The sequence below is a fragment of the Ruegeria sp. F5 genome (genome assembly GCF_056533845.1).
In genome coordinates, this window is record NZ_JBQFOU010000018.1 from 1 (window position 1) to 54,169 (window position 54,169).

A 54,169-nucleotide genomic window follows, 5' to 3' on the forward strand; every position below is an offset into this window, starting at 1 on the left:
AATTGAGCCTGGATGCTGGCGCTTTCGTCCGGGCGCTTGAGTATTCGAGCGGTAAAAATGCTTTTTTGTTTGGGAAGCCTTCGCCAGCGTTCTTCCACTCTGCCGCGCAAAGCATGGGGCTAGAGCCTGCTGACGTCACGATGATTGGCGATGATGCCGAAAGCGATATCGCGGGCGCTTTGAAGGCAGGCTTGGGCGCGGCTGTTCTGGTTCGAACCGGAAAGTACCAAGCTGGTGACGAGGCGCGTTATGAACCGAGACCCACTGCGACCGCAGACGGTGTTCATGCCGCTGTGGAACTTGTCATTGAAGGGCGGGATTGAGCGATATTGACACCGGCCCGTTTGACCCAATGTTCGCTGCGAACGCCATATCTGAGGTCCGTCGAACTAACTCAATGCAGGAAGCCCTCAGCCCGTTCTGTTTGTTACGACAAACTCCACGCGTTTTTAGCTATTGGTTGCCTTCGGTCGGCGCGACAAGCGATGCAGTGACGATGTCGCCCAAAGTGCGGACCACGCAGGCGCCTGAATGCGGTGCTCGGGCCAGAACCGATGGCCGCATTCGGCTCAACGCACCGGGCGATTTCTGCATTTCTTGGGCAATTGCGAACGACCGCAGGAAATCCGCATAGGGATCGCTGCCATTGCCGCGTGGTTCGTAGTTCAGACGCCCTTCGCGTATTCCTTCCTCGTAGATCGTTTCATCTTCTTTAATGGTGGCAACGACCCGGTTCTGATCCAGTTTTTCAGGATCAATGGCGGTGGGGTCTTGCGCCAACAGAACAAAATCCGCGAGCTTCCCGACCTCGATTGAGCCTTTTTGATCTTCCTCGAAATGCTGCCACGCTGGCCAGATTGTCAAAGCCTTCAAGGCCGTCATTACGTCAACGCGTTGGTGTGGCCCAAGAATGTCTCCGGAGCGGGTCCGGCGTGTAACGGTCGCATCGAGTATGCGCATGCTGTCGGGGAACGCCACCGGAGCATCATGGTGCGACCCGAACATCATGTCCCGTTCTGCGAGCCAGCCTGTGGGCGAAATATTGTCTGCGTTGACCGGTCCAACCGTGTGATCACGATGCCAATCACCCCAGTAAAACGTGTGCATCGGAAAAAGCGACGGAAACACGCCAAGGCGTTTATATGCATCCACCTGATCTTCACGCATGAACTGACCGTGGATCAGTACCGGGCGGTTTCCCGGGTCGCCGAAATTGGCTTGAGCAACCTCCAGCGCCGCGATCAGCATGTCCGAAGCACCTTCGCCATTGGCGTGCGTGATGATCTGGAAACCGTGCTCGTAGCACCAGTTCACAGCCTCCTGCACCTGCTCCATCGTTACGGCGGCATAGCCAGCGTAGCCCGCGGGATAGTCACCTACCGGATCGTAATAGGGTCGATCCCGAAGCGCCGTGAAGCCTTGCGGTGACCCATCGATGGTCAATTTACAGCCGCCAACGCGGATACCGTCTGCGTATTCGGATGAAGTGTTTTCAGCGATGTAGTCTTGTGCCTCCAACACGTCTGGAAACGCCACGACATCGATCGGGATTTTGCCTTCGGCGGCCACGGCTTTGAGGGCTTCCACCACTTCTGCAGAAGAACGCCCGTCTTGAGCCGTCGTATAGCCAAAACTGGCCCAGAGCTCCGCGCCTGCCTCGGCGAAGGCCAACAGGGCATCCGGGCCAAGTTGACCCAGAATTGGAACAAGCGCGCCGAAGAACGCATATTCCTCAAGAACTCCGTTTAGCTCTCTATTTGCGTCTCGCTGAATGATGCCACCGGCAGGATCCGGCGTGGACGCATCAAACCCCACAAGTTCCAGCGCCCTGGAGTTGGCGACCCCGATGTGCCCGGATTGATGCACAATGATAATTGGCAGGTCAGTTGATACTGCGTCCAACTCTCCGCGGGTTGGATGCCGCAGCTCAGCGAGTTGAGCGTTATCGTAGCCAAACCCGATGACAACACCTGCGCGTTCGACAGCGTCGGTGTTTTCTTCAACCCATACGCGCAACGTCTCTTGTAGACTTGCAATGTCCGTGACCTTGCCGTCAGGCGGGGCCAGCAAATTGGCTGAGAGCGCTTGCAATCCGCCAAACACTACGTGCCCATGACTGTCGACAAACCCCGGAAGCATCGCCCGGCCATCCAAGTCGAACAGTTCGGTGGCATCTCCCTGCTTGCTCATAACCTCTGTCAGACCACCGACCGCCAGAATGCGTCCGTCCTTGACGGCTACAGCCTCGACGGTCGGCTGTTCATCGTTGATCGTCAGGATTGGTCCGCCCGAATAGATCGTGTCGGCAATTTCCTGTGCGGTCGAAGAAGCTGCGATGATCGTGGTGCCAGCGAAAACTACTGATCCGAAAAGTCTAAATGACATCTGTTCGTTCCTTCAATTTGCATCAGAATAAACCCAGACGGTCGCCACATGGGTACTGCAGCATCAGGTGCCTTCGACTCGACCAGTATAAGCTTTTCTGAAGGATCGAGTCGCTGCCACAAGTTTTTTTGATCCACTAAAGCGTGAAAAGGGCTGTCCAGACTCATGAATTCAAATTTGAATTCAGCATTGGGTTCGGAGCCGATTTCGAAGGCAGCGCGGCGCTTCCGTGAGACAGTCGTTTGACACCCGCAATCAGCGCTGCGATGCCTCACCCGTCCGGCAAGGGGACCGTCGCAGGCATCCGTGGTATTGCTTGGCAAAGCGCTTTGGCACCGTCTACACTCCGAGAACGTTGGATATTACTTGGCGGAGCAACGTCATGACCAATGCATCTGTTCCTGCGACCCGGTTTCGCTGGACCATCATTGTCCTTTTGTTTTTGATCAACACGATTAACTATGTCGACCGCTCGGCGATTTCCTACGCGGCTCATGCCATTCAAAGTGAGTTCAGCCTGTCGGCTTCTCACCTGGGTTTGGTGCTAGGTGCATTCGGCATCGGGTATTTTCTTACCACGCTGCCCGGCGGTTATCTCGCAGATCGATTTGGAGCCCGCAGGACGTTTACGCTCGCGGTTTTGCTCTGGTCCGTTGCAATTGGCTGGACCGGCGCGGCGACGGGTTTCGCGATGCTTTATTGCGCGCGTATGGCACTTGGGCTCGCCGAAGGGCCGTCCTTTCCGGCGCATTCGCGGGTATTGGAGCGGTGGTTGCCGCCACATGAACGGTCCACCGCGATGGGCACCGCTTTGGTGGCGATCCCTCTGGCTTTGGCCGTGGGTGCCCCTTTGGCAACATATGTCATCGTCGAGTTTGGATGGCGCATCATGTTCTTTGGCCTCGCCCTGCTGGGCATGCTGTGGTTGCCCGCCTGGCTCTGGCTTTCCAGCGATTCACCGGAACAATCGCGTTTCGTGAATGATGCCGAACGGGACCTTGTGAACGAAGGTCGCAGGGATACGGGTGCACCCGCCAACAGCGACCGGATTTCGCGCCAGGACTTCAGGGTTCTGTTGAAAACCCCAACCCTTCTTGCCAGCTACTGGTCCTATTTTGTATTTGGGTATCTGATCTTTTTCGTGATGACCTGGTTGCCTGAATTCCTGCGGACGACCTATCACTTGGACCTCAAACAGATCGGATGGGCTGCTGCGATACCCTGGGCCGCCGCGGCAGTTACCTTGTATTCAGTGGGGCGCTTGTCGGACTGGTTGCTGATCAGAACCAGGACCCTTCGGATCGCGCGAACTTATCCTATGGCAATGCTACACGGTCTTGTTGCGCTGGCCGTTCTGCCGCTCGCCTTTGTGGACAGTCTTCCGATCGCGCTGATCTGCATATCGATCGCTGTATCCGCAGGACTTGGTGCCAACCCGATCTTTTATGCGGTCATAGCCGACATCGTGCCGCAACGCGCGGGGACCTGCATGGGCATTATGAATAGCGGTTTTGCATTGGCTGGTTTTCTGGCACCCGTCATCACTGGCTTCGCGCTGGACGCAACCGGTACGTTTTCAGTCGCGTTCGGGTTGATCGCCTTCTTTGCAGCATCGTCTGTGATCGGGTTGCTGGTGTGGCACCACCCGGATATCAGCGCCGAGGCCGCAAATCATTCGGAGGGTGGCGCTTTTTAACCTCGGGCCGGGCCTCATTGCGACGTGATTGAAACACTGCTTTTGAACGACCACACGCTGCAGCCAGCCTGAGCCGATTGGCACCGGCCCCAATCGTTCCGTTTTCCGGGACTGCCCAAAGTTAGATCACATTTTTCGCAGATATGCCCAAGAGACATATCCCTTTAACCCGCGCGCCCGCTTCAGGGAAACCCGGCACCAACGGGTGCCTCCGGTCTGCTCGCAACTGTGAACCCTCAACGCGGTTCCATTTGGAAGACCGACGATCACATTGAAACCTATTCCGGGCCCCGCCCGCAATTTCAGCATGTCTCCGTCTTCGACGCCAAAAACTTCGTATTGTCCAAGTGACGCCGCTGCTGCGGGTTCAAAATTGATGATCGCGCCTAGGAAAAACGCTGTTAACGGTGGGAAGATAAAACTTCGCATCTGTATGCCCGATTGTTGCCTCATCGGCGATCGTAGCGCCTCTGATCAACAAGAGGAACTGGCAGAGAACGGAAATTCGCGGGAAGCAGAGGCTGCGAGGTCGCTTGGCGCTTGCTCTCTCGGCGCTCAAGCGGACCAAAAGACAATTTCATGCAAGCGTCGTCGAGTGACCGCTACCCGAGACTTTGGACAGCTTGTTTTGCGAGACCAGCCAAAGGCCATCTTGCCGCCCAAGGTTCGATTTCGCGATGTCTGACTGAGGACAGGCAAATTCCCGCCGGGGAATTGGCAGATATCTTTTCATAACCCGCAATATCGTCGTAAAACTCCGAGACCACTCAAACCGACAATGAAGCTTCTTGCAGAACAGCGCCCGCAAAACGAATACGATTTGGTCGCCCCTGACCGGCATCGCCCGCGTTGCAGTTGCGATGGGGCTCGTTGTTCTTGTCTCTGCCTGCACACAAAACCCAAACGACGCGGATATCGATCCGGAACGTCAGTTGATGGCGCTGCAAGAGGTTTCGAAAAAGCAGGCTCGCGGGCAAAGGGTTTGGTGCGTGCCCTACGCACGCAATCTCAGCGGCATCGAAATTCGCGGCAACGCCAAAGACTGGTGGGGCAAGGCGCATAATATCTTTCAGCGAGGCAATGAACCGGTTGTCGGAGCTGTCATGTCGTTTCGGGCAACCCGCGGAATGCCCCTTGGCCATGTGGCTGTCGTCTCGGATGTTGTCACCGACCGTGAAGTTGTCGTGAACCACGCTAACTGGCACCGCAACAAGGTATCCTTGAAAATGGGCGTCAAGGATGTGTCCAAAAACAATGATTGGACGCTGGTCCGGGTCGAAAGCCATCCGGGCCGGTATGGCAGTTTCTACCCGGTGAACGGATTCATCTACCCGAAAGATGACGGTTAGACCAAACCGAATTCCCTTCGCGCCCATCGAGAACCCGTGGAAGGCGTTGCAAGCGTCCCTCACCTTGAAAACAAGTCTTGTGCATTAACTGACTGTTTAGTGAAGACGAATGATGGCGGTTTTTCGTAGCTCGGAAAGAGTAAAGCCTGAATTTGGATGTCTGCTTTTCTGGTTGGGTATCTGGGTCAAACCCGTTTTCCTTCGTTGCACGGGATCAGTGTCGCTCAGTCGGGTCACGCTTCTCTTCGCAGTCCGGGTGATACCGGGTGGGGCATCGCTGCACGCATGTGTCGGATTGGTTGCGGATAGCATCGGTTAGGGACGCGCTCCTCGTTCCGGACGTTCTCTGCGCACGTGACTGTCCTTGTCAAAATAAGCACCGCGAACATTGCCGCTTCCACCCTGTTCGCGGTTTTGTTCCACAAGGTTCCGTGGTCAGGTTTTTGCCGTTCCGGGTAAGAGCTTGAAAGCCTTCAGTGCCTGCTCGGCCACTTCAACGCCTTGTTCCTGTACGAAATGTCCCGCCTGCTCAACCTCCATCGGCTCGGGACAGCCGCGGATCACCGTCTGCATATGGCGCATCACGTTGGGGCCGAGCATCTTGTCCTGCATTCCGATTGCCATGAAGGTTTCACCTGTCCATTCCTGCGACCAGAACTTGCCTGCGCGTTGCGAGATCGCGACGCCAGGGGCATCCATCGTGGTGGCGACCATCTGCGGGAACCGGCGCACACCGGCCTTGTAGCGCACATCCGGGAAGGGTGCGGCATAGGCTTCGGCTTCAGCGGCGGTGATCTCGGGGGCGTATTTCTGCATGACTGCCGCGAGCGGCACATCAGGGTTCGCAGTGATCGTTGCCTTCCATTCGTCAAAAGCGGGGTTGTTGGCGGGGCCTGCCATAAGCGCGGTGTTCATGATGAGCAGGCGATTGAAACGATCAGGCATCTCCATCGGAAGGGTCAGACCCAAAAGCCCACCCCAATCCTGACAGACCAAGGTGACGTTCCGCAGGTCCAGCCGCGCGATCAGGGCCAGCATGTAATTCCGGTGAAAGTCAAAATGATAGGTTTCGTCGTCGATCGGCTTGTCAGAGCGCCCGAACCCAAGCCAGTCGGGGGCGATCACCCGCACGCCAGCGCGCATAAAGACCGGGATCATCTTGCGATAGAGGTAGCTCCATGTAGGTTCGCCATGCAGGCAAAGAAACACCTCGTCAGCGTCACGCGGACCTTCGTCCAGATTGTGGCCGCGCAGGCCCTCGTAACCAGGTAAGTCTTCTACATAATGCGGGGTGAAACCGTAATCCGGCAGGTTCTCGAATCTTTCGTCGGGTGTGCGGAGGGCTTCGATCACGGCGATACCTCTGGTTTGGGGAGCTTTTGAAGAAGATACTTAGTTTCTCAGAGCGTCAATGTGCAGCAGTGCTCGACAGCGTGTTCAACACCACCACCCCGGTGACAATCAGCCCGATACCGGCAATTCCGGCAAGGTCCAGCTTCTGCCCGAAAATCACGAACCCGAGCAGCGCGACCAGTACGATGCCAAGCCCCGCCCACATCGCATAGGCAACACCGATGGGGATCGATTTAAGCGCGAGCGTCAGGAAGTAAAAGGACAGCCCGTAGAAGGCGACCATGAGCGCCGTTGGCAAGGCTTGGGTGAACTGTTCCGACTTCTGGAGAAAGGCTGTGCCCGTCACCTCGAAAACAATGGCAAGCGTCAGGGCAAGGTAGGGAATGGTGAGGAAATGCATGCGGTTGGTCCTTTGGTCAATGGATCTACGCCGTGGTACGCCCGCACCGACTGGCGTTTTCCGGGGTTTGCAGCTTTAGGGTTTTAGGTCATATGACCTAACTTGACACCGATTTAGGTCAATTGACCTTGGTGGTCAAGAGGCGTATGTGCAGCCGTAAGTTAAAAAATTGCCAAAGGGGGCCGCATGGCCGCACAGGACCGCAAGACCTTAATACTCGACGCGACCGAAGCGCTGCTTCTGGAAATCGGCAATGCGGAACTGACTATGCGAAAGGTGGCCGCTTGTGCGGGGATCAGCCTGGGCAACCTGCAATACCATTTTGCGACACGCGAAGACCTGCTGCTTGCGCTGCTGCTGCGCTTCCTTGAGCCGTACGAGGCCAACTTGAACAGGCGGGACACCGACGGTTCGGCTGATCTGAAGGCGACGCTGCGCAGCTTGTTCCTCGAGGTCCTGTCGCATCCGGATTTCGACCGCTATTCGACCATTTTCAAAGAAGTCTGGGCGGCGGCAAACCATTCGTCCGACATTCAGGCTGCACTCGACGCCTACTATGCGCGCCTCGCAGCCTTTTATCAGTCCTCGTTGGTTAGGGCGGGCGTAGAGCCGTTGCAGGCAGGCCAAGCCGTGCTGATTTTGCTCCCCCTGTTGGAAGGTTCTTGCGTGAACCGCAAGGTGCTTGGCAAATCCGCCGAAGAACTCGCCACCGCCTGGACCGAGGCCTTTGCCCTGATCCTTGGGCAGGAAAGATAGCGGACTTGTGCATGGTGAGGGCTCCAAGTTGCCCACCGCGCTAGTCAACCAGCATCGCGTTCTCTTCGCCTGCAACGAACGGCTGGTTCAACAGGCGGCGCTGCAGAATTTTGAAGATGTGTCGCCACCCTCGAATTGGCACTCTCATCCAGCGGCCAGCGCAACCAATCTTTCAAGTGCAACACGAACTGGTGACGCACACCGGATCGGTGCGCCTCGGACCAAAAATTTGGAGCGAGCCAAATACCCGCTCGTCGTTTTGGACTGAGTGATCCTTGTTCTGCACAGCGTCAGGAACCGAAATGGCCTCCAGAGTTCCTTACGGCAGCGTTTCACGCGCATCTGCGACTACGGCGGTCAGATGTCCTGTCCCGGTGCTTCCAAAGGACCTCCGGGCGCCAGCAAGGCCCGTTCGGACAGCCACGGGTTCAGCTCAAGCGCATCGGTCAAGGCATCCCGCGCCTCGGCCAGACGGTTGAGGCCCAACAGGGTCAGCGCCCGGCCGATCATCGCCGCCACGTGGTTTGGCGACAATTCCAGCGCGGCGTCCAGATCGATTAGGGCGGCCGCGAAATCCTGTCTGAGGTAGTTCACAAAGGCACGCTGGTTGTACCCCTCGGCATAGTTCGGGCAATACGCGACCAGTTGATTCAACTCGCCCAAGGCTCCGATCAGGTCCCATGCCTCGCGCCGGGCCATGCCGCGATTCAGCAGCGTTTGGGATTTTGCGTCGGGCGCGTCCGTCCACAACTCCCACATCTGGTGCGAGATCACCCGGGCGTCGCTTTGCGACTCGGCCCGCTGAACCTGCGCAATCAGCGCATCCACACCGTCGATATGGTCCGGCGCGGCGGGGCAGTCCTGCGCCTCGGCGGCGGTGGCGATTGCCGCGAGCACGGCCAGCATGGGGAACATCCGCTTCATACCCCAATGGTGGGGCTGGATCGGTATCCGTCAACTCGGACTGTCGGGCGCGCCCAGCAGCCCGGTCTCTTTCACCGCCTCCATCGCCACGAAGGTCGAGGTATTGGCGACATGCGGCAGCGACGAGATTTTTTCCGCCAGCACCGCCCGGTATTCCGACATCGACCCGGTCCGAACCTTGAGCAGATAGTCGAAATTGGATGCAATCATATGAGCCTGTTCGATCTCGGGGATCCGGCGAACCGCCATGTTGAACTCTTTCAGCGCCTTTTCGCGGGTGTCCGTCAAGCGCACTTCGACAAAGGCCACGTGGTCCAGCCCAAGGCGAATCGGATCGAGCATGGCCCGGTAGCCGGTGATGACCCCCTCGGCCTCAAGCCGCTTCAGGCGCGCCTGTGTCGGCGATTTCGACAATCCGATCTGCCGGGCCAGGTCCGCGACCGAGACACGGCCATCTTCCGCAAGTACCTTTAGAATGGATTGATCGAACCGGTCCAATCCCGGAAAGTCTTTTTGCATCGCCTATGACCTGAATTTCAGTAGATTAGCCTACACTATCACATTCTTCAGGCCATTGTCCCGCCAATTAGCGGCTATAGTGCTAAAAAGCCCCGGAGTAGACATGTCCCACAGCCTGCGCACCCAGATCGATTCTCAGACCTATGCGGATCAAGCCGCCATTCTTGGCACCTTGATCAGCCAATCCGCCCTGTCCGATGCGGACCGCAGCGCCATCTGCGAGGCCGCCGCCGGGCTTGTGCGCGACATCCGCTCCAGTACCTCACCGGGGATGATGGAGGTGTTTCTGGCGGAATACGGCCTGTCCACCGACGAAGGCGTGGCCCTGATGTGTCTGGCCGAGGCGCTGTTGCGGGTGCCCGATGCGGAAACCATCGACGCGCTGATCGAAGACAAGATCGCCCCGTCCGATTGGGGCAAGCATCTGGGCCAATCCTCGTCCTCGCTGGTCAACGCCTCGACCTGGGCGCTGATGTTGACGGGCAAGGTACTGGACGAAGGCAAAACCTCACCGGTCAGCGCGCTGCGCGGGGCAATCAAACGGCTGGGCGAGCCGGTGATCCGCACCGCTGTCGGGCGCGCGATGAAAGAAATGGGCCGTCAGTTCGTTCTGGGCGAAACCATCCAGTCCGCCATGGACCGCGCCCGCGGGATGGAGGCGAAGGGCTACACCTATTCCTACGACATGCTGGGCGAGGCCGCCCGGACCGAGGCCGACGCCGCCCGCTACCACCTGTCCTATTCGCGCGCCATTGCCGCCATTGCCGAGGCCTGCACCCACGACGACATCCGAGCCAATCCGGGGATTTCGGTCAAGCTGTCGGCCTTGCATCCGCGCTACGAGCTGGCACAGGAAGACCGGGTGATGGACGAACTGGTCCCCCGCCTGCGCGCGCTGGCGCTGCTGGCCAAGGCGGCGGGCATGGGCCTGAATGTGGACGCGGAAGAGGCAGACCGTCTGTCGCTGTCCCTGCAGGTCATCGAAGAGGTCATGGCCGAACCCGCCTTGGCAGGCTGGCACGGCTTCGGCATCGTTGTGCAGGCCTATGGCCCGCGCGCCGGGCTGGTACTGGATACGCTCTACGACATGGCCCAGCGCCATGATCGCAAGCTGATGGTCCGCCTCGTCAAAGGCGCTTATTGGGATACCGAGATCAAGCGCGCGCAGGTCGAAGGGGTCGATGGCTTCCCGGTCTTCACCCACAAGGCGGCGACGGATGTGTCCTATATCGCCAATGCCCGCAAGCTGCTTGGCATGACCGACCGCATCTATCCGCAATTCGCCACCCATAACGCCCACACGGTCAGCGCCATTCTGCATATGGCCGAGGATCAGCCGTTTGAGTTCCAGCGCCTGCATGGCATGGGCGAGACTTTGCACCAGATCGTGATGGACAAGCAAACCACCCGCTGCCGGATTTACGCCCCGGTCGGCGCGCATCGGGACCTGCTGGCCTATCTGGTCCGCCGTCTGTTGGAGAACGGGGCGAATTCATCCTTCGTCAACCAGATCGTCGACGAAAACGTACCGCCCGAGGAGGTCGCTGCCGATCCTTTTGTTGCGGTTCGGACGCCCCCTGCCCCTCTGACGACCGGGCCGGAACTGTTCCAGCCCGAACGCCCGAACTCCGTCGGGTTTGATCTGAAACATACGCCGACGCTCGACCGGATCGACGGCGCACGGGATCCGTTTCGGGCGCAACACTGGTACGCGCAGCCATTGTTGTCGGACACGGCCCAGCCGGAGGCGGATGAGCCCGTTATCAACCCGGCGCAACCGCAGGACAGGCCGGGCGCGGTCGCACCGGCCAGCGCTGCGGATGTCGAACTGGCTTTGGCGACGGCCAGCCCGTGGCAAGCGCCCGCCGACGAGCGCGCCCGTATCCTGAACGCCGCCGCCGATCTGTACGAGGCGCATTATGGCGAGCTTTTTGCCCTGCTGGCGCGCGAGGCCGGTAAATCCCTGCCGGACGCTGTGGCCGAACTGCGCGAAGCGGTGGATTTCCTGCGCTACTACGCGGCCAATATTCCCGATGCCGAACCCGCCGGGCTGTTCACCTGCATCAGTCCGTGGAACTTTCCGCTGGCGATCTTCACCGGCCAGATTTCAGCGGCCCTTGCCACTGGCAATGCGGTTCTGGCCAAGCCCGCGCCACAGACCCCTCTGATCGCGCACCGGGCGGTTCAGTTGCTGCACGAAGCCGGCGTGCCGCGCGATGCGCTGCAATTGCTGCCGGGCGGACCGGCGGTGGGGGCAGCCCTGACCTCGGACGATCGGGTAAACGGGGTGGCCTTCACCGGCTCTACCGCGACCGCGCTGAAAATCCGGGCGGCGATGGCGGACCATATGCGCCCGGGCACGCCGCTGATCGCCGAAACCGGCGGGCTTAACGCGATGATCGTCGACAGCACCGCCCTGCCCGAACAAGCCGTTCAGTCCATCATCGAAAGCGCGTTCCAATCCGCCGGTCAGCGCTGTTCCGCCCTGCGCTGCCTGTACCTGCAAGAGGATATCGCCGACGACGTGTTGACCATGCTACAAGGCGCGATGGATGCGCTGCTGGTGGGCAACCCGTGGCTGATCTCGACCGATTGCGGGCCGGTGATCGACAAACAGGCGCGGCAAGGGATTGCGGATCACGTCGCAAATGCCCGGGCCGAAGGGCGCGTGCTCAAAGACCTCGGCACCCCGCCCGAGGGCACCTTCATTGCCCCGACCCTGATCGAAATCCCCGGCATCGCCGCGCTGGAGCGCGAGATATTCGGGCCCGTCCTGCATGTGGCCCGCTTCCAGTCGCAAGAGATCGACCAGGTCATCGCCGATATCAACGCAACCGGCTACGGCCTGACTTTTGGCCTGCACACAAGGATCGACGACCGTGTGCAGCACGTGACCGAGGCGATCCACGCGGGCAATATCTATGTGAACCGCAACCAGATCGGTGCCATCGTCGGCTCGCAACCTTTCGGAGGCGAGGGTCTTTCGGGCACCGGCCCCAAAGCCGGCGGTCCGAGCTACATGGCCCGGTTTTGCGCGCCGGATCGTCAGACCACGGACGAGACATGGGAGGCCACGGCAGACATCCCGGCGCTGCAGGGCCAACCGGCCCCGGCAACCTCGCAGCTATTGCCCGGCCCGACCGGTGAATCGAACCGGCTGACCGAATTCCCGCGCCCGCCGCTTCTGTGCATGGGTCCGGGCGAAACTGCCGCGCGGGCACAGGCCGAGGCGGTTCTGGCACTGGGTGGCACGGCTATTGAAATGACCGGGATGGCGGACCTGCACCGGTTGGAGAACCTGACCGGCATCTCGGGGGTTCTCTGGTGGGGGGATGAAGAAACCGCCCGTCAGATCGAGGCGCATCTGTCCCGCCGGAATGGCCCCATCCTGCCGCTGATCCCGGGCGAACCCGACCGCGCCCGGGTTCTGGGCGAACGCCATGTGTGCGTCGATACCACTGCCGCAGGCGGCAATGCGGCCCTTCTGGGAGGTGCGGCGTAACCGGCCCTTGACGCTGGGCGGGGAAAAGCCCAGCGTCGCGCCATGTTTCCTATTCGCGATCATAACCCCTCGGGGCGGACACCTTATGTCGTTTATGCGCTGATGGCCGCGAACATACTGATCTTTCTCAGCTATGTCGGGATCATGAATGACGGGCCGCTGATCAACCGGCTGTTTTTCGACTATGCGATCATCCCGGCCCGCATCAGTGACGGCGTCGCGTTCGAGACCTTCGTGACCTCGATGTTCCTGCACGGCGGATGGATGCATCTGGCCGGGAACATGCTGTTCCTGTGGATTTTCGGCGACAACCTCGAAGATGAGATGGGCCATCTGCCCTTCCTGCTCTTTTACCTCGTCGCCGGGGTCGGGGCCGGTCTTATCCATGTGGTCACTGCACCGGATTCGGTTGTGCCGACAATCGGCGCGTCCGGGGCCATCGCGGGCGTCATGGGCGGGTATCTTTTGCTCTTCCCGAAGGCGCAGGTGGATATCCTGCTGATCCTGATCGTCTATTTCCGCGTCTTCTCGATCCCCGCATTCGTCATGCTGGGGGTCTGGCTGGCGATGCAGTTCATGGGCAGCCTGGCCAGCAACCCGGACCAGGGTGGCGTGGCCTATTGGGCGCACACCGGAGGGTTCATCGTCGGTCTGATTCTGTGCGTGCCGCTATGGCTGAAACGCGGGGGCACGCAGTTCTGGAACCGAACGCATGGCCATCCGCCGCACCCCGAGGCCAAATACCGGCTGTCCCGGTCCCGTATCCCCCGGGTGCCGCGCAGATAGCCGGCCGGTGGTTTAGCCCCGGATCACCTTGGCGAACGTGTCAAAGATCGGCTCGTTGGCGCAGATGACCTCACCGTCTTCCAGAACGCTGCCTTCGGGGTTCAGCGACTGAACAAAACCGCCCGCTTCTTTGACAATGATGATCCCGGCGGCCACGTCCCAGGCATTCAGGCGGCGTTCCCAGAAGCCTTCATAGCGGCCCGCGGCGACGTAAGCCATGTCCAGCGCCGCGGCGCCCCAGCGCCGGACGCCAGCGCAAGTCGGCATCAGACGCGCCAGATCCTGCAGCGTGGCAGGCAGGTCGGACCGGCCACCAAAGGGCAGGCCAGTGGAAAAGATCGACTCGATCATGCGATGACGGCCCGAGACGCGGATGCGGGTGTCGTTCATCCACGCGCCCTCGCCTTTTTCGGCAAAGAACATCTCGTCCTTGGCGGCGTCGTAAATCACACCGGCGACGATCTTGCCTTTGTGTTCAAGCGCGATCGACACAGCCCAGTGCGGCAGCCCGTGCAGAAAGTTTGTGGTGCCGTCCAGCGGATCGACGATCCAGCGGCGCGTCGGGTCTTCGCCGTCCTGACCACCGCCTTCTTCGCCCAGCCAGCCATAGGTCGGACGGGCACCCAGCAGTTCTTCCTTCAGAATGTTCTCGGCCGCGATATCTGCCTTTGAGACAAAATCGCCCGCGCCTTTCATCGACACCTGCAGGTTCTCGACTTCACGAAAATCCTTGACCAAAGAACGCCCCGCTTTACGCGCGGCCTTGATCATGATGTTGAGGTTTGCACTGCCAACCATTGTCCAAAGGCTCCTGTCCGGTCAAACCGCGCGTATACTGGGGCAATGCGTCCTTGCCAAGAGGAATGATTTGCATAGCCGCCCTTCTGCAAATGCCGTTACTGGGCCTGCAGCTTGCGGGCCTCGTCCCGGGCCAGTTTCACCAGTTCCTGCACAAAGGGTTTTTCCAGATCCTCGGCCCGGACAGCGGCGTAGAGACGGCGTGTGATGCCGTCTTTGGTCAGGGGTCGCGTCACGTAGTCCGAGTTGTATTTGACCTCGCGCACCACCCAGTCGGGCAGCACCGAAACCCCCCGGTTGGATGCCACCAGCAACAGGATCACGGCGGTCAGCTCCACCTGCCTGATCGAGGCTGGCTCGACCCGTGCCGGGATCAGCAACTGGCTGAACACATCCAGCCGGGTGCGTTCGACCGGATAGGTGATCAGGGTCTGACCGCGAAAGTCTTCGGCCTCGATGAACTCCTTTTCAGCCAGCGGGTGGGCGGAGGCCGCAACGAAGACGGCGTTATAGTCGAACAGTTCCACAAACTCGACACCGGGCAGGTCTTCGGGGTCGGAGGAGACCACCAGATCAACCTCTTCCTTCTGCAGGGCGGGCAGCGCGTCAAACGCCAGTCCGGGGCGAATATCGACATCCACATCGCCCCAGGATTTCCGAAAAGATTCAAGCACCGGAAACAGCCATTCGAAACAGGCATGGCATTCGATGGCGATATGCATCCTGCCGGTGCGCCCGTCGCGGAGCGAGGAAAACTCCTGCTGCGCGGCTTCGACCTGCGGCAGAATCTGTTCCGCCAGACGCAGCAGGCGCAGGCCCGCAGCCGACAGCTTCATCGGCTTTGACCGGCGCAGGAACAGTTCGACCCCGGCCTGATCTTCTAACCCTTTGATCTGATGGCTCAGCGCGGATTGGGTGATGTTCAGCTGATCGGCCGCACGCGCCAGCCCCCCGCATTCGTAGATCGCCTTGATTGTCCGCAGGTGGCGAAACTCAATATGCATCTTTCATCAGGCTCATGTTGTTCTTGAGGAATATGAGTTTGTCTCACATTGCATGTCATGGCACAAGGGCTCAGGCACATGCAGTGAGGCTATGATGATCAGACCTGATATCTCTTTCGAGTTCTTCCCGCCCAAGACGTTGGAGGCCTCATTCCGCCTGTGGGACACGGTTCAGACCCTCGCCCCGCTGGATCCGCGTTTTGTCTCGGTCACATACGGTGCCGGCGGGACGACACGGGAACTGACCCGCGATGCGGTTGCGACCCTGCACAAATCTTCCGGACTGCCGGTTGCGGCACATCTGACCTGCGTTGATGCCTCGCGTCAGGAAACGCTCGAGATCGCTGACACCTTCGCGAAAGCGGGCGTTCAGGACATCGTCGCCCTGCGCGGCGACCCGCCAAGCGGTCAGGACCGGTTCGTGCCGCACCCCGAGGGGTTTGCAAACTCGATCGAACTGATTTCCGCGCTGGCCGAGACCGGCAAGTTCAACATCCGGGTCGGTGCCTACCCCGAGAAACACCCCGAAGCCCGCGACACGGCGGCGGATGTCGACTGGCTCAAGGCCAAGCTGGATGCGGGCGCGGATGAGGCGCTGACCCAGTTTTTCTTCGAGGCCGAGACCTTCTTCCGCTTCCGCGATGCCTGCGCCAAGGCTGGGATCGACAAGCCGATTGTACCCGGCATCCTGCCCATCGAGAACTGGAAGGGCACCCGCAGCTTCGCCAAGCGCTGCGGCGCGCTTGTCCCGACCTGGCTTGAAGATGCGTTCGCAAAGGCAGTGCGCGACGACCGCGAAGATCTGCTTGCCACCGCGATCTGCACCGAACTGTGTTCGGACCTGATCGAAGGCGGTGTGGACAAGCTGCATTTCTACACGCTGAACCGCCCGGAACTGACCCGCGACGTCTGTTTCGCGCTGGGAATCACACCCAAGGCCGACTTGCAGAACGTCGCCTGAGCCCTCCACTTCCCTGTACTTGCCCGGATCGCCCTGCGGTCCGGGTGTTTTTTGTGTTCCACAAAGATCAAAACGCACGCGCCCGCGACCCTAAGCCCGTCGGTGCGACACACAATCCCGGTCCCGCCGCCCCATTGTTTTCTGTAACTGCTTCAATTTCGGGCGGAATTTGACAAAGCGCTGACATTCGACATTGTGAACATGTGTTGTTTAATGAGTGAGTTGGTTATGGAGCCTGTCGATAAGATCAGGGCGCGACGTGATGCATTGGCGGACCTCGGGTTAGAGCCCAATGCCAGTGCCGATGACATCAGGGATGCCTGGCGGCAGATCGCCTTTCACGCACATCCTGATCATACCAGCGGGAATTGTGCGAATTTCTCACGCGCCAAGGCGGCCTATGATTTTCTGCGCAAGCAAGGCCTGACGGTGAAAGGCGCGGCCGGGTCGGTGGCACGGATGCCGCGGCGGCCCCGTCTGAAGAAACGCATCATCGAATTGCCGCAGGATGACATTGCCACCTGCAAGGCCATGCTGGGCGCGGACCGGGCCTTGGCGCATAGCCCCGAGGCAAACGGGGCTGGTTCGAAAGATCAGGCCGATAACGCTTCGGACCATGTGCCGGACGCGGTGGGGTGCTTTGGCCGCCATCTGACGTATTTCGTGACCACTCCGGTCTGCCGGGGTGCAAACCGCGTGGCGTTGCCGACCTCGGTGCTGTCGGGCACACGCAACATCGAAACCGAAGTTCTGAGTTTCCAGTCCAGGGATTCCGGGTCCGGTGAAGTCGTGGTGCCCGATACAATCTGCGAACGAAAGTTCCCCGGCGCCAAAAGCGTGCGGATCAGGTTCGAGGCCGATCAGGAAACCCGAGACGAATTCTGGCTGAGCGCGTGATCGGCCACGAAAGTGCCCGGCTCTTTCGGGGGGAGAGCCGGGCTAGGGACGGTTACCCGCGTCTTAGTTTGTCACGGGACCTTCCGAGGTAAACTTGGGAATGACATTGGTCGAGGCTGCCCCGCCTTCAATGCCCGGCCAGTTGCCTTCGGCCAGGTTGATGTTGCCGGGAACGTCTTCCTCCCAAAAGCCGACCACGACGTCGGTGATGTTCAGATACAGCTTGTCATCGACGATCCGCCACAGGTTCGGGTTGGCCGGAACCTTGCCGCCCTTGGACACACCATAGGCACAATGGCCATCATACTGCGGCGCGTAGAAAGCGGGGTTTTCCAGGAATTTGTCGCGGTTTTCTTCCGTGGCAAACGCCCAGGTGGCACCGTTGTATTCTGCGGTTATGTCGGCTTTACCGCGCACACCTTGCGGCTGTGTCTGGCCAACTGCAACCTGATCCAGATCGCGATAGGCGACAACATCATAGCCGGACACGGCAAAGCCGGTGCCGTCGACATATTGCGGGCCGGCAAATGCCGGGACTGCCAGAACCAGTGCCGTCGCAAAAGACAGGGCAAAGCGTTTCATGGGGTCATTCCTTTTACTAGTTTCGAGGTGCCGTTCCGGCATGACTGTCATGACAATAGGCGATTCCTTTCTGCTGCGTAGTCCCCCTCGCGCCGCTGTGACCGGGACGGGTATTTTGTGAGCGGTTTATTACAGACCCGGCCCGATTGATGGGTTGGACTCTGGCTTTTTTGGGCATTAGCTCTAACATGGTCGGGCTCGCGGCCCCGGCAGTCGCAAGAAAGGCAACAAATGAGCGATCAATCCACTTACACCCCCCCGGCCGTTTGGACATGGGACAGCGAAAGCGGCGGGCGGTTCGCAAATATCAACCGGCCCATTGCCGGGGCGACCCATGACAAGGACCTTCCTGTAGGGCACCACCCTCTGCAGCTTTATTCACTGGCCACCCCCAATGGCGTCAAAGTGACCGTCATGCTTGAGGAACTGCTGGCGCTGGGTCATGAAGGTGCCGAATACAACGCCTGGCTGATCAACATCGGCGAAGGCGACCAGTTCAGCTCGGGCTTTGTCGGAGCCAACCCGAACTCCAAAATCCCCGCCCTATGGGACCGGTCCGGCGAGAACCCGGTGCGTGTGTTCGAAAGCGCCTCGATCCTGTTCCATCTGGCCGAGAAGTTTGACGCCCTCCTGCCGAAATCCGGCCCCGAGCGCGCCGAGGTCATGAACTGGGTGTTCTGGCAGATGGGCAGCGCACCGTATCTTGGCGGCGGCTTCGGCCATTTCTATGCCTATGCGCCCGAGAAGTGGGAATATCCGATCAACCGCTTTGCGATGGAAGCCAAGCGCCAGCTGGACGTTCTGGATCGCGAACTGGCCGACAAGACCTACATCGCGGGCGAAGACTATACCATTGCCGATATGGCGATCTGGCCCTGGTACGGCCAACTGGTTCTGGGCCGGCTCTACAGCGCGGCTGAATTCCTTGACGTGGGCTCCTACAAGAACGTCATGCGGTGGGCCAAGGCGATCGACGAACGCCCGGCTGTGCAGCGTGGCCGTATGGTCAACCGTGCCTTTGGCGAGCCCCATACACAATTGCACGAACGTCACGACGCCAGTGATTTTGAGACCCGCACGCAGGACAAGCTGGAACCGGCGGCAGAATAATTCGCTAGATCACGCGGCGCGTTGGTTGCCGCGTGGTCTACCTGAGAACGGGCGGTTTGTCCGGGTCAGAGCCGGGGGCCTCGCGCACCGGGTTTAATGGCTCGGGTTGCGGCAGATCGAACCGCAGGCCGGTTTTGGCCAACAGCGCGGCGGCGGCGTCCTCGGGTGCGAAGAAGCCGACATCCATCGCGCCCGCCTCGACGCCCGAAAACGTCAGCGCCTCGGACGCGGCTTTGGCCAGCGCGGGCTCCGCGCCTTCGACGGCCCCGACAAAACCCAGCATATGCCCGGCGGCTCCGCCTTGTAATTTGGTGGCCACCAGATAAGCAGCCTGCGCCAATCCGCCAGCCGTTGCCAGTTTGGCATCCAAAGCCGCCAAAAGCGTATCGGGAAGGCCCGCAGGCGGCAGGAATTCTGCCAATCTCTCCTGAACCTCTTCGGGGCCGTGCTGCAAGGTTTCAGCCAGCCAACCCAGCGCCTCGGACGGGATCAGCATCGAGGATGGGGCAGTTTCAAGGTTCAATCCCAGCCCGATCCCCTGCCCCGCCAGCATTGCCGACAGCACCCGCCCGGACAGCGCGACATAAGGCACGGGGCGTCCGGCGAACTGGGCCAATCGATCCTCGCGATCAAAGGCCAGTACAAAGCGCCCGTCGGCGACGTCAAACAGCTCGGGATGGATGTTGTCGCCCTGCGCCTCTTCCGTCAGCATCAGGAACAGTTCGCTGTCGGCGAGCCGTTCGAAAAACCTCAGCCGCGCGGCATCGTCCTGCGGGGCGGCTTGCATCGCGGCATGGGCTGTGTCCAGCGCCGTGGTCTCAGTCATTCAGCACCTCTTGTACCCGGGCGCGCAGGACCGGCAGCAGGTCGGCCTGAAACCACGGGTTTTTCTTCAGCCATGCCGTATTGCGCCAGGATGGATGAGGCAAGGCAAAGACCCGCGGCGCATGGTCTCGCCAGTTACGCACGGTTTCAGTGACAGAGCTGCGCGCGCGCAGGTGATACTTGTGCGCATGCCCGCCCACCAACACCGTGAGGGGCACCTTCCCCAAATGCTGCATCACCCGATCATGCCAGGTCTTTCGGCAGATGGCGGGCGGCGGCAGATCGGCATTGCGCGCGTCATAGCCCGGAAAGCAAAAGGCCATCGGCACGATGGAGACACGCCCGCGGTCGTAGAAAACAGCCTCATCAATGCCCAGCCAGTCACGCAGACGATCGCCGGACGGGTCGGTAAAGGGCCGACCCGACTCGTGCACCCGCGCGCCGGGGGCCTGACCGGCAATCAGGATCGGCGTGCCCGGTCGAAACCACACGACAGGCCGGGGCTGATGGGCCGTGGCGGTTTCGGCAAACCGGTCGGCGCATAACCGGCAATTGCTGATTTCACGGGCCAAAGAATTCATCTGATCGCAAGATTCTCTGAACTAGGGTCGATGCATGGTACCTGAAACAGATAAGCGCTATGGCGGCGGCGTCCAACTCCTGACCCGGCTTGCGCATAGTCAACATAGGCAGAGCACATTGATCATTTGTTTCAAAATTCGACATAATGTGGCCAATATGGGCCGGTAAGGTTAACGCTTCATCGCCGATCCATAAGAGCGATAAGAAAATGAGCAGCAGGCCGTGAATGCTTGAGTTCGAGAATGTCAGCAAGTCCTTCTGGACCGGGACGCGCCGCAAGGTGATCCTGGACCAGGTCTCGTTCCGGATCGAGCTTGGCAAATCGCTGGGTGTGCTGGCCCCCAACGGCACCGGAAAAACCACGCTGATCAACATGATGGCGGGGCTTGAGAAACCCGACGAAGGGGTCATCCGGCGCGACTGCCGGGTCTCGTTCCCGATGGGGTTTACCGGCGGCGTGTCCAACAAGATGTCAGCGCTGGAAAACGCGCGCTACATCGCCAAAATCTACGGCATGGACCCCGATTATGTCGAGGCGTATTGCAACTGGCTGTGCGGTCTGGGCGAGTATTTCAACCAGCCGCTGGCGACCTATTCGTCGGGCATGCGGGCCCGGTTCACCTTTTCGCTGATGCTGGCGCTGGATTTCGACATGTACCTGATTGACGAGGGCATGCCCTCGACAACCGATGTCGAGTTTAACAAGAAAGCGGGCTCGATCCTGCAGGAAAGGCTGCGGACCACGACGCTGGTGATCGTGTCCCACAGCCCCGCGACGCTTGAAAAATTTGCGCAGCAGGCGGCGGTTCTACTGGACGGGCAGCTTTACATGTTCGAAACCTTGGAAGAGGCAAAACAGTTATATGACTACGAAACCCAAGGTTAAGAAATACAACTGGCGGCGCAAGGCGCAGGCCGACGGCGGCGCCGAAGCGCGGTCCGAGGCGATGGCGCGCATCCGCAACGCGACGCAGGGGCCTTCTGCAGCGAATGAGCCGCAAGTTGGAACCGAGTTGGATGAGATCAAGCGCGAGGGCCTGACAGGCCGCCAGTTGCGTGTCGCCCGGCGGCTGGCGCAGAAACACGGGTTGGCGGCGACCTCGGATTATGATGCGGTGCGTCTGTTGCGCAAACAGGGCATCGATCCGTTTGAACGGACCAATCTGCTTGATCTGGCGGCGCAAAAAAAGCCCGAGGATGCCGCCGCCAAAGACAAGGTGAAGATCCAACTGCCGCAAACGGTGCGGGACGAGTCAAAAAACCTGCCGGGGCCCGAGATGAGCCCGGCAGAGCGCCGCAATCTGGAAATCGGTCAGATTCAAAAAGACATCGCCAAGCGCCGTCGCCGCAAGCTGTTTGCGCTGTTCGCGCGTCTGGCCGCTTTTGTGGTGCTGCCGACCTTTGTCGTCGGTTTCTATTTCTACCGCATCGCAACGCCGATGTACGCCAGCGATTCCGAGTTTCTGATCCTGCAGGCGGATGGCGGCCCCGGCAGCATTGGGGGCCTTCTGGCCGGAACCCAATTCGCAACGACGCAGGATTCCATTTCCGTGCAGTCCTTCCTCGAATCCAAAGAGGCGCTTTTGCTGCTGGATCAGGACGCCGGGTTTTCCGAGGTGTTCAAACAGGACTGGATCGACCCGATCCAACGGCTGGCCCCGGATGCAACGCTGGAGGACGCCTATAAGCTGTTCAAACGCATGATCACCATCGGCTACGACCCGACCGAAGGGGTCATCCGGATGGAGGTCGCCGCCCCCGACGCGCAGACCTCAACCGCGTTTTCCGAGCGCCTGATTTCCTATGCCGAAGACCGCGTGAATGCCCTGTCCGAAAAAAAGCGATCAGACCAGATGCGCGATGCGCTGCAAAGCTTTGAAGACGCGCAGGGCGCGCGCAGGCAGGCGCAGGAGGATTTGATCGAACTGCAACTGCAAGGCGCGGTTCTGGACCCTGAAAACGTGATCGCAGGCCTGCGAGCCCGTATCAATGAAATCGAGATCCTGTTGCAGGACAAAGAACTGGAACTGGCCGCCCTGAACGACAACCTGCGCCCCAACAAGGCCAAGGTCGACGGCGTCAGCGCCGATATCGCGCGGCTTGAAAAGGTGCTGGCGGAACTGAATGCCGAGATGCTGGATGCCTCGGCAGGCGAAAACTCGCTGGCGCGGCTGAGCGTGCGGATACAGATGGCGCAGGCCGATCTGGTGGCCCGCGACATGATGCTGCAAACGGCCATGCAGCAAATGGAGGCCACGCGGACCGAAGCCAACCGGCAGGTGCGCTATCTGACCGTCTCGGTCAACCCGGTGCCCAGTCAGGAACCGACCTATCCGCGCAAGTTCGAAAATACGATTTTGGCTTTCCTGTTGTTTGCTGGTATCTACCTGATGATCTCGCTTACCGCGTCGGTCCTTCGTGAACAGGTATCCTCGTAAGACACATGAAACATGTAAAAATCTCCGACCTTACGGTCGGCAATGACCTTCCGCTGACCCTCATCGCCGGCCCCTGCCAGCTTGAAACCTCGGATCACGCCCAGATGATCGCGGGCACTATGAAAGAGGCCTGCGATGCCGCCGGCGCGCAATATGTGTTCAAGGCGTCGTACGACAAGGCCAACCGCACCTCGCTGTCTGGCAAACGCGGGATGGGGATCGATGCGGGGCTGCAGGTGTTGGACGGTATCCGCAAAACGATGGGTATCCCGGTATTGACCGATGTGCATACCGAAGCCCAGTGCGCCATCGCGGCTGAGGCTGTGGATGTTCTGCAAATCCCCGCATTCCTGTGCCGCCAGACCGACATGCTGCTGGCCGCCGGGAACACCGGCAAGGCGGTGAACGTCAAAAAGGGCCAGTTCCTCGCCCCGTGGGAAATGCCGAATATCGTCACGAAAATCGAAAGCACCGGCAACCAGAACATCCTGCTGACCGAGCGGGGAACGTCTTTTGGCTACAACACGCTGGTGGCCGACATGCGCGGGCTGCCGCAGATGGCGCAGACCGGCTATCCGGTTGTGATGGACGCGACCCATTCTGTGCAGCAGCCCGGCGGCAAAGGCGGCTCCTCGGGCGGGCAGCGTGAATTTGCGCCGGTGATGGCGCGCGCTGCGGTGTCTTTGGGGGTCGGCGCTGTTTTCATCGAAACCCATCAGGACCCGGACACCGCGCCTTCGGACGGGCCGAACATGATCCCGCTGGATCAGATGGGCCAGTTGATTGACACCTTGATGCGCTTTGATGCGCTGGCCAAAGCCAACCCGATTCAAATTTAACGATTGAGACCAGTTATGACCAAACCTTTGCCTGAGGTGACCCCCAACACCTGGAGCTTTCTGCGCGACGCGATGATCAAACCCACCGGGTTCCGCGAATACGATGCCCGCTGGAAATACCCCGATGAGATCAACCTGCCCGGCATGACCACCCTTGGACTGGGGCTTGGCACCCAGATGCACAAGCGCGGGATAGCCCCGGTGATTGCGGTGGGCAACGACTATCGCGACTATTCGCTGGCGATCAAGAACGCGCTGATACTCGGTCTGATGCAGGCAGGGGTTCAGGTCAAGGATATCGGCCCTGCGCTTAGTCCCATGGCTTATTTCGCGCAATTCCATCTGGATGTGCCTGCGGTGGCGATGGTGACGGCCAGCCACAACCCGAACGGCTGGACCGGGGTGAAAATGGGCTTTGACCGCCCGCTGACCCACGGTCCGGATGAGATGTCGGAACTGCGCGATATCGTCCTGAACGGCCAGGGCATTGCCCGCCCCGGAGGCGCGTATGAATTCGTCGAGGGTGTGAAAGAGGCGTATATCGACGATCTGGCCGGCGAATTCAAAATGTCCCGCCCGCTCAAGGTTGTCTGCGCCACGGGCAACGGCACCGCCTCGGCCTTTGCGCCCGAAATTTTCGAACGGATCGGGGTTGAGGTCGTGCCCAGCCACAACCGGCTCGATTACACCTTCCCGAACTACAACCCCAACCCCGAGGCCATGGAGATGCTGCACGACATGGCAGACACGGTGAAATCCAGCGGTGCCGATCTGGCGCTTGGGTTTGACGGCGACGGCGACCGCTGCGGCGTTGTCGATGATGAGGGGGAGGAGATTTTTGCCGACAAGGTCGGCGTCATCATGGCGCGCGACCTGGCACGGCTGCATCCGGGCGCGACCTTTGTCGCGGATGTAAAATCCACCGGCCTGTTCGCCAGCGACCCCGAGTTGCAGGCGCATGACATCAAGGCCGATTACTGGAAAACCGGCCACAGCCACATGAAACGGCGGGTCAAGGAAATCGGCGCTCTGGCCGGGTTTGAAAAGTCGGGCCACTACTTTCTGGCCGAGCCGATTGGGCGCGGATATGACTGCGGCATGCGCGTTGCGGTCGAGATCTGCAAACTGATGGACCGCAACCCCGACAAAAGCATGTCGGACCTGCGCAAGGCGCTGCCCAAGACATGGTCCACGCCCACCATGTCGCCCTATGCCGCCGATACCGAGAAATACGACATCCTGAACCGGCTCGTCGACAAGCTGGTTGCCAAAAGCGACGCGGGCGAGCCCTTTGCGGGCCGGACCATCAAAGAGGTCGTCACCGTCAACGGCGCGCGGGTCATTCTGGACAATGGCAGTTGGGGTCTGGTGCGCGCCTCGTCAAACACGCCCAATCTGGTGGTCGTCTGCGAAAGCAGCAAGAGTGAAGCCGAAATGCGCGCGATTTTCGCCGACATTGACTCCGTCATCCGCACCGAGCCCGGTGTCGGGGATTACGACCAGACCATCTGATCATCAAAGCTGTTCGGTGCCGCTCAGTCGGCACCAAACAGTTTCAGCAGGCCTTTCTTGGCCTCATCCTCAAGCTTCTTTTTGAGGGCGTCTTCGATCTGGCCGGTATCTGTGACCGTGGTGTCCAACTCGTTCCCGACCTTTTCCAGAACCTTTTGCTTGGCGTCGCCTTCAAGCTCTTTGATCTTGCCCTCGGCGGCGGCCTCGATGACCTTGGTCAGGTCCGGTCGGAGCGACGGGTTGCTCCACGGGCCGACGATGCGCACGGGCACCGAAATGCCCTTGCCGGAATTGGCGCGCAGGGCAACCGGGGTGAACAGGTAATCGATGTTGCGGGCGCCCAGACCCACGGTTCCTTTGCCATCTGCCCGGAAATTGTTCAGCAGCATCAGCAGGTCGTTATTGGTCAGAACGCCTTTGTCGATGGTGAAACTGCCCGTCAGGCTGTTGAACACGGTCGTCCCGCCCGAGCCCCCGCCCTGCCCCATCAAACGGTCCAGATCAAATCCCGCGATCACGCCCTTGCCTACATCCAGACGCCCCTTGCCGCTGAGAGAGTTCATGATCTGCTGCTCGGTCTGTCCGACCCCGAGGAACTCGAAGCTGCCCGATCCGGTACCGGACAGGCGCTCGACGTCCGCAAGCACCGACAGGGCCTGCTGAATATTGATGCCGCTGGCCTGAAAGTTGCCGCCAACGGACAGACCGTTGCGATTGTTGGCCACGACCTGTCCGGTGAGTTTGCCGGAAAACAGGGTGGCAGGCTTCATTTCAAGAATCGCGCGCGACCGGTCGAGGCTCAGCGTCAGGTTGCTGGGGCCAAGCGTCAGATCGGGCACGGCGATTGACTTGGCCGTCAGTCGGATGTTGCCATTTGCCAGGGCAAGCGCGGATGCATCGATAAGGTCGGTCGACCATCCGTCGGGTGCCGAGGATGCGCCACCGGCCCCCCCACCTGAACTTGTGGCGGGTTCGGCAAACCGGGACAAATCGAGGTCCCCTGCGTCCAGACGGGCCGTGATATGCGGCGGGTCCGAGATCACGATATCGGCCTCACCCGCAAAACGGTTGTGATCCAGCTTGGCCACCATATCCCGCAGCGAGACGCGGCCATCCTTGGTGTATGTCATCTGGCCCGAGATGTCGGCAACGCGCCCCAGCCCCAGCGGAACACCAACCCCGGCCTGACCAAAGGCGGCCAGCATCATTTCGGTGTTTCGGGCGACGACCTGCGTCTTGCCGTCCATCTCACCGGCAAGGTTGACGCGCCCGTCAAATCCGATCTCTCCTCCGGGCGCTTTCAGTTTCAGGTCCAACGGCGTGACCACGCCAGACGAAAACGCGGGCAGGTCCGGCAGTTTCAGGTCGACCTGTACAGTACCGCCGGGCACGGCCATGTTGGCCGCCATCACCATCGGCGCGGTCACATCCGGCCAACTGGCCGACAGGTTGACCCCGGCGAAATCCATCTGGGTCACGCCGTTTTCAATATAGATGAGCCGCGCGTCGGTCAGTTCCAACCGGTCTAATGTCACCGGACGGGAGTCGGACGTTGCGGTACTGCCCGCGCTGGCAGATGCGGTGGTGTTCGTGGTGGTGGCAGGAACGCGAAGCTCCCAATTGCCGCGCCCTTGCGACAATTCCAGCCGCAGCAGCGGTTTCTCGGCAAACACGCGTTTGATCCTAAGATCGCCCGACAGCAAGGCGGCGGCATCCACACCAACGGCAAGGCTGTCGGCGCTCAGCATCGGTTCCGGTCCGGCCCATTCGGCATTGCCGAATGTCACGGGGCCGGTCTCCATCCCAAGGACAGGCCAGAAGGAAATTTTGACATCGCCTGAAAGGGTCAGGTCTCGGCCCGTCTCCGCGCGCACCTGCTCGGTCAGGATAGCGGCCAGCTTGTCGCCCGGCATCAGAAGCAGCGCCCCGACGACCAGCCCGAACACGGCCACAAGAATAAACAGGATGCGCAAAAGCCATTTCATTTTCTGCTCTCCGCCTTTTGGCTTGTTTGATTTAATCATTCAAACCGCGCGCCGCATTTGCAAGGGGAAGCTTTCCCCACTATATGCCGCGCCATGACAACGAACCCGCCGAACCTCCGCCCCGACCTGGCGCCCGCCGCCCGGATTTCCGACACGGCCCGCCCCAACCAGCCGACCATCGGCATGGTCTCGCTGGGCTGTCCCAAGGCGTTGGTCGATAGTGAGCGCATTCTGACCCGCCTGCGTGCCGAAGGATACGGTATTTCGCCCGATTATTCGGGGGCGGATGCCGTGATCGTGAACACCTGTGGGTTCCTTGACAGCGCCAAGGCCGAGTCGCTGGACGCGATTGGCGAGGCTTTGGTCGAAAACGGCAAGGTTATCGTGACCGGGTGTTTAGGGGCCGAGCCGGACTATATCCGCGAACATCACCCGCGCATCATGGCCGTCACCGGGCCACATCAATACGAGCAGGTTCTGGATGCGGTTCATGTGGCTGTGCCGCCCGATCCAGACCCGTTTGTCGACCTGCTGCCCGCCAGCGGCGTGAAACTGACCCCGCGCCATTACAGCTATTTGAAAATCTCTGAGGGCTGTAACCACAAGTGCCGGTTCTGCATCATTCCCGACATGCGTGGCAAACTGGCCAGCCGCCCGGCACACGCGGTCCTGCGCGAGGCCGAGAAGCTGGTCGATAATGGCGTGCGCGAATTGCTGGTGATCTCGCAGGATACCTCGGCCTATGGGCTGGATCGCAAATACGATGTGAACCCGTGGAAAGACCGTGTAGTGCGCAGCCACATCACCGATCTGGCGCGCGAATTGGGGCAACTCGACGCCTGGGTGCGGCTGCATTACGTCTATCCCTACCCGCATGTGCGCGAGTTGATCCCGCTAATGGCGGATGCGGGCTGTAACGTGTTACCCTATCTGGATATTCCCTTCCAACACGCGCACCCGGACGTCCTGAAACGCATGGCGCGCCCTGCGGCGGCGGCCAAAACGCTGGATGAAATCCACGCATGGCGTGAAGTTTGCCCAGACATCACCCTGCGCTCGACCTTCATCGTGGGCTACCCCGGCGAGACCGAGGCCGAGTTCCAGACCCTGCTGGATTGGATGGACGAGGCGCAACTGGATCGCGTCGGCTGCTTTCAATACGAAAACGTCGATGGCGCACGGTCGAACGACCTGCCGGGTCACGTGCCCGCCGAGGTCAAACAGGACCGCTGGGATCGGTTCATGGCAAAAGCGCAGGCGATATCCGAGGCCAAACTTCAGGCCAAGGTCGGTAAAGCAATCGACGTCATCGTGGATGAGGTCGATGACGAAGCCGCCACCTGCCGCACCAAGTCCGATGCGCCAGAGATCGATGGCAACCTGTTCATAGACGAGGGTTTCACGCATCTCAAACCCGGAGACATCGTCTCGGTCGAGGTGGACGAGGCTGGGGAATACGACCTGTGGGGCAAGCTGGCCTGAACAAGCGGTCTGAGAAAAGCGTGACCCGAGTTTATTGGTAAGCGCCGTGCCCCGCACCGATATTGGACATGAAACCACACGGAGGGTGTCATGTTCCGCAGATTTCCGATCGCTTCGATATGCGCGCTGTCTGTGCTGGCTGCGTCATTTCCCGACTCGGCAGCTGTTGCCCATCATGTCGGCAAGAAAACCACAGCCATCATCATCGTGGGCGGCACAGATGTGGGCATCAAACTGCGCAGTCAGCACCCGGTAAAACGCCATTACTTTGTGCCCAAGACCAAGCATTCTTCGAAAAAGCACGTGGTTCATCCCAGAAAGCCAGTCAAGAAATACCATCGTTCCGGGCTGAAACGGCACAAATTCGGACGCTATCCACATAAGTCAACCAGACGCCACGGGCGCAGGTCGCTTGTGATCAAGAAGAAGTACCATTTCAGAAGATACTGACCAATCAGGCCAGCCCCACCAGCGCCAACACCCAGGCAACACCAGCGGCAACGGCCACCAGGGCGACCGCAGCGCTTGCGGCATCCTTGGCCTGACCGGCCAGAGGGTGTTGATCGGTCGAGGTAAAGTCCACCGCACGCTCGATCGCGGTGTTGAACAGCTCGGCCACCAGCACCAGAAGCCCGAGCACAATGATCAGGGCGCGCTCGGCTGACCCGACGGGCAGCCAGCAGACCAACACCACCGACACGAGGTTGGCCCACCCCCATGCACGAAACGAATACTCATCCCGCCAGGTTGCGCGCAGGCCCTGCCAGCTCCAGCGGGTTCGGTCCTTGAGACGGGTGAAAAAGTACTGCATCGGCCTTAGGTATGGGTGAGTGTCGTTGCGTATGAACGATCATACCCCCGCCGTGATCAGGCAAGCAAAAATCGCCCCACGGGCGGCTTTACTTTCCAAAACAGGCAGGCGGCCCACAGTCTGGACCGCCCGCGAAATGGTTTATTGAGTGACCGGGTTACAAACGGTCTGGCCAGCCTCGGTCGTGGCCAGTTCATACCCGCCCGGGCAGCTTGCATTGCCGGCCTTGTCATAGCTGGGCTGAACGTAGACAGGGGTCGGTTCTTCCTGCTGCGCGCAGGCAGTCAGGATCAGAGCAAATGCGCCAACGGCAGCGAATTTCAGTTTCATGTCCGTCAATCCTCTATTAATTTTCTGATATTGCCCAGCTTTTCGGGGCCGGTCTCAGGATAAGACCTGCTAGTCAGTCTGGCAACAGAGTCAATCACGAATCCGTGACCTAAGGCGGAACCACGCTCGAATCCGCATTTACCGTGGCCGGATGCACGGCACCGGCTACCCTTTTCAGCGCGGCGCTCTACACTGGTTCGCAGACATCAGCCAAAGACGGAGACGCCACATGTCCGACACGCCGATCATTGCCCAAACCTCTCCTTTCCCGGTCGAGGTGACCGAGGGAAAGACCTATTTCTGGTGTGCCTGTGGCAAATCCGGCAAACAGCCCTTTTGCGACGGATCACATAAGGGTACCGGGCTGGAGCCGGTGAAATACACTGCGGATGCCAGCAAGAAAGTGTTCTTTTGCGGCTGCAAACATTCGTCAAAATCGCCGCTGTGCGACGGGACGCATTCCAAGCTTTAGCGGTTACTTCAACGCGTTCAGCAGGTTTGCATTGGCGCAGAATTCAGGCGCGGAGCCGGCCATGGTTTGCTGCGTTGCCAGCCACATCTCACACTGTCCGCTGCAGTGCGACGCCCGGCATTTGGTGACCATTTCGGCGTAGTCTTCGGGGGCAAGCCGCTTTTCGGCCATCGCTTCGGTCAGCGACACGCCCATGCAGCGGGCGACGGACCGGGTCAGCCAGAAGTGTTTTTCGATGTCTCCAAGATCATCCTTTGGCATCGACGGCCTCGCTATCCTGCGGCTTTCAGCGCCGCGAACCGGGCCCGGTTGGGGCAGTTTTCCGGCGCGTCAAAAGCGGTTTCGTGTTCATCCAGCCACTCGGGGCATTGGCTGGCCCAGGCACATCCCTGACAGGACCGGATCATCCCGGCCCATTCCTGCTGGCTCAGATGGCCCGCGCGGTGCGCCGCGACGATATCCGCGCCGGTCGCCTGCCCCATCCGCAAGACAAGGCGGATATGTGCCATGACGTCCCCCAGATGCGGCATGATGGCAGACCCCTTATGGCATCAGCTTGTGCAGCAACTCGCGGTTCCGGCAATATTCCGGCGCCTGCTGCAGTTTGGCGGTCTGCGCCAGGATTTGCTCGCAATGGCCGGGGTTCGGGCACTCGGTGCACCGCAAAACCGCGTCCGAGATCTGGTCGATACTGACCTTGCCTCCGATCGCGGATTCTTCCAGATCGACGTCCAGCATGCTGGCCATGTCGTCAACCAATCCAGCGTGCAGTCGCAAATTGTTCTGGCTGGGCATTTGGCATCCTTCCCTGTCTCGCGTTGCGTTCAGGGTAAAGACATTGTGCGCGACGTCCTTTGACTCAGGTCAATTCGCGGTGCCGATCCGATCCAGATAAGCGCGGGTCGCGTCCTGAACGCGCCGAAATCGGTCCCCGCCCAGCTTTTTACCGCCATACCAGCGGGTTACGATGATCACGTGATTCTCTAACCCCTCCCGCTCCATCATCCGCAGAATCACCATACTGGCACCGCTTTCCCCGTCATCCGCTTTCAGAGCACCAGTCGGCAGGGTCGCGGCCCATGTGTTATGCGTGGCCTTGGCATAGCTTTTGTCCGATTTCAGGTCGCTCAGAACCGCGTCAATCTCGGCCCGGGTCGTGACCTGCGCCCCCGACACCGCGTATTTCGATCCGCGATCCGTCAGAATAACGCCCAGCCGCGTCAGAGTGGTCATTCCGTCAGCCCCAACTGCGCCGCTGTTTCCAAAACGATCTGAACACGCTCGGCATTGGGCGGGTGCGAGCTGAGGAACCGGTCGCCGGGGTCGGGAATGCAGGCAAAGAACTTTGCCCCGACCAGCGGGTTATAGCCCGCCTTGTAGGTGATGATGGTTCCCAACTGGTCGGCCTCAAGCTCAAAATCCTGAGAATATATCTGCGCGCCGACCTGCGCGCCAAGTTTCTGCGCCTCTTCCACCCCGGCGGCATCAGCCCCGTGCAATCGGGCGAGATCACCGAACCGGGCAGCGCTTTCGCTTGCGTTTCTGGATTGCCGTTCGATGTGATCCAGGATGTGATGCGCCGCCTCGTGCCCCATGACAAATGCCAGTTCATCCGCATTCTGCGCCGAGCTTATCATGGAGCGGGTGAATATGATGGCCGGTTGGTCGTTTTCATCCAATGTCTGAAAGGCGTTGGCAGGCGCGCGCCGGTTCAGGTCTACCAGTATCCGGAAGTCGCAATTCCCCGATGGTGCCTGACGCAAACATTGGGTCCGGGCCTCGGCCCCGATGGCGCGGCTGACCTCTCGAAACGTCTCGGTCGTGACCTGAGTATCCGCCGAACGCGCCTCCCAATCCTCGGCGGGCAGAACGCGTAAGACGTCCGAATCGCAGGCCGCCAGCAGCAATAGGACTGCCAAGAAGATCGCACGTGTCATCAGGACCCTTTCCGGTCAGTCATACCGCCCAACCACCATAGCGCGGTCGCCCCGGCGGGGCCACGCCTGATCGGTCGCCAACGGGTTGCATTGCGCGGCGTCCACCGGCACTCTGCCCACATGTTTTCGATTGAGCATGAATTCGACTCGACCGTCATTACTCTGATCGACGAAGGCGAGAAGCCTTTGCAGGAGGATGTGGTCATCAACAACTTCGCCGAATGCGTTACGCTGGAACAACTGGACCCGCGGACGGATCAGGTGCAGAAAATCACCCTCTCGCCCGAACAGGTGCGCGATCTGGCCGCCGCGCTGGACCTGCCCGAGGGTGTGTATCAGTTGCGGGAAACGCAGGACTAAGGGTCATAGACAAAAACCTTGTCGCGGCTGGTCTGCCCCCGTTTCAGGGACAGCGTGGATGGGGCGACGCCCATGCACTGCGCAAGAATGGTGCGAACGGCTCTGTTGGCCTTGCCATTTTCCGGCGGCGCTGTGACCCGGATATGTATCTGCCCAGCTTCAAACGTCGCCTGATCCTGCGCCGCTTTCGGCGTCACCCTGACCGGAACCTCGGCCCCCGGTGTTGCCAGATTGCGCAGGTCCGGCAGGTTTCGCGGTCTGGATCGGGCCATATCCCCCCCCGCTTGTTTCGACACCCTTGCATGACCGGTCGCGGAATGAAAATGAACTGGGCAAATCGACAGTTAGCCCTTGAATCGGGGGCCATGCTGACCAACTTACAGACTGCTCATGTAAAGGAAGTTAACATATGTCCCTGAAAAACCCGGCCGCTCTGGAATTTCTACAGTCGCGCCGGTCCCGCCCGGCCAAGACGCTGATCGCTCCGGCCCCGACGCGGGCTGAATTGCGGCCCTTGCTCACAGCCGCCGCGCGCAGCCCCGATCATGGCAAGCTGGAGCCCTGGCGCTTTGTCGTGCTGGAAAAGGGGGCCATGCCGCGCCTCGCGCAACTGACCGAGGAATGCGGCACCGCCCTGGGCAAAACCCCCGAGGATATCGCCAAAGCCCGCAGCCAGTTCGACATGGGGCATCTGGCCGTCGCGGTGATCGAGGTGCAAAAACCCAGCGAAAAGGTTCCTGCCATCGAACAGACCTATTCTGCTGGCGCGGTCTGTCTGGCCCTTCTGAACGCGGCTTTGGCCGCCGGTTGGGGGGCGAACTGGCTGACGGGATGGCAAACGCATGACCGGGATTTCTGCCAAAAGGCATTCGGTCTGGCCGAACATGAACGCGTTGCGGGCCTGATCCACATCGCCACCGAAGGCACCGCCCCGCCCGAGCGCCCCCGCCCGGATGTCGCGGCGTTGACGACATGGGTGTCTGAATGATCATCCTCAATGCCTTTTTCGCCGCGTTGGGACAGATCGGAGACCCCAAGTTCCGCGCCGTTCTGCTGCGCGGTGTCGGCCTGACAATCCTGCTGCTGGTGGTCGCCTGCGCGGGGGCAATCTGGTTCATCAACACGCTGTCGGGCAATGAAATCTCGCTGCCGTTCGTGGGCGTTGTCCCGTGGCTGAACGACGTGCTGAACTATTCGGGCATCTTTCTGGTGCTCGTGTTGCCGGTGTTCCTGATGGTGCCTGTCGCCTCCGCCATCACCTCGATCTTTCTGGACGAGGTCGCGCAAGCGGTCGAAGACAAGCATTATTCAACCCTGCCCCCCGCCCGTCGCATTCCCGTTTCCGAGGCAGTGCACGATGGGTTGGGCTTTCTGGGCGTTCTGATCGTGGCAAACCTGCTGGCGCTGATCCTTTACGCGATCTTCACCCCGTTTGCGCCGTTCATCTTCTGGGCCATGAACGGGTTCCTGCTGGGGCGCGAATATTTCACGCTGGCCGCCATGCGCCGCTTGGGCCGCGATGGGGCTCGGAAGTTGCGGGCAAAGCATTCGACGACCATCTGGATTGCCGGAACGCTGATGGCCATCCCGCTGTCGGTGCCGCTGGTGAATCTGGTGATCCCGATTATCGGAGCCGCCACATTCACCCATATCTTCCACAGCCTGTCTGGCAGCAGGACCTGACAGCGCCTAGCGCGGCTCCAACTGGTTCAGCCAGTCGAAATCGCGCACCGAGATCACGCCCGACAGGATGATTCCCGCGATAATGGCCCACAGCACCACCGAAATGCCGGTGGTGATCCACAGCTTTTTCTTCATGTGATGCACTTCCGGCGCGCCCGCATGGGTGCCCGGCACGATCTCGCCCAGATCGCCCTGGGTTTTGATGCGAATGGGCAGCACCACAAGCAAGGTCATGAACCAGATGACAGCGAACAGGACCAATGCGGCGGTGATCGTCATGTCGGACTCTCCGGGGTTAGGGGGTTTAAACCTGCTCAAGTTCCACAAGGCAGCCGTTGAAGTCCTTGGGATGCAGGAACAGAACGGGCTTGCCATGCGCGCCAATCTTGGGCTCGCCCGAGCCCAGCACACGCGCGCCGGTTTCCTTCAGGTGGTCGCGGGCGGCGATGATATCCTCGACCTCGTAACAGACATGGTGAATGCCGCCTGCAGGGTTCTTTTCCAGAAACCCGTTGATCGGGCTGTCGTCGCCAAGGGGGTAGAGCAGTTCGATTTTAGTGTTGGGCAGTTCGATGAACACAACGGTCACGCCATGATCGGGCTCATCCTGCGGCGCGCCCACCGTGGCACCCAGCGCGCTGCGATACTGTTCAGACGCGGCCTCCAGGTCCGGCACGGCGATGGCAACATGGTTAAGACGACCGATCATGATGTTCTCCTCTGTCCTTTTGTTGCATGGGTTATGGGGGCAGACCCGGCAAAGGACAAGTGCGCCAAATCGCCCGTTAACCCTGTGTTAGCCAGAAGTTCCTAGCGTAAGGCATCTGCTGGATAGGAGATCTGCCATGGACGATTCGGGCCCTTTCGCCACCACTATCGCCACGCCCACCGCAACGCGGCCCCTGTTGGGCCAAACCATTCTGGTTGTCGAAGACAGCCGGTATGCCTGCGACGTGATCCGCCTTATGTGTCTGCACAGCGGCGCCAGAATTCGGCGCGCCGACTGCCTGAAATCGGCCCGACGCCATCTGCAGATTTACCGCCCGTCGGTCATTCTGGTGGATATGGGCCTGCCGGATGGATCAGGCGCGGACCTGATTGCGGAACTGACCCAGGCCTCGCCCCGGATCAGCGTCATTCTGGGCATGTCCGGTGATGATTGCGCCAAAGCGGATGCGCGACGGGCCGGGGCCGATGGTTTCTTGCCCAAACCACTAAAATCAATGTCGTATTTTCAGAAATCCATCCTGGAACTTCTGCCCGAGGATCGACGCCCCGGCGATCTTCATGCCGTCCGGGACGAGATGATCCGCCCGGACCCCATGGCCTATCAGGACGATATGGCCCATATCGCGGATGTGCTGGCCGGCCCCAACGATCCCCGGACGCTGGATTACGCCGCCCAGTTCCTGCGCGGCGTCGCGCGCGAGGCCGACGATACCGTTCTGGCCGAAGCTGCCCGAAAGCTTGCGGTGTCGCGGGCGCAGGGCACCCCGATCACCGCTGAGGCAGCGCAACTGGCCGGGATCGTGCAAAGCAGGCTGGAACGGCGCGAGGCGATCTGAGATGGCCGTGGCCAGCCTCATCGCCGCGTCGGTTCTGTGCCTGTGGCTGTACCGTCAAACACGCAAAGCAGCACGCACCATTCGGGAGAACCGGAATCGGCTGGGCAACCCGCTGGGTTAGTACATGTGCCCACCCTCGGAGTTGCACGAGGCCAGCGGCATGCTGCCACCCGGAATGTGTTCCGGCAAACCCGTCTGCGTCAGCGTTATCTGACCGCCCAAATGCAAACCGCCCGCTCGTGGCGGGCGACTCTCTTAGTCCTGCGGGATGATCCGAAGCCCCAGTTCCATCAACTGGTCCGAGGTCGGATCGGACGGCGCGTCCATCATCAGGTCCTCGGCGCGCTGGTTCATCGGGAACATCATGACCTCGCGGATGTTGGCCTCATCCGCCAGCAGCATCACGATCCGGTCGATGCCCGCAGCACAGCCGCCGTGCGGCGGTGCGCCGTAATGGAAGGCGTTAAACAGCGCGCCGAAGCGGGATTTGACCTCATCCTCGCCATAGCCGGCCAGTTCGAACGCTTTCAGCATGATCTCGGGCTTATGGTTCCGGATCGCGCCGGACACCAGTTCATAGCCGTTGCACGCCAGATCGTACTGATAGCCGCGCACGTCCAGAGGATCACCGTTCAGCGCCTCCATCCCGCCCTGCGGCATCGAGAACGGGTTGTGTTCAAAATCGATCGCGCCGGTTTCCTCGTCCTGCTCATAAATCGGGAAGTCCACGATCCAGGCAAAGGCAAAGCGGTCTTTCTCGGTCAGGTTCAGTTCTTCACCAATCACGTCCCGCGCCTTGCCGGCGACCTTTTCAAAGGCCTTCGGCTTGCCACCCAGGAAGAACGCCGCATCGCCGACACCCAGACCCAATTGCTGCCGGATCGCCTCGGTCCGTTCGGGGCCGATGTTTTTGGCCAGCGGCCCTGCGGCCTCCATCCCTTCGCCCTGATCGCGCCAGAAGATGTAGCCCATACCGGGCAGGCCTTCTTTCTGCGCAAAGGCATTCATGCGGTCACAGAACTTGCGGCTGCCACCCGTCGGCGCAGGAATGGCGCGAATTTCGGTGCCCTCCTGCTCCAACAGCTTCGCGAAAATCGCGAAGCCAGAGCCGCGGAAGTGGTCGGAGACCACTTGCATTTTAATAGGGTTCCGCAGGTCAGGCTTGTCGGTGCCGTACCACAGCGCCGAGTCCTTGTAGGAGATCTGCGGCCACTCCTGATCCACCTTGCGACCGCCGCCGAACTCTTCGAACACGCCGGTCAGCACCGGCTGGATGGTGTCGAACACGTCCTGCTGCTCGACAAACGACATCTCAAGGTCGAGCTGGTAGAAATCGGTGGGCGAACGGTCAGCGCGCGGGTCTTCGTCGCGGAAGCACGGCGCGATCTGGAAATACTTGTCGAAGCCCGACACCATGATCAGCTGTTTGAACTGCTGCGGCGCCTGCGGCAGCGCGTAGAATTTGCCCGGATGCAGGCGCGAGGGCACCAGAAAGTCGCGCGCGCCTTCGGGTGACGAGGCGGTGATGATCGGTGTCTGATACTCGCGGAAGCCCTGATCCCACATGCGTTTGCGCATGGATGCCACGACGTCCGAGCGCAGGGTCATGTTCTGCTGCATCGCCTCGCGGCGCAGGTCGAGGTAACGATAGCGCAGGCGGGTTTCCTCGGGGTATTCCTGATCGCCAAAGACCATCAGCGGCAGTTCGTCGGCTGCGCCCAGCACTTCCAGCCCACGCACGTAAACTTCGATCTCGCCGGTGGGCAGTTTCGGGTTCACCAGTTCCGGGTCGCGCGCCTTGACGGTGCCGTCAATGCGGATACACCACTCGGACCGGACCTTTTCCAGCTCGGCAAAAGCCGCGCTGTCGCCGTCGCACAGAACCTGTGTCACGCCGAAATGATCGCGCAGGTCGATGAACAGCACGCCGCCGTGATCTCGGACCCGATGCACCCATCCCGACAGGCGGACGGTTTCACCGACATTGGCGGCGGTCAGAGCGGCGCAGGTGTGGCTGCGATAGGCGTGCATGGATCATATCCCTTCGGGCGCAGAATTTGTCGCGCCGATACACCCTGTCAGGTCTGGAAAGTCAAGGCAGGTCGCGCCGTCAAAACGGCCTTTGCACGTTGCCCGAGTAGAAATAGACCCCCAGCCCGACCGCAAAGATGATATTGCCCGCAATCGCGTGCAGCAGGACCGCGTAGAAAAACGAGCCGCGCTGCCTGTAGGCCCATGTAAACAGCAGCCCTCCGGCAAAGGTCATCGCGGCGACGATCCAGCTCCAATACATCAGATGCGCAAAGAAAAACACAAAGGCGTTCAGCAGATACGCCGCACGGCCATCGGGCAGGATGGCGTGGTAGCGGCGGAAGAACAGCGACCGGAACAGCAGCTCTTGCGGCAGGGCCGAGGCCAGCGGATAGCCGATCCAGATCATAGCCAGCATCTCGGGCCGGTGTTGCAGCAGGAAAAAGGCAGCCTCGGGCCGGGTGATCTGAATCAGGAGCGTGCAAAACGCCGCCATGGCAAGCGTGAAGAAAAGCAACTCGCGCCACGACCAGTTCGCCCATTCGTACCGCAGTTCAGCCCAGCGAAATCCCGGCGTCCAGTTCAGCAGGACAATGCCCAGCCCGGTAAAGGCAAACAGCGCCGGAAACATCCAGTCGGGCGGGAAGAACACGGCAATCACCAGCGGGGCGGCGATGTAGAACAGGCCGAACTCGACCCGCAGCCGGAGCATCGCGACCGGCGGCCCGACCATGGTGCTGTCTTTGCTCACTGGTTCACCAACTCCACCGGGATCAGCCCGCGCAATGAATTTCCCATGTGAACAGTTCGGGCGTTTTGCAGATCGGTCAAGGTCAATCTGGCTTCGGTAACGCTATCTTTTTCAAGCAATTCTTCGCGCAGAATACCCGGCAGCAACCCGCAGGCCAGCGCCGGGGTCAGGCAGCGCCCGTCGGGCATGTCCAGAAACAGGTTCGTGATCGTCCCCTCACACAGTTCATCGCGTTCGTTCAGGAACAAAAGCTCATCGATCTCGGGCAGCATCGCGGCGCGGGCATCGTCATAGAGCGCGCGCCGGGTGGTCTTGTGGCGCAACCAGATGTCCGAGGATTTCAGCCTGTGCCCGGCAATCGCCAGCCGCCATTTGAGAGGGTTTTTCGCCAAAGCGGCGGTGGTCAGGTTAAACGCGCCTTTGGCGTCCATTGTCAGCCTGCAGCGCAAGTCAGCCCCACCGGAAACCGAGGACAAGGCAACCTCGGCCCGCTCAGCCGAGAAAGGCAAATCCAGCGCAGCCGCCGACCGGGCCATACGGGCCACATGCCGGTCCTTGCGCACGAATCCCTGATCCGGCCTGTAGGCCAGCGTCTCGATCAGGCGGAAATCAGGCTCAACTGGCGGGCGAAGCGGGCTTTCCATAAGGCTTCCTCAAATTCAGATGCGGCTGTGCTGTCCCAGACCACTCCGCCGCCCACGTTCAGCGTGGCCCGGCCATCCTCGACCATCAGCGTGCGGATGGCCACGTTGAATTCGGACCGGCCATCGGGGGCGGCCCAGCCGATGGTGCCGCAATAGATATCGCGCGACCAGGGTTCCAGATCGGCCAGTATTTCCATCGCGCGGATTTTTGGCGCGCCGGTGATCGATCCGCAGGGGAACAAGGCGGTCAGGATTTCCGACAATTCCGCCCCCACCTGTAACTGTGCCCGCACCAACGAGACCATCTGATGCACCGTCGCATAGGTCTCGACCTTGAACAGTTCCGGCACGTGAACCGAACCCGGCAGCGCCACGCGGCTGATATCATTGCGCAGCAGATCGACGATCATCAGATTTTCGGCCCGGTTCTTCGGATCGGTCGACAGGAAATTGCGGTTCCGGGCGTCCTCGGCCATATCCTCGCTGCGGGGCTGGGTGCCTTTCATCGGGCGGGTTTCGATGCGTCCGGTTTCATCGGTGCGGAAGAACAGCTCGGGCGAACGGCTCAGCAGGTCCGGCAGATCGTCTTGTTCGACCAGCGCGCCATGGCCGACAGGCTGCCCGGCTGCCAGCGCGGCGTATAGCGCGGCGCTGTCGCCCTCGACCGTCAGATCAATCGGGAAGGTCAGGTTGGCCTGATAGATATCGCCTGCGCCAATGGCGTCATGGACGGTCTGGAACGCGCGGGCATACCGCGCCTCGTCCCAGCGCGGCTTGAACGCGGATATCCCGCCGATAGGTTTCGGCAGGTCGCTTTGCGATGGCGGCGCATATGCCCCGAACACCATCAACGGCAGGCGGCGATCCTTTGGCATGCGAGAGCTCAGGCGCGGCTCCAGCGCGTAGCCCAGTTCATAGCTGGCATATCCGGCGATCCATGCTCCGTCGGCGCGCGCCGCATCCAGCGCCGCCAGGGCCTGGGGCACGTCCTCCGCATTGTCGGCGCGGATTATGTGGGATGGCCGGTCAAAAAAGCTTCCCGGACCGGCAGGCCCCTGATCAAAACGAATACGCAAGTGCATCCTCATTTGCCGTGCTGCGCGGTATAGAGAATACGCTGCCAAGGGAAAGAGGGGAAAGCGGCAATTTCGCCCCTGTTTCCGATCCCCCTTGCACCTTTTCGCGCGGCCCCTATAACGCAGGACAATTTGGGCGCTTGGGCGGTGCCCGCGACTCGCTGAACATCCAAGGGGTAACGCCATGCCGAGAAGAACCGACATCCAGTCGATCATGATCATCGGGGCGGGTCCCATTGTCATCGGTCAGGCATGTGAGTTCGACTATTCCGGCGCGCAGGCCTGCAAGGCGCTGCGGGAAGAAGGCTACCGGGTCATTCTGGTGAACTCGAACCCGGCCACGATCATGACCGATCCCGGTCTGGCGGACGCCACTTACATCGAGCCGATCACACCCGAAGTTGTCGCCAAGATCATCGCAAAAGAACGCCCCGACGCCCTGCTGCCTACCATGGGCGGACAGACCGGCCTGAACACCTCGCTGGCGCTGGAAGAGATGGGTGTGCTGGACGAATTCGGCGTCGAGATGATCGGCGCCAAGCGCGACGCCATCGAAATGGCCGAAGACCGCAAGCTGTTCCGCGAGGCGATGGATCGGCTGGGTCTGGAAAACCCCAAGGCCACGATTGTCACCGCGCCCAGGCGGGAAGACGGGTCCACCGATCTGGATGCCGGGGTTCAGATGGCCTTGGATGAGCTTGAAGAGATCGGCCTGCCCGCCATCATCCGCCCCGCCTTTACTCTGGGCGGCACCGGTGGCGGTGTGGCCTATAACCGCGAGGACTACATCCATTTCTGCCGCTCGGGCATGGATGCCTCACCCGTCAACCAGATCCTCGTTGATGAAAGCCTGCTGGGCTGGAAAGAATACGAGATGGAGGTGGTGCGCGACACCGCCGACAACGCCATCATCGTCTGTTCCATCGAAAACGTCGATCCGATGGGCGTGCATACCGGCGACTCGATCACCGTGGCCCCGGCGCTGACGCTGACCGACAAGGAATACCAGATCATGCGCAACGGCTCGATTGCCGTTCTGCGCGAGATCGGCGTCGAAACCGGCGGGTCGAACGTACAATGGGCAATCAACCCCGACGATGGCCGCATGGTCGTGATCGAAATGAACCCACGCGTGTCGCGCTCGTCCGCGCTGGCCTCCAAGGCGACCGGCTTCCCGATTGCCAAGATCGCGGCCAAGCTGGCTGTGGGTTATACGCTGGACGAGCTCGACAATGACATCACCAAGGTCACGCCCGCCTCGTTCGAGCCGACGATCGACTATGTAGTCACCAAAATCCCAAAATTCGCGTTCGAGAAATTCCCGGGCTCCGAACCCTACCTGACCACCGCGATGAAATCGGTGGGCGAGGCGATGTCCATAGGCCGCACCATCCACGAATCCATGCAAAAGGCGCTGGCCTCGATGGAATCGGGCCTGACCGGCTTTGATGAGATCGAAATCCCGGGCCTGAATGTAGGTCTCTGGGATGAGGCTGACGACAAGGCCGCCGTGATCAAGGCGATCAGCCAGCAGACCCCCGACCGGCTGCGCACAATCGCGCAGGCCATGCGCCATGGCCTGAGTGATGATGAGATTTTCGGCGTCACGAAGTTTGACCCGTGGTTCCTGGCCCGCATCCGCGAGATCGTCGATGCCGAGCGTCAGGTGCGCAAGGATGGTCTGCCGGTGACCGAAGACGGCATCCGCAAGCTGAAAATGCTGGGCTTCACCGATGCGCGTCTGGGCAATCTGACCGGGCGGGACGAGGCCAACATCCGTCGGGCCCGCCGCAATCTTGGCGTTTCGGCGGTGTTCAAACGCATCGACACCTGCGCCGCCGAATTCGAGGCGCAGACGCCCTATATGTACTCGACCTACGAGGCCCCGATGATGGGTGAGGTCGAATGCGAAGCGCGCCCAAGCGACCGCAAGAAGGTTGTCATCCTCGGCGGTGGCCCGAACCGGATCGGTCAGGGGATCGAGTTCGACTATTGCTGCTGCCACGCCTGTTTCGCCCTGACCGAGGCGGGGTATGAGACCATCATGGTCAACTGCAACCCCGAGACGGTCAGCACCGACTATGACACTTCGGATCGCCTGTATTTCGAGCCGCTGACCTTTGAACATGTCATGGAAATCCTGACGAAAGAGCAGGAAAACGGCACGCTGCACGGCGTCATCGTCCAGTTCGGCGGGCAAACGCCGCTGAAACTGGCCAACGCGCTTGAGGCCGAGGGCATTCCGATCCTCGGCACCACGCCCGACGCCATCGATCTGGCCGAAGACCGGGAACGGTTCCAGGCGCTGGTCAACGATCTGGGGCTGAAACAGCCCAAGAACGGCATCGCATCGACCGACGCCGAGGCGCTGGCCATCGCCGATGAGATCGGCTTCCCGCTGGTCATCCGCCCCTCATACGTTCTGGGCGGCCGCGCGATGGAAATCGTGCGCGATATGGATCAACTCAAGCGCTACATCAACGAGGCCGTGGTGGTTTCCGGCGACAGCCCGGTTCTGCTGGACAGCTATCTGGCCGGTGCGGTGGAACTGGATGTGGATGCGCTGTGCGACGGCACCGATGTGCACGTCGCGGGCATCATGCAGCATATCGAGGAGGCTGGCGTGCATTCGGGCGACTCGGCCTGTTCGCTGCCGCCTTATTCGCTGTCGAAGGAAATCCTTGGCCAGATCAAGGATCAGGCGTTCAAACTGGCCAAGGCGCTGAACGTCGTTGGCCTGATGAACGTGCAGTTCGCCATCAAAGACGACGAGATCTACCTGATCGAAGTGAACCCCCGCGCCTCGCGCACCGTGCCCTTTGTCGCCAAGGCCACCGACAGTGCGATTGCATCTATCGCGGCGCGCGTGATGGCGGGTGAGCAACTGGCAAACTTCCCGATGCGCCCGGCCTACAAAGAAGGTCAGGACAGCAAGATCGCCGATCAGATGACGCTGGCCGACCCGGACATGCCGTGGTTTTCGGTGAAAGAGGCGGTACTGCCTTTCGCCCGTTTCCCCGGCGTCGACACCATTCTGGGCCCGGAAATGCGCTCGACCGGTGAGGTCATGGGCTGGGACCGCGACTTCCCGCGCGCCTTCCTCAAGGCGCAGATGGGGGCTGGTATGGTGCTGCCATCCTCGGGCCGCGCCTTCATCTCGATCAAGGACGCCGACAAGACGCCCGCAATGCTCGAGGCCGCGCAGGTTCTGGTCGGGCAAGGCTTCGCACTGGTCGCGACCCGCGGCACGCAGAGCTGGCTGGCAGATCAGGGCGTGCCCTGCGATGTGGTCAACAAGGTGTACGAAGGCCGCCCGGACGTGGTCGATATGCTGAAAGACGGTCAGGTTCAGTTGCTGATGAACACCACCGAAGGCGCGCAAGCGGTCGAGGACAGCAAGTCCATCCGCTCAATCGCGCTTTATGACAAGATCCCCTATTTCACCACCGCCGCCGCCAGCCACGCCGCCGCGCTGGCGATCAAGGCGCAGGCCGAAGGGGATGTCGAGGTGCAGTCGCTGCAAGGCTGACCGCACCCTTCTGAGCCACAAAGCGCGCACCGCGCCGGAAAGAATTTGCGCCCGTTGACGTTTTGTCAGCGGGCGCTCATTTTTTGGGTCATCGAGCAGAAGGAACACAAAAATGCGCATTCTACTGGCCATCGCTGCCCTCACCGCCCTTGCCGCATGCGACGTGCCGTTTGTCCCACTGATCTGAGGGAACGGGTCCGGCTCGTGGCCGGACCCAAACGGGCGTCAGGCGGCCTGTGCCACCCGCCGTTCATCGCGCGCGAAAAACAGCAGGTAGAACACCGGCGCGGCCACCATTGTCAGCACGGTGGCAAAGGCCAGACCGCCCATGATCGTCACTGCCATCGACACGAAGAACGCATCCGTCAGCAGCGGTGCCATCCCCAGAATGGTGGTGATCGCTGCCAGCATGACCGGGCGCAGACGCGAAACGGATGCCTCGACAATCGCCTCGCGCAGGGGTTTTCCGGTGGCGCGGACCAGGTCGATTTCCTCGACCAGAACGATGCCGTTCTTGATCAGCATGCCCGACAGGCTGAGCAGCCCCAACAGCGCGGTGAAAGTAAACGGCAGGCCGGTTCCCAACAGGCCGATGACAACGCCGTTGACCGACATCGGCACCAGCAGCCAGATGATGATCGGCTGACGCAGCGCATTGAACAGCAACACCGAGATCAGCACCATGATCAGCAGGCTCAGCGGCAATTGCCTGCCCAAACTTTCCTGCGCATCGCGCGAGTTTTCATACTCGCCGCCCCATTCCATCTTGTAGCCCGGCGGCAGGTCGATGGATTCGATGGCCTCGCGCACCTCGGCATGGACCTGCGCCGCCGTAATGCCCGGCGGGATATCGGCCCCGACAGTGATGGTCAGCACCCGGTCCCTGCGATGCACCAGCGTATTCAGCGCCTCGTATTCGAACCCATCCACCATCTGTTCGACGGGCACAAAGCGTTCCGACTGGTCCGAATACACCACTTGATCGACGATGGAGTAATCCCCGTCCGCCGCCCGCCGGATGATGATCGGGATCAGGCGGTCGCGTTCCCGCAGGACACCGCCGCTGATGCCATCGGTCGAAAACTGCAGGGTGGCCGCGATGTCCTCGCGGCTGACACCCGCTGTCTGCGCCCGTTCGGTGGCGTAGATCGGGCGCACCGCCAGTTCTTTCTCGCGCCAGTCCTGATAGATATTGAGCGCGTTGGGCGAGGCTGCGGCCATACGCTGCACCGCCTCTTCGGCCAGTTGCCGCAGCACGACCGGATCGATGCCCGAGAACCGCGCCTGGATCGGATCGCCGCCACCGGGGCCAAAGACCAGACGCTTGGTGCGGAACTCGCCTTCGGGGAAGCGGCCGGTTCCGAACGCTTCCAGATCGGCCTGCAGCGCCGGGATATCGTCCAGCGTCTCAGTGCGGATGATCATATGGCCGTAGCTGGGGTTCGGGTCCTCGGCCGAGTAGGTCAGCATGAACCGCGTCGCGCCCTGCCCCACAAAGCTTGTCACGGATACCACGTCGTCACGCTCGGCCAGCCAGTCTTCGAAAACCGACATATCCGCGCCGGTGCGTGCAATCGGGGTGCCCTGCGGCAGCTTGTAATGCACAAAGAACAGCGGCGTGTTCGAATCCGGGAAGAACTGCTGTTTCACCAGCCCGAAGCCTGCGTAACAGGCCACCGTGACCGCAACCAGCCCGGCAACAACCAGCCAGCGGAACCGCAGCGCCCAGTGCAGGATGACGCCATAGATGCGGAACAGAATCCCGCCATAGGCGTCAACCTCACCCGCCTTGCCCTGCTTGAAGAAATAATGCCCGAGCATCGGCGTCACGGTGATTGCCAGCACCCAGCTCAGCAGCAGTGAAATGCCGATCACCGCGAAAAGCGAGAACAGAAATTCCCCTGTCGCATCCGGGCTGAGGCCAATACCGGCAAAAGCCATGATGCCGATAACCGTCGCCCCCAGCAGCGGGATTTGCGTTTTCGAGGCGACCTCTTCCGCCGCATCGCGCGAGGATTTGCCGCGCAGCATGGCGATCTGCATCCCCTCGGCCACCACGATGGCGTTGTCCACCAGCATCCCCATCGCAATGATCAGCGCGCCCAGCGAAATCCGCTCCATCTCGATCGAAAAAAGCGCCATGAACAACAGCGTGCCGACAACGGTCAGCAACAGGGTCGAGCCGACAACGATAGCCGCCCGCCAACCCATGAAGATGCCCAGAACGGCCACCACAATGGTCACGGACATCGCAAGGTTGACCAGAAAATCGTTCGAGGCCTGCTCGACCACGACGTGTTGCTGGTAGATCGGCAGAATCTCGACGCCGAAGGGAATACTCGGATCAAGCTCGGCGAATTTGGCGTCGGCGCGTTTTCCGACCTCGACGATGTTTTCCGTTGAAAGGCCCGCGATGCCCAGCGTGAACGCCTCGGTCCCGTTGAAGCGGATCATGACCTGCGGATCGGTCTGGCGGGCGCGGTAGACATTGGACATGTCGAACAGGTTGATCACCTGCCCCTGCGAGCCAACCGACAGACCGGCAATCGCCGACACGCTGTCGGACCCTTCCGCAGTCAGGATCGTCGTGCGGTCATTGCCGGACCGCAAGGAACCGGATGAGTTGACCGAATCCGCATTGGCAATCGCCTCATTCAGCGCCTGAATGGGCACGTTCTGGTTCACTGAAATGGCCAGATCGGGTTCGATGAAAATTGCCTCTTCCGGCAGGCCCTGAACCTCGACATCGGCAACGCCGTCCACGGTCAGCAACTCGCGGCGCAGGAATGTGGCCAATTCGTGCTTTTCGGCATCCGAAAAGCCGTCGGCGGTGACGGCGTAGAACAGCCCGAACACATCGCCGAACCCGTCATTGATGTAAGGCGCGCCGACGCCCGATGGCAGGCTGCGGGACGCATCGCGGATTTTAGCGCGCAGGCGGGTCCAGATATCGGGCAGTTCCGAGCCGTCATAGGTGGATTGAATCTCGACTTCGATCAGCGACCGGCCTGGCTGATTGACCGAGGTGATCGTGTCCACCTCACCCATCTGCTGGATCGCGGATTCAAGCGGTTCCGAGACCTCCAGCGCGACCTGCTCGGCGGTGGCACCGGGATATTGCGTGATGATGACTGCGTTTTTGATGGTAAAGGCCGGGTCTTCCAGCCGCCCCAGCGACAGGAACCCCCAAATGCCGCCAAAGAGGGCGATCAGAATGATCAGCCACGTGTAAAGCGGCCGGTCGATGGATGCGCGCGCAATTTTCATCTGCCCGCCCCTTTAGTTCGAGAAACCGGCAAAGCGCCGCACGGTCTGACCATCTGTCAGCGCCGCGCCGCCTGCCACGACGATCTCTTGGCCATCCGACAGACCGCTCAGCACACGAACATCACCGGTCTGGGTCGGCTCGATGGTCACCGGCACGCGCTGCACGGTCCCTTCATCGGCGCCAACCGGGTCAAAAACCATGACCCCCAATTCGCCAGCGGCATCAGCAACGATTGCCGTCGCGGGCACGATGATGCCTACACGCTGGTCCCGCACCTTGGCGTTTACCGTCACCGAGGACCCCGGCAGGATCTGCAAGCCTTCGGGCGGGGTCAGCCCGAACTGGATGCGATAGGTCTGCCCGACGCTGGAGGATTCGGCATCGAATTCGCGGATTTCCAGTGGAAAAACCTCATCACTGACCGGGAATTTGGCGGTAAGCGTTATGTCATCCTGCTGACCCGAGCGCTGGAAAAGGATTTCGGGCACGTCCACCTCGATCCGCAATTCGGACATGTCGTGAATGCGGACAATAGGGGTGCCTGCCGACACGGTGGTAAACGCCTCGACCGCGCGGCTGGACACCAGCGCGTCGAAGGGGGCCGTCAGCGTGGCGTGTTCCAGTTCATATTCGGCATCGCGCAGGGCGATGGCGGCCAGTTGCGCCTCGGTCTCGGCGTCATCGACCGCCACCTGGCTGGCTGTGGTGCCCCGCAACCGGGACAGACGGGCCACGGTCCGGTCCGCTTGTTCCTTTTGCAGCTTCGCGCGGTTCAGGCGCAATTCGAACGGTTCCTGATCCAGACGCGCAATCAGGTTGTCCTTGGGGATCACGAAACCCTCGGTCACTGGCATCTCGACAATCTGCCCCGGCACCTGAAAAGCAAGGTCCACCGTCTGGCGCGCCGCCACGCGGCCAAAGAACTGGCGCGAAAAGCCGGGCTCGGTCTCACGCACCAGCATCAGTTTTACGGGTTTCGAAACCTCCTGCGCGGCCATCGGAGTTGCCAGAACGGCCATAGCAAGGCCCAGAGCGGTCAGCAGTTTCATTTTTTCAATCCCTCGGGAATTCCGGTTTTCAGAACGTTGTCACGGATTTTGCGCGCCAGTTGCGCGAATTGAGCGGTTTCTTCGGCATTCAGACCGGATGCCCGGTGAAACAGCTTTCCGGCCTCGGCCACCAGCATGTCGCGGGCCTCGTGGCCTTTGTCGGTCAGCACCAGCAGCAAGGCCCGACGGTCGGCGGGGTCTTTCTCGCGGGTCAGATAACCAGCCTGTTCCAGCGCATCCGCGGTAGCCGTGATGGTAGATGGAACACTTAACATATCCGCGGCTAGCACACCCATGCGTTTGGGCTGATCCAGCTTGATCAGCATGTGGCATTCCGGGTGGCTCAGCTCGGTTTCGATGCACTCGAAAGTCTCTTCCAGTTTCCAGTAAAGCGCATAGACACCCATGATCGCCTGTATCTCGGGCGTCAGGTGATCCGGCCTGCTGTTTGTGTCGTCCGACATGGGACCTCTCGTGCTGTGTCTTGGCGCGATATACTTCATTTTCAGAACTATTCAAGATACGAAGGTGATTTCCCGCCACCTCAGCCCTTGCCCTCGGGTCAACATACCTTGATCAAACCCTGCCGAGACTGCATTTTGAGCGAATCCAAGCGATTCAGGACCCGCCATGTACACGCCCGCCATCACCGGAACCGGTGTTTTCACGCCCGAGAACGTCATTACCAATGCCGAACTCGTTCAGGCTTTCAACGCCTATGCCGACAAGCAGAACGCCCAAAATGCCGATGCGATTGCGGCGGGGCAGATCGAGCCGATGCAACATTCCTCGGAAGAATTCATCGTCAAGGCGTCGGGCATTCAGAACCGGTTTGTGATGGACAAATCCGGCGTGCTGGACCCGGATGTCATGCACCCGCTGCTGCGCCAGCGCAGCGATGATGAGCCGGGGATCATGACCGAGATGGCGGTGGATGCCTGCAACAAGGCGCTGGCGCAGGCGGGGCGCAAAGCCGAAGACGTCGATCTGGTAATCTGCGCGGCGTCGAACCACGAACGCGCTTACCCGGCGATTGCCATCGAGATTCAGCAGGCGCTGGGGATCGACGGGTTCGGGTTCGACATGAATGTCGCCTGTTCCTCGGCCACTTTCGGCATTCAGGCAGCGGCGGATATGGTGCGGTCAGGCTCGGTCCGGGCGGCGCTGGTGGTGAACCCCGAGATTTGTTCGGGCCATCTCGAATGGCGCGACCGCGATTGCCACTTCATCTTTGGTGACGTGGCCACGGCCACCCTGATCGAACGGATCGAAGACGCCACCGGCCCGCATTTCGAGGTTCTTTCGACCCGCTGCGCCACCGCGTTTTCCAACAATATCCGCAATAACAATGGCTTCCTGCGCCGCTCGCGCCCCGACGGGGTAGTCGACAGGCGCGACATGCAGTTCATGCAGAACGGGCGCAAAGTGTTCAAGGAAGTGCTGCCCATGGTCAGCAAGCACATCAGCGATCACATGGAGGCCGAGGGCGTCGCCAGCACCGATCTGAAACGTCTGTGGTTGCATCAGGCCAACAAGACGATGAACGATTTCATCGGCAAAAAGGTTCTGGGCCGCGAGCCCGAAGCCGGTGAACAGCCCAACATCCTGCAGGACTACGCCAACACCTCGTCCGCCGGGTCCATCATTGCCTTTTCGCAATACTCTGACGATCTGGAAGATGGCGAGATTGGTCTGATCTGTTCCTTCGGGGCTGGCTATTCGGTCGGATCGGTGATCATCAAACGGCGCGGTTAGCCTTTTACCGCGTAGATGCGGAACGCCGCACCCTGCGCGCGGGGCAGTTCGGTCACATTGTCCGGCAGATCGCCGTTCAGCAGCCCGGCCAGAAACCCCTCACCCTTAGACACCGACGACCAGTATTCTGTCCGGGCGTTGGCTTCGCAGACCAGAATATAGTCGATGCCCAACGCGGCAAGGCGGGGGCCAGTGTCGCGGGCTTCGGACCGGAACAGGTCAATCTGCGCGAGGTTTCCGGCCTCATTCCGATGGTAGTTCCCCCCCAGAACCGAATGATCCGTGTCGCGCAGGATGTACGAGGCATAGTCGAAATCGGCGAGGATCAGACCGGGTTTCAGATCGCGCAACGGGCGTGTGGCCTGCGGTGTGGTGCAGGCATATGCGCTGACCTGCACCGCTGCGCCTGTGTCCGGCACGGTTTCCGCCCCCGCCGCAAGTCGCTTTTCAAGGCTCGCCCCGGTTTTCGGGGACATCAGAACGACAAACGCAACCAAAAGGACACCGAACAGCCTTTGTCCGTTTACCCGGTACTTCTGGTAGATCACCCGCAGAACCTGCGCCTGCACAGCCACCATCGACAGGGCCAGAAAGGTCATCATCCGGGACTGGTACAGGAACAGAACAAACGCAATGGCGATCAGGCCGAGCAGCAGCAAATACTCGATCTTCCGCTCTGACCCATAGGCAAAAACGCCCGCCGCAATCATCGAGAAGACAGAGATCGCGATCAGCGCGACGGTTTCGCCTGCATGTCGCTGGATGAATACGCTGACATTCTGGGCCTCGGTGACCTGGCTCAGCCAAAAGGCGCGCATGTCGGGCGACATCTGGTTGATCGGGTTCTCAAGGCAATAGGGCGCGAAGCTGTACGCCAGACCCACGGCAAGCGCCCCGACCGCCGCAAAGCACCCGAGCCGGGCCCGGACCGACCGGCCCGACGCACCGGCTGCGACCGCCAAAAGCCCAAGCGCCGCCACGCCCGCAGGCAGGGCCACGCTGAGCGTCAGGGAATCGCAGCCAGGGAAAAAGAAACTCTCACCCCCGGTCGTCGCCACCGCTGCCAGCAACAGTGTACCGGCCATCGCGGCCCCGAATTCCATCGTGCGGCGACGGCTGGTTTTGCCGGACAAGACCCAATCGACCGCAACGAACAGGCCGATGAGCCCGATTTGCGCCAGCGATTCCGTGCCGATGGACAGGGACAACGCCAGACACAGGCCCAGCCCAAGACCCGCGTGCCGGATATCCTTGCGGAGAATGAAAAACATCACCGCAGACACAAACAGCAAGACCTGCAACCCATGGTGATCAAAGGAATACTTATCGAATTTGCCCGAACTGTTGATCGCAATCACGGCCATGACCAGAGCGGACACGGCCCCCGCGCGGCCCCCTAATGCGCCGCCGATGATCGCGAACGCCCACAAAAGCAGCCCGGCCAGCAGCGTGGGCCACAGGAAGGCGGTAAATTGATAGGCAGCATCCGGCGGCAGCACCAGACTGCTCAGCGCATAAATCCCGGCAATGGGCGCATCGATCAGGCGGGACCAGTGCATCAACGTGCCGCCATCCGGCCCCAGCCGGTGCTGATAGGGATCGAACCACCCCTGCCCGCCCAGCAGATCGGACACCGCAACCCAGCGCATGATGTCATCAGGACCTTGAACATAACCGCCAAGGGTCATCAGGCCGACAAGCACCGCAAGAGCGGCCATGTAAAGCCGGCACGCAGTTTTATCCGTCAGGATCCTGTACGATCCCTGCACTTTTTGCATGTTTCTTTGCCTTCAGCACTCTTGTCTGAAAGGCTGTCTACGAGATCGAAGTGACATAATTGAGGCAGAATTTTACTGCCGCACCACCGTCAGTGGTGCCCGTCCGCCAAGGCCCGGATCAGGGCTGACTGACGCTTTCTTCTTCCAGATGCAGCTTCATCTCGATCAGAACCTGCTGCAGCAGGCTGGTTTCCTTCAGCAGCCGCTTGGCCTCGTTCACGGTTATGATCCCGTCCTCGATAGCCGCCTGATACTCGGTCATCAGCATGGCGAACCGCTGGCTCAGCGCAATGACGTCCGAGTTCACCCCACCGGTCCGCGGCGCTTCGGTGTTGCGGCCGTCATAGGACAAGGTGATGTTCTTCAGATCCGCCAGAGCCGAGGTCACATGGGGGTAGGTCGCCACATTCTCAAGGCGGGCGACCGCGTCTACGGGCATGAACCGGTCGGCATGTTCGGCATTGTCGGAATAATACCGGCCCAACGTGGCCTTTGACTTGCCCGTAATCTCGCACGCCGCTTCTATGCCGACATCCTTCACCAGGGATTCCGTGTGCTTTTTCAGATAAGCCCCAATATCTGCCATCGTTTTACCTTTGTTACCCGCGCGCCCTGTCCTGCCCATTTGATTTGGGGGAAAGGGAAGGGAAATTTCCCATACTCCAGTCATAATTGAAATGCCATAAATTGACTATCCCTCAGATATGCGGGGGATTTTGTGAGTGAGTGGCGGCAGTTCTTGCCGGTAACGAGTGATAGTGGGACGGGATTTCAGTCTTCACAACGTTTAGGCCACATGTTGGCCGACGGCGTCGCTGTTGCGAGCGCGGGGGCTCCATCCCCATAGAGCGTGTGCTCGGTCTTCGCAGCTGCAATGGCGACGTCGCTTTCCACCGCCATTGATGACTTGTTCCTTTCTGTCCGGCGTTCTAGACCCGCCACATGGCAAAACTGTATTTCAATTACTCCACCATGAACACGGGCAAATCGACCGTGTTGCTGCAGGCCTCGCACAACTACCGCGAGCGGGGCATGGACACCTATCTGATGACCGCCGCCGTGGACGGGCGCGCCGGGACCGGGCGGATCGCCTCACGCATCGGGATTTCCGAGCAAGCGGATACGTTTCGCCCCGAAGACGACGTGTTTTCGATGATCGAAACGCGCTTGGGTCAGGGCCGGGTCGCCTGTGTGTTCGTGGATGAGGCGCAGTTTCTGTCCGAAGATCAGGTCTGGCAACTGGCCCGTGCGGTCGATGACCTGAAGGTTCCCGTTCTGGCCTACGGCCTGCGGGTCGATTTTCAGGGCAAGCTGTTCCCCGGTTCTGCCGCCTTGCTGGCGCTGGCCGATGAGATGCGTGAGGTGCGCACGATCTGCGAATGCGGTCGCAAGGCGACGATGGTGATTCGTCAGGACGAGAACGGCAACACCATCACCGAAGGCGCGCAAGTGCAGATCGGCGGGAACGAGACCTATGTCTCGCTCTGCCGCAAACACTGGCGCGAGGCCGTGGGCGCCTAGACCGGATTCGGCAGGTCAGCTCCCGCGACGAAAGCCGCCACGTTGTCCAGTGCCATGTGCCCCATGCTGGTCCGCACTTCGTCGGTCGCGGTGCCCAGATGCGGCAGCAGGGTAACGTTTTCCATGTCGATCAGGGCCTTGGGGACAGTCGGCTCGAACTCATAAACGTCCAGACCCGCGCCCGCGATCTGGCCCGCTTGCAGGGCAGCGATCAGGGCGGTTTCATCCACGACCTCGCCGCGCGCGATGTTGATCAGGATGGCGGTCGGGTTCATGGCCTGCAGCACCTGCGCGTTGATCAGGTGCTGTGTGTCCGCGCCTCCGGGAACAGCCACGACAAGAAAATCCACCGCTGCGGCCAGAGCGTTCAGGTCGGGAATGTACTCGGCGGGGAAATCCACCTGTTTCGGGCTGCGTGACTGGTAGGCAACCGACATCCCGAACCCGAAATGACACCGCCGCGCGATGGCCTGACCGATCCGGCCCATGCCGACGATACCGACGCGCTTGCCGGTGACGTGATGGCCCAGCATCTGGGTCGGGTGCCAGCCCTGCCATTCCCCTTTGCGGACCAGCCGTTCCCCCTCGCCCGCGCGGCGGGCGGTGGACAGCAGTAAGGTCATGGCGATGTCGGCGGTGGCGTCGGTGACGGCACCCGGTGTGTTGGTTACGGCAATGCCCGCGGCACGGGCGGCGTCCACGTCGATATGATTGAAACCGACCCCGAAATTGGCCAGCAGCTTGCAACGGGGCTTTGGCACAGCGGCGAACACCTGCGCCGAGAACAGATCGCCCAGCGTTGGCACCACAATGTCGAACCCGGACAGCGCCTGCCGCATTTCGTCCTGCGTCATCGGCAGAGTATTGCTGCGGAACTCGACATCGAACTCGGCCTTGGCGCGGGCTTCGACAGCGGCGGTCATC

At 60.7% G+C, this 54,169-nt stretch carries 55 protein-coding genes (1 of these 55 cut by a window edge); 23 read left to right on the top strand and 32 right to left on the bottom strand.

Translation table 11 applies throughout. The features are described from left to right. Nucleotides 1-323, top strand: a 323-nt coding sequence (locus tag ACR0K1_RS20615) for an HAD-IA family hydrolase (RefSeq protein WP_480851773.1), incomplete at its 5' end; no start/stop codon positions are given. A gap of 130 nt (nucleotides 324-453) precedes the next feature. Here the strand turns inward: ACR0K1_RS20615 and ACR0K1_RS20620 are convergent. Then, on the bottom strand, nucleotides 454-2,385 hold the full coding sequence (locus ACR0K1_RS20620; protein WP_480851774.1) for an amidohydrolase: 1,932 nt from the start codon (nucleotides 2,383-2,385) through the stop codon (nucleotides 454-456). Nucleotides 2,386-2,767: 382 nt separating this feature from the next. On the opposite strand from ACR0K1_RS20620, the gene ACR0K1_RS20625 reads away from it, so the two are divergent. After that, on the top strand, nucleotides 2,768-4,081 hold the full coding sequence (locus ACR0K1_RS20625) for an MFS transporter (protein WP_480612444.1): 1,314 nt from the start codon (nucleotides 2,768-2,770) through the stop codon (nucleotides 4,079-4,081). A 126-nt stretch (nucleotides 4,082-4,207) separates the two neighbouring features. Here ACR0K1_RS20625 and ACR0K1_RS20630 read toward each other — a convergent pair whose 3' ends face one another. Next, nucleotides 4,208-4,534, bottom strand: a complete 327-nt coding sequence (locus ACR0K1_RS20630) for an SH3 domain-containing protein (RefSeq protein ID WP_480851775.1) — start codon at nucleotides 4,532-4,534, stop codon at nucleotides 4,208-4,210. 335 nt (nucleotides 4,535-4,869) lie between these two features. Here ACR0K1_RS20630 and ACR0K1_RS20635 point away from each other — a divergent pair, with 335 nt between their 5' ends. After that, the gene (locus ACR0K1_RS20635) at nucleotides 4,870-5,430 is read left to right on the top strand and encodes a CHAP domain-containing protein (RefSeq protein WP_480851776.1); all 561 of its coding nucleotides are present in this window, start codon (nucleotides 4,870-4,872) and stop codon (nucleotides 5,428-5,430) included. A gap of 435 nt (nucleotides 5,431-5,865) precedes the next feature. On the opposite strand, the gene ACR0K1_RS20640 is transcribed toward ACR0K1_RS20635, so the two are convergent. Together ACR0K1_RS20640 and ACR0K1_RS20645 are read right to left on the bottom strand one after the other, a co-directional pair. Next, nucleotides 5,866-6,783 carry a haloalkane dehalogenase gene (locus ACR0K1_RS20640; RefSeq protein ID WP_480612446.1) on the bottom strand — a complete coding sequence of 306 codons (918 nt, stop codon included), beginning with the start codon at nucleotides 6,781-6,783 and terminating at the stop codon, nucleotides 5,866-5,868. A gap of 55 nt (nucleotides 6,784-6,838) precedes the next feature. After that, nucleotides 6,839-7,183 (bottom strand): DMT family transporter, encoded by a 345-nt coding sequence (locus tag ACR0K1_RS20645; RefSeq protein WP_480612447.1) that lies wholly within the window; start codon nucleotides 7,181-7,183, stop codon nucleotides 6,839-6,841. 186 nt (nucleotides 7,184-7,369) lie between these two features. On the opposite strand from ACR0K1_RS20645, the gene ACR0K1_RS20650 reads away from it, so the two are divergent. Continuing rightward, nucleotides 7,370-7,939 carry a TetR/AcrR family transcriptional regulator gene (locus ACR0K1_RS20650; protein WP_480612448.1) on the top strand — a complete coding sequence of 190 codons (570 nt, stop codon included), beginning with the start codon at nucleotides 7,370-7,372 and terminating at the stop codon, nucleotides 7,937-7,939. Between the two features lie 357 nt (nucleotides 7,940-8,296). Here the strand turns inward: ACR0K1_RS20650 and ACR0K1_RS20655 are convergent, their stop codons facing one another. Both ACR0K1_RS20655 and ACR0K1_RS20660 read right to left on the bottom strand, forming a co-directional pair. Continuing rightward, nucleotides 8,297-8,863 (bottom strand): tetratricopeptide repeat protein, encoded by a 567-nt coding sequence (locus ACR0K1_RS20655; RefSeq protein WP_480612449.1) that lies wholly within the window; start codon nucleotides 8,861-8,863, stop codon nucleotides 8,297-8,299. A gap of 30 nt (nucleotides 8,864-8,893) precedes the next feature. After that, nucleotides 8,894-9,382, bottom strand: coding sequence for an Lrp/AsnC family transcriptional regulator (locus tag ACR0K1_RS20660; RefSeq protein ID WP_480612450.1), 489 nt, complete (start codon nucleotides 9,380-9,382; stop codon nucleotides 8,894-8,896). Nucleotides 9,383-9,485: 103 nt separating this feature from the next. Here ACR0K1_RS20660 and putA point away from each other — a divergent pair, with 103 nt between their 5' ends. Both putA and ACR0K1_RS20670 read left to right on the top strand, forming a co-directional pair. Beyond that, a complete protein-coding gene (gene putA, locus ACR0K1_RS20665; RefSeq protein WP_480851777.1) occupies nucleotides 9,486-12,884 on the top strand; it encodes a bifunctional proline dehydrogenase/L-glutamate gamma-semialdehyde dehydrogenase PutA in 3,399 nt (1,132 codons plus the stop codon). Between the two features lie 42 nt (nucleotides 12,885-12,926). Beyond that, nucleotides 12,927-13,670 carry a rhomboid family intramembrane serine protease gene (locus ACR0K1_RS20670; protein WP_480612452.1) on the top strand — a complete coding sequence of 248 codons (744 nt, stop codon included), beginning with the start codon at nucleotides 12,927-12,929 and terminating at the stop codon, nucleotides 13,668-13,670. A 12-nt stretch (nucleotides 13,671-13,682) separates the two neighbouring features. Here ACR0K1_RS20670 and ACR0K1_RS20675 read toward each other — a convergent pair whose 3' ends face one another. Together ACR0K1_RS20675 and ACR0K1_RS20680 are read right to left on the bottom strand one after the other, a co-directional pair. Further along, the gene (locus tag ACR0K1_RS20675) at nucleotides 13,683-14,468 is read right to left on the bottom strand and encodes an inositol monophosphatase family protein (protein WP_480612453.1); all 786 of its coding nucleotides are present in this window, start codon (nucleotides 14,466-14,468) and stop codon (nucleotides 13,683-13,685) included. A 98-nt stretch (nucleotides 14,469-14,566) separates the two neighbouring features. Then, complete coding sequence (locus ACR0K1_RS20680) at nucleotides 14,567-15,472, bottom strand: LysR family transcriptional regulator (protein WP_480612454.1); 906 nt, start codon at nucleotides 15,470-15,472, stop codon at nucleotides 14,567-14,569. Between the two features lie 94 nt (nucleotides 15,473-15,566). Here ACR0K1_RS20680 and metF point away from each other — a divergent pair, with 94 nt between their 5' ends. Beyond that, nucleotides 15,567-16,433 carry a methylenetetrahydrofolate reductase [NAD(P)H] gene (gene metF / locus ACR0K1_RS20685; protein WP_480612455.1) on the top strand — a complete coding sequence of 289 codons (867 nt, stop codon included), beginning with the start codon at nucleotides 15,567-15,569 and terminating at the stop codon, nucleotides 16,431-16,433. 213 nt (nucleotides 16,434-16,646) lie between these two features. Further along, nucleotides 16,647-17,330, top strand: coding sequence for a J domain-containing protein (locus ACR0K1_RS20690; protein WP_480612456.1), 684 nt, complete (start codon nucleotides 16,647-16,649; stop codon nucleotides 17,328-17,330). Nucleotides 17,331-17,393: 63 nt separating this feature from the next. Here ACR0K1_RS20690 and ACR0K1_RS20695 read toward each other — a convergent pair whose 3' ends face one another. Next, nucleotides 17,394-17,912, bottom strand: coding sequence for a YHS domain-containing (seleno)protein (locus tag ACR0K1_RS20695; RefSeq protein WP_480612457.1), 519 nt, complete (start codon nucleotides 17,910-17,912; stop codon nucleotides 17,394-17,396). A 231-nt stretch (nucleotides 17,913-18,143) separates the two neighbouring features. Between ACR0K1_RS20695 and yghU the strand changes: the two genes are divergently transcribed. Continuing rightward, on the top strand, nucleotides 18,144-19,022 hold the full coding sequence (gene yghU, locus ACR0K1_RS20700; RefSeq protein WP_480612458.1) for a glutathione-dependent disulfide-bond oxidoreductase: 879 nt from the start codon (nucleotides 18,144-18,146) through the stop codon (nucleotides 19,020-19,022). Between the two features lie 37 nt (nucleotides 19,023-19,059). Here yghU and ACR0K1_RS20705 read toward each other — a convergent pair whose 3' ends face one another. Then, nucleotides 19,060-19,848 carry an SseB family protein gene (locus tag ACR0K1_RS20705; RefSeq protein ID WP_480612459.1) on the bottom strand — a complete coding sequence of 263 codons (789 nt, stop codon included), beginning with the start codon at nucleotides 19,846-19,848 and terminating at the stop codon, nucleotides 19,060-19,062. Then, nucleotides 19,841-20,428, bottom strand: coding sequence for a uracil-DNA glycosylase family protein (locus ACR0K1_RS20710; RefSeq protein WP_480612460.1), 588 nt, complete (start codon nucleotides 20,426-20,428; stop codon nucleotides 19,841-19,843). The genes ACR0K1_RS20705 and ACR0K1_RS20710 overlap by 8 nt, the downstream gene beginning before the upstream one ends. Before the next feature lie 227 nt (nucleotides 20,429-20,655). On the opposite strand from ACR0K1_RS20710, the gene ACR0K1_RS20715 reads away from it, so the two are divergent. From ACR0K1_RS20715 to ACR0K1_RS20730, 4 genes are read left to right on the top strand one after another with little or no spacing between them, the layout of a single operon-like run. Then, entirely contained in the window at nucleotides 20,656-21,315 is a 660-nt protein-coding gene (locus tag ACR0K1_RS20715; RefSeq protein ID WP_480612461.1) for an ABC transporter ATP-binding protein, read from the top strand. Then, nucleotides 21,293-22,867 carry a KpsE/RkpR family capsule polysaccharide export protein gene (locus ACR0K1_RS20720; RefSeq protein ID WP_480612462.1) on the top strand — a complete coding sequence of 525 codons (1,575 nt, stop codon included), beginning with the start codon at nucleotides 21,293-21,295 and terminating at the stop codon, nucleotides 22,865-22,867. The genes ACR0K1_RS20715 and ACR0K1_RS20720 overlap by 23 nt, the downstream gene beginning before the upstream one ends. 5 nt (nucleotides 22,868-22,872) lie before the next feature. After that, nucleotides 22,873-23,706, top strand: coding sequence for a 3-deoxy-8-phosphooctulonate synthase (kdsA, locus tag ACR0K1_RS20725; RefSeq protein WP_480612463.1), 834 nt, complete (start codon nucleotides 22,873-22,875; stop codon nucleotides 23,704-23,706). Between the two features lie 15 nt (nucleotides 23,707-23,721). After that, nucleotides 23,722-25,218: a phosphomannomutase/phosphoglucomutase gene (locus ACR0K1_RS20730; RefSeq protein WP_480851778.1), complete on the top strand. Its 1,497-nt coding sequence runs from the start codon at nucleotides 23,722-23,724 to the stop codon at nucleotides 25,216-25,218. Nucleotides 25,219-25,241: 23 nt separating this feature from the next. Here ACR0K1_RS20730 and ACR0K1_RS20735 read toward each other — a convergent pair whose 3' ends face one another. Further along, nucleotides 25,242-27,203 (bottom strand): AsmA family protein, encoded by a 1,962-nt coding sequence (locus ACR0K1_RS20735; RefSeq protein ID WP_480851779.1) that lies wholly within the window; start codon nucleotides 27,201-27,203, stop codon nucleotides 25,242-25,244. Between the two features lie 93 nt (nucleotides 27,204-27,296). On the opposite strand from ACR0K1_RS20735, the gene rimO reads away from it, so the two are divergent. Beyond that, on the top strand, nucleotides 27,297-28,685 hold the full coding sequence (rimO, locus tag ACR0K1_RS20740) for a 30S ribosomal protein S12 methylthiotransferase RimO (protein WP_480612466.1): 1,389 nt from the start codon (nucleotides 27,297-27,299) through the stop codon (nucleotides 28,683-28,685). 90 nt (nucleotides 28,686-28,775) lie between these two features. After that, entirely contained in the window at nucleotides 28,776-29,135 is a 360-nt protein-coding gene (locus ACR0K1_RS20745) for a hypothetical protein (protein ID WP_480851780.1), read from the top strand. Between the two features lie 4 nt (nucleotides 29,136-29,139). Here the strand turns inward: ACR0K1_RS20745 and ACR0K1_RS20750 are convergent, their stop codons facing one another. Both ACR0K1_RS20750 and ACR0K1_RS20755 read right to left on the bottom strand, forming a co-directional pair. Further along, on the bottom strand, nucleotides 29,140-29,496 hold the full coding sequence (locus ACR0K1_RS20750; protein ID WP_480612468.1) for a diacylglycerol kinase: 357 nt from the start codon (nucleotides 29,494-29,496) through the stop codon (nucleotides 29,140-29,142). 141 nt (nucleotides 29,497-29,637) lie between these two features. Next, nucleotides 29,638-29,826, bottom strand: a complete 189-nt coding sequence (locus ACR0K1_RS20755; protein ID WP_480612469.1) for a hypothetical protein — start codon at nucleotides 29,824-29,826, stop codon at nucleotides 29,638-29,640. Between the two features lie 229 nt (nucleotides 29,827-30,055). On the opposite strand from ACR0K1_RS20755, the gene ACR0K1_RS20760 reads away from it, so the two are divergent. After that, on the top strand, nucleotides 30,056-30,298 hold the full coding sequence (locus ACR0K1_RS20760) for a CDGSH iron-sulfur domain-containing protein (protein WP_480612470.1): 243 nt from the start codon (nucleotides 30,056-30,058) through the stop codon (nucleotides 30,296-30,298). A 3-nt stretch (nucleotides 30,299-30,301) separates the two neighbouring features. On the opposite strand, the gene ACR0K1_RS20765 is transcribed toward ACR0K1_RS20760, so the two are convergent. The 5 genes from ACR0K1_RS20765 to ACR0K1_RS20785 all read right to left on the bottom strand — a co-directional run bounded on the left by ACR0K1_RS20765 (nucleotide 30,302) and on the right by ACR0K1_RS20785 (nucleotide 32,235). Further along, entirely contained in the window at nucleotides 30,302-30,559 is a 258-nt protein-coding gene (locus ACR0K1_RS20765) for a DUF6455 family protein (RefSeq protein WP_480612471.1), read from the bottom strand. Nucleotides 30,560-30,570: 11 nt separating this feature from the next. Next, nucleotides 30,571-30,828, bottom strand: coding sequence for a DUF6455 family protein (locus tag ACR0K1_RS20770; protein WP_480612472.1), 258 nt, complete (start codon nucleotides 30,826-30,828; stop codon nucleotides 30,571-30,573). Nucleotides 30,829-30,841: 13 nt separating this feature from the next. Then, the gene (locus ACR0K1_RS20775) at nucleotides 30,842-31,093 is read right to left on the bottom strand and encodes a DUF6455 family protein (RefSeq protein ID WP_480612473.1); all 252 of its coding nucleotides are present in this window, start codon (nucleotides 31,091-31,093) and stop codon (nucleotides 30,842-30,844) included. Between the two features lie 69 nt (nucleotides 31,094-31,162). Beyond that, entirely contained in the window at nucleotides 31,163-31,531 is a 369-nt protein-coding gene (locus ACR0K1_RS20780; RefSeq protein ID WP_480612474.1) for a YigZ family protein, read from the bottom strand. Next, a complete protein-coding gene (locus ACR0K1_RS20785) occupies nucleotides 31,528-32,235 on the bottom strand; it encodes a M48 family metallopeptidase (RefSeq protein ID WP_480612475.1) in 708 nt (235 codons plus the stop codon). The genes ACR0K1_RS20780 and ACR0K1_RS20785 overlap by 4 nt, the downstream gene beginning before the upstream one ends. A gap of 120 nt (nucleotides 32,236-32,355) precedes the next feature. Here ACR0K1_RS20785 and ACR0K1_RS20790 point away from each other — a divergent pair, with 120 nt between their 5' ends. Further along, on the top strand, nucleotides 32,356-32,595 hold the full coding sequence (locus ACR0K1_RS20790) for a hypothetical protein (RefSeq protein ID WP_480612476.1): 240 nt from the start codon (nucleotides 32,356-32,358) through the stop codon (nucleotides 32,593-32,595). Here ACR0K1_RS20790 and ACR0K1_RS20795 read toward each other — a convergent pair. After that, complete coding sequence (locus tag ACR0K1_RS20795) at nucleotides 32,592-32,867, bottom strand: DUF167 domain-containing protein (protein WP_480612477.1); 276 nt, start codon at nucleotides 32,865-32,867, stop codon at nucleotides 32,592-32,594. The genes ACR0K1_RS20790 and ACR0K1_RS20795 overlap by 4 nt on opposite strands. A 137-nt stretch (nucleotides 32,868-33,004) precedes the next feature. Between ACR0K1_RS20795 and ACR0K1_RS20800 the strand changes: the two genes are divergently transcribed. Further along, complete coding sequence (locus ACR0K1_RS20800) at nucleotides 33,005-33,583, top strand: nitroreductase family protein (protein ID WP_480612478.1); 579 nt, start codon at nucleotides 33,005-33,007, stop codon at nucleotides 33,581-33,583. After that, a complete protein-coding gene (locus ACR0K1_RS20805; protein ID WP_480612479.1) occupies nucleotides 33,580-34,278 on the top strand; it encodes an EI24 domain-containing protein in 699 nt (232 codons plus the stop codon). Before ACR0K1_RS20800 ends, ACR0K1_RS20805 begins: the two co-directional genes overlap by 4 nt. 6 nt (nucleotides 34,279-34,284) lie before the next feature. Here ACR0K1_RS20805 and ACR0K1_RS20810 read toward each other — a convergent pair whose 3' ends face one another. Next, nucleotides 34,285-34,557 (bottom strand): DUF1467 family protein, encoded by a 273-nt coding sequence (locus tag ACR0K1_RS20810; protein WP_480612480.1) that lies wholly within the window; start codon nucleotides 34,555-34,557, stop codon nucleotides 34,285-34,287. Between the two features lie 25 nt (nucleotides 34,558-34,582). Beyond that, nucleotides 34,583-34,987 carry a methylmalonyl-CoA epimerase gene (gene mce / locus ACR0K1_RS20815; RefSeq protein WP_480612481.1) on the bottom strand — a complete coding sequence of 135 codons (405 nt, stop codon included), beginning with the start codon at nucleotides 34,985-34,987 and terminating at the stop codon, nucleotides 34,583-34,585. A gap of 136 nt (nucleotides 34,988-35,123) precedes the next feature. Between mce and ACR0K1_RS20820 the strand changes: the two genes are divergently transcribed. Then, nucleotides 35,124-35,843 carry a response regulator gene (locus ACR0K1_RS20820; protein ID WP_480851781.1) on the top strand — a complete coding sequence of 240 codons (720 nt, stop codon included), beginning with the start codon at nucleotides 35,124-35,126 and terminating at the stop codon, nucleotides 35,841-35,843. 255 nt (nucleotides 35,844-36,098) lie between these two features. Here the strand turns inward: ACR0K1_RS20820 and aspS are convergent, their stop codons facing one another. From aspS to ACR0K1_RS20840, 4 genes are all read right to left on the bottom strand, one after another. Continuing rightward, nucleotides 36,099-37,874, bottom strand: coding sequence for an aspartate--tRNA ligase (gene aspS, locus ACR0K1_RS20825; protein ID WP_480612483.1), 1,776 nt, complete (start codon nucleotides 37,872-37,874; stop codon nucleotides 36,099-36,101). A gap of 79 nt (nucleotides 37,875-37,953) precedes the next feature. Beyond that, entirely contained in the window at nucleotides 37,954-38,625 is a 672-nt protein-coding gene (locus tag ACR0K1_RS20830) for a CPBP family intramembrane glutamic endopeptidase (RefSeq protein ID WP_480851782.1), read from the bottom strand. Further along, nucleotides 38,622-39,269 carry an aminotransferase class IV family protein gene (locus ACR0K1_RS20835; RefSeq protein WP_480612485.1) on the bottom strand — a complete coding sequence of 216 codons (648 nt, stop codon included), beginning with the start codon at nucleotides 39,267-39,269 and terminating at the stop codon, nucleotides 38,622-38,624. Before ACR0K1_RS20835 ends, ACR0K1_RS20830 begins: the two co-directional genes overlap by 4 nt. Then, complete coding sequence (locus tag ACR0K1_RS20840) at nucleotides 39,224-40,351, bottom strand: aminodeoxychorismate synthase component I (RefSeq protein ID WP_480612755.1); 1,128 nt, start codon at nucleotides 40,349-40,351, stop codon at nucleotides 39,224-39,226. The genes ACR0K1_RS20835 and ACR0K1_RS20840 overlap by 46 nt, the downstream gene beginning before the upstream one ends. Nucleotides 40,352-40,529: 178 nt before the next feature. Here ACR0K1_RS20840 and carB point away from each other — a divergent pair, with 178 nt between their 5' ends. Further along, a complete protein-coding gene (carB, locus tag ACR0K1_RS20845) occupies nucleotides 40,530-43,874 on the top strand; it encodes a carbamoyl-phosphate synthase large subunit (protein ID WP_480612486.1) in 3,345 nt (1,114 codons plus the stop codon). Nucleotides 43,875-44,099: 225 nt separating this feature from the next. On the opposite strand, the gene ACR0K1_RS20850 is transcribed toward carB, so the two are convergent. The 3 genes from ACR0K1_RS20850 to ACR0K1_RS20860 are packed head-to-tail and all read right to left on the bottom strand — an operon-like array spanning nucleotide 44,100 to nucleotide 48,655. After that, entirely contained in the window at nucleotides 44,100-47,141 is a 3,042-nt protein-coding gene (locus ACR0K1_RS20850; protein WP_480851783.1) for an efflux RND transporter permease subunit, read from the bottom strand. A gap of 12 nt (nucleotides 47,142-47,153) precedes the next feature. Continuing rightward, nucleotides 47,154-48,191 (bottom strand): efflux RND transporter periplasmic adaptor subunit, encoded by a 1,038-nt coding sequence (locus ACR0K1_RS20855; protein ID WP_480851784.1) that lies wholly within the window; start codon nucleotides 48,189-48,191, stop codon nucleotides 47,154-47,156. Beyond that, a complete protein-coding gene (locus ACR0K1_RS20860; protein WP_480612489.1) occupies nucleotides 48,188-48,655 on the bottom strand; it encodes a MarR family winged helix-turn-helix transcriptional regulator in 468 nt (155 codons plus the stop codon). The genes ACR0K1_RS20855 and ACR0K1_RS20860 overlap by 4 nt, the downstream gene beginning before the upstream one ends. 166 nt (nucleotides 48,656-48,821) lie before the next feature. On the opposite strand from ACR0K1_RS20860, the gene ACR0K1_RS20865 reads away from it, so the two are divergent. After that, the gene (locus ACR0K1_RS20865; RefSeq protein WP_480612490.1) at nucleotides 48,822-49,946 is read left to right on the top strand and encodes a beta-ketoacyl-ACP synthase III; all 1,125 of its coding nucleotides are present in this window, start codon (nucleotides 48,822-48,824) and stop codon (nucleotides 49,944-49,946) included. On the opposite strand, the gene ACR0K1_RS20870 is transcribed toward ACR0K1_RS20865, so the two are convergent. Together ACR0K1_RS20870 and ACR0K1_RS20875 are read right to left on the bottom strand one after the other, a co-directional pair. Further along, on the bottom strand, nucleotides 49,943-51,664 hold the full coding sequence (locus ACR0K1_RS20870) for a hypothetical protein (protein WP_480612491.1): 1,722 nt from the start codon (nucleotides 51,662-51,664) through the stop codon (nucleotides 49,943-49,945). The genes ACR0K1_RS20865 and ACR0K1_RS20870 overlap by 4 nt on opposite strands. A gap of 178 nt (nucleotides 51,665-51,842) precedes the next feature. Further along, nucleotides 51,843-52,310 carry a hypothetical protein gene (locus ACR0K1_RS20875; RefSeq protein ID WP_480612492.1) on the bottom strand — a complete coding sequence of 156 codons (468 nt, stop codon included), beginning with the start codon at nucleotides 52,308-52,310 and terminating at the stop codon, nucleotides 51,843-51,845. A gap of 356 nt (nucleotides 52,311-52,666) precedes the next feature. Here ACR0K1_RS20875 and ACR0K1_RS20880 point away from each other — a divergent pair, with 356 nt between their 5' ends. After that, nucleotides 52,667-53,245, top strand: coding sequence for a thymidine kinase (locus ACR0K1_RS20880; RefSeq protein ID WP_480851785.1), 579 nt, complete (start codon nucleotides 52,667-52,669; stop codon nucleotides 53,243-53,245). On the opposite strand, the gene ACR0K1_RS20885 is transcribed toward ACR0K1_RS20880, so the two are convergent. Next, nucleotides 53,242-54,169, bottom strand: the 3' portion of a protein-coding gene (locus tag ACR0K1_RS20885) for a 2-hydroxyacid dehydrogenase (protein ID WP_480612494.1). Its footprint extends 23 nt past the window's final position; 928 of the gene's 951 nt are visible here — the last part of the coding sequence; its start codon lies off the right edge, out of view; its stop codon occupies nucleotides 53,242-53,244. The genes ACR0K1_RS20880 and ACR0K1_RS20885 overlap by 4 nt on opposite strands.

What these genes read in the sequence shown, in the direction of transcription:
- ACR0K1_RS20620 (WP_480851774.1), bottom strand. Translation starts at nt 2,385, where the DNA reads ATGTCATTTAGACTTTTCGGATCAGTAGTTTTCGCTGGCACCACGATC.
- ACR0K1_RS20625 (WP_480612444.1), top strand. Translation starts at nt 2,768, where the DNA reads ATGACCAATGCATCTGTTCCTGCGACCCGGTTTCGCTGGACCATCATT.
- ACR0K1_RS20630 (WP_480851775.1), bottom strand. Translation starts at nt 4,534, where the DNA reads ATGAGGCAACAATCGGGCATACAGATGCGAAGTTTTATCTTCCCACCG.
- ACR0K1_RS20645 (WP_480612447.1), bottom strand. Translation starts at nt 7,183, where the DNA reads ATGCATTTCCTCACCATTCCCTACCTTGCCCTGACGCTTGCCATTGTT.
- ACR0K1_RS20650 (WP_480612448.1), top strand. Translation starts at nt 7,370, where the DNA reads ATGGCCGCACAGGACCGCAAGACCTTAATACTCGACGCGACCGAAGCG.
- ACR0K1_RS20655 (WP_480612449.1), bottom strand. Translation starts at nt 8,863, where the DNA reads ATGAAGCGGATGTTCCCCATGCTGGCCGTGCTCGCGGCAATCGCCACC.
- ACR0K1_RS20660 (WP_480612450.1), bottom strand. Translation starts at nt 9,382, where the DNA reads ATGCAAAAAGACTTTCCGGGATTGGACCGGTTCGATCAATCCATTCTA.
- putA (WP_480851777.1), top strand. Translation starts at nt 9,486, where the DNA reads ATGTCCCACAGCCTGCGCACCCAGATCGATTCTCAGACCTATGCGGAT.
- ACR0K1_RS20670 (WP_480612452.1), top strand. Translation starts at nt 12,927, where the DNA reads ATGTTTCCTATTCGCGATCATAACCCCTCGGGGCGGACACCTTATGTC.
- ACR0K1_RS20675 (WP_480612453.1), bottom strand. Translation starts at nt 14,468, where the DNA reads ATGGTTGGCAGTGCAAACCTCAACATCATGATCAAGGCCGCGCGTAAA.
- ACR0K1_RS20680 (WP_480612454.1), bottom strand. Translation starts at nt 15,472, where the DNA reads ATGCATATTGAGTTTCGCCACCTGCGGACAATCAAGGCGATCTACGAA.
- metF (WP_480612455.1), top strand. Translation starts at nt 15,567, where the DNA reads ATGATCAGACCTGATATCTCTTTCGAGTTCTTCCCGCCCAAGACGTTG.
- ACR0K1_RS20690 (WP_480612456.1), top strand. Translation starts at nt 16,647, where the DNA reads ATGAGTGAGTTGGTTATGGAGCCTGTCGATAAGATCAGGGCGCGACGT.
- ACR0K1_RS20695 (WP_480612457.1), bottom strand. Translation starts at nt 17,912, where the DNA reads ATGAAACGCTTTGCCCTGTCTTTTGCGACGGCACTGGTTCTGGCAGTC.
- yghU (WP_480612458.1), top strand. Translation starts at nt 18,144, where the DNA reads ATGAGCGATCAATCCACTTACACCCCCCCGGCCGTTTGGACATGGGAC.
- ACR0K1_RS20705 (WP_480612459.1), bottom strand. Translation starts at nt 19,848, where the DNA reads ATGACTGAGACCACGGCGCTGGACACAGCCCATGCCGCGATGCAAGCC.
- ACR0K1_RS20710 (WP_480612460.1), bottom strand. Translation starts at nt 20,428, where the DNA reads ATGAATTCTTTGGCCCGTGAAATCAGCAATTGCCGGTTATGCGCCGAC.
- ACR0K1_RS20715 (WP_480612461.1), top strand. Translation starts at nt 20,656, where the DNA reads ATGCTTGAGTTCGAGAATGTCAGCAAGTCCTTCTGGACCGGGACGCGC.
- ACR0K1_RS20720 (WP_480612462.1), top strand. Translation starts at nt 21,293, where the DNA reads ATGACTACGAAACCCAAGGTTAAGAAATACAACTGGCGGCGCAAGGCG.
- kdsA (WP_480612463.1), top strand. Translation starts at nt 22,873, where the DNA reads ATGAAACATGTAAAAATCTCCGACCTTACGGTCGGCAATGACCTTCCG.
- ACR0K1_RS20730 (WP_480851778.1), top strand. Translation starts at nt 23,722, where the DNA reads ATGACCAAACCTTTGCCTGAGGTGACCCCCAACACCTGGAGCTTTCTG.
- ACR0K1_RS20735 (WP_480851779.1), bottom strand. Translation starts at nt 27,203, where the DNA reads ATGAAATGGCTTTTGCGCATCCTGTTTATTCTTGTGGCCGTGTTCGGG.
- rimO (WP_480612466.1), top strand. Translation starts at nt 27,297, where the DNA reads ATGACAACGAACCCGCCGAACCTCCGCCCCGACCTGGCGCCCGCCGCC.
- ACR0K1_RS20745 (WP_480851780.1), top strand. Translation starts at nt 28,776, where the DNA reads ATGTTCCGCAGATTTCCGATCGCTTCGATATGCGCGCTGTCTGTGCTG.
- ACR0K1_RS20750 (WP_480612468.1), bottom strand. Translation starts at nt 29,496, where the DNA reads ATGCAGTACTTTTTCACCCGTCTCAAGGACCGAACCCGCTGGAGCTGG.
- ACR0K1_RS20755 (WP_480612469.1), bottom strand. Translation starts at nt 29,826, where the DNA reads ATGAAACTGAAATTCGCTGCCGTTGGCGCATTTGCTCTGATCCTGACT.
- ACR0K1_RS20760 (WP_480612470.1), top strand. Translation starts at nt 30,056, where the DNA reads ATGTCCGACACGCCGATCATTGCCCAAACCTCTCCTTTCCCGGTCGAG.
- ACR0K1_RS20765 (WP_480612471.1), bottom strand. Translation starts at nt 30,559, where the DNA reads ATGCCAAAGGATGATCTTGGAGACATCGAAAAACACTTCTGGCTGACC.
- ACR0K1_RS20770 (WP_480612472.1), bottom strand. Translation starts at nt 30,828, where the DNA reads ATGCCGCATCTGGGGGACGTCATGGCACATATCCGCCTTGTCTTGCGG.
- ACR0K1_RS20775 (WP_480612473.1), bottom strand. Translation starts at nt 31,093, where the DNA reads ATGCCCAGCCAGAACAATTTGCGACTGCACGCTGGATTGGTTGACGAC.
- ACR0K1_RS20780 (WP_480612474.1), bottom strand. Translation starts at nt 31,531, where the DNA reads ATGACCACTCTGACGCGGCTGGGCGTTATTCTGACGGATCGCGGATCG.
- ACR0K1_RS20785 (WP_480612475.1), bottom strand. Translation starts at nt 32,235, where the DNA reads ATGACACGTGCGATCTTCTTGGCAGTCCTATTGCTGCTGGCGGCCTGC.
- ACR0K1_RS20790 (WP_480612476.1), top strand. Translation starts at nt 32,356, where the DNA reads ATGTTTTCGATTGAGCATGAATTCGACTCGACCGTCATTACTCTGATC.
- ACR0K1_RS20795 (WP_480612477.1), bottom strand. Translation starts at nt 32,867, where the DNA reads ATGGCCCGATCCAGACCGCGAAACCTGCCGGACCTGCGCAATCTGGCA.
- ACR0K1_RS20800 (WP_480612478.1), top strand. Translation starts at nt 33,005, where the DNA reads ATGTCCCTGAAAAACCCGGCCGCTCTGGAATTTCTACAGTCGCGCCGG.
- ACR0K1_RS20805 (WP_480612479.1), top strand. Translation starts at nt 33,580, where the DNA reads ATGATCATCCTCAATGCCTTTTTCGCCGCGTTGGGACAGATCGGAGAC.
- ACR0K1_RS20810 (WP_480612480.1), bottom strand. Translation starts at nt 34,557, where the DNA reads ATGACGATCACCGCCGCATTGGTCCTGTTCGCTGTCATCTGGTTCATG.
- mce (WP_480612481.1), bottom strand. Translation starts at nt 34,987, where the DNA reads ATGATCGGTCGTCTTAACCATGTTGCCATCGCCGTGCCGGACCTGGAG.
- ACR0K1_RS20820 (WP_480851781.1), top strand. Translation starts at nt 35,124, where the DNA reads ATGGACGATTCGGGCCCTTTCGCCACCACTATCGCCACGCCCACCGCA.
- aspS (WP_480612483.1), bottom strand. Translation starts at nt 37,874, where the DNA reads ATGCACGCCTATCGCAGCCACACCTGCGCCGCTCTGACCGCCGCCAAT.
- ACR0K1_RS20835 (WP_480612485.1), bottom strand. Translation starts at nt 39,269, where the DNA reads ATGGAAAGCCCGCTTCGCCCGCCAGTTGAGCCTGATTTCCGCCTGATC.
- ACR0K1_RS20840 (WP_480612755.1), bottom strand. Translation starts at nt 40,351, where the DNA reads ATGCACTTGCGTATTCGTTTTGATCAGGGGCCTGCCGGTCCGGGAAGC.
- carB (WP_480612486.1), top strand. Translation starts at nt 40,530, where the DNA reads ATGCCGAGAAGAACCGACATCCAGTCGATCATGATCATCGGGGCGGGT.
- ACR0K1_RS20850 (WP_480851783.1), bottom strand. Translation starts at nt 47,141, where the DNA reads ATGAAAATTGCGCGCGCATCCATCGACCGGCCGCTTTACACGTGGCTG.
- ACR0K1_RS20855 (WP_480851784.1), bottom strand. Translation starts at nt 48,191, where the DNA reads ATGAAACTGCTGACCGCTCTGGGCCTTGCTATGGCCGTTCTGGCAACT.
- ACR0K1_RS20860 (WP_480612489.1), bottom strand. Translation starts at nt 48,655, where the DNA reads ATGTCGGACGACACAAACAGCAGGCCGGATCACCTGACGCCCGAGATA.
- ACR0K1_RS20865 (WP_480612490.1), top strand. Translation starts at nt 48,822, where the DNA reads ATGTACACGCCCGCCATCACCGGAACCGGTGTTTTCACGCCCGAGAAC.
- ACR0K1_RS20870 (WP_480612491.1), bottom strand. Translation starts at nt 51,664, where the DNA reads ATGGCCGCTCTTGCGGTGCTTGTCGGCCTGATGACCCTTGGCGGTTAT.
- ACR0K1_RS20875 (WP_480612492.1), bottom strand. Translation starts at nt 52,310, where the DNA reads ATGGCAGATATTGGGGCTTATCTGAAAAAGCACACGGAATCCCTGGTG.
- ACR0K1_RS20880 (WP_480851785.1), top strand. Translation starts at nt 52,667, where the DNA reads ATGGCAAAACTGTATTTCAATTACTCCACCATGAACACGGGCAAATCG.